Below are 57,671 nucleotides of genomic sequence, written 5' to 3'. Positions count from 1 at the left end.
CGTGGAAGATTTTCAGCGTGATGGTTCGGTAGCCTATGACGCGATTTTTATACAACGCATCACCGATAATCTGGCCCAGTTACAATCCTCAAACAGCGCAGATAACGAAGCCTTAATTGCCCGCACCATACGCCTGTTAGACCCGGCGGTAGCAGAAATCAGTCACAGCGATACGCTGGATAGTTATCAAGAGGATTTTTTGCAGCTCTATGCCTTTAGCCAGCAGGAGGAATTGAGTTTTTATAAGGGGTTAATGTGTTCGGTAGAGGCGCGTTCAAAGTTTTGGTCCGGGCGCAGCGATAGAATTTTAAAAATGGCGTTGAGTTTAAACCAGCTAGCCGGCCAACCGGTGGATGAAATGAGTTTGGCGGTGGCGGTTTACGCCCATGATTTTGGCATGGCCTGTGTGCCTATAGAACTGTGGCATAAAGAAAATCGTTTAGAAGATGACGAGATCGCCTTGATGCGCTCCCACGTGCAAAGCAGTATGCAGTTATTAACCCACATACCGCGTTGGCAGGCGGCCAAAGAGATAGTGGCCCAGCATCACGAAGCGGTAGATGGCACCGGCTACCCTAATGGTTTACGTGAGGATAAAATTTGCGATGGTGCAAAAATCATTGCTATCGCCGACACCTTTGACGCGCTTACCCATCAACGCGCCTATAGCCATCAACAAAAGCGGCCAATTATCCGTGCCGTTAAAACCATTAATGAGTGTGCCGGTAAACAGTTAAGCGGCTATTGGGTAGGTATTTTTAATCAGGCGGTAGCGGCTATTTTGTCGGCTCATCGCCAGCAGTTGGGTGGTTCAGCAAAGTAGCAATATAGTTAGGTAGTAACTGGCTGGCGGGGCCGTACTGTTGTTCGTCAAAATAACTGCCCGCCTGCGAAGGCTCTAAGTTTAACTCTACGGTGTGGGCGCCGTGTTGCTTGGCCACTTGAAAAAAACCGGCGGCTGGATAGACATTCCCCGAAGTACCTATAGAAATAAAACAATCGCAGCGGCTAAGCGCCTGCTCTATCTCATCCATATATAAAGGCATTTCCCCAAACCACACCACATGTGGCCTAAGATTTCCCGCCACTTGGCAGCAGGGGCAGGGCAGTTGCGGGTGGCTGGATTCTAGCCAATCAAACACTTGTTGGCTGTGTTGGCAGCGCAGCTTAAGCAACTCGCCGTGCATGTGGCGCAGCTGTTTGCTGCCTGCCTGCTCGTGTAGGTTGTCTATATTTTGGGTGATTAATAAAAATTCACCTCCCTGCTGTTGCAAGGCCTGCTCTAATTCGACCAAAGCCAAGTGCCCGGCATTGGGCTGTATATTGTTGAGTAAGTGCTGGCGACGTTCATTGTAAAAACGGTGTACTAACTCGGGGTTGCGTTCAAAGGCTTCGGGGGTGGCGACATCTTCTACGCGGTGATCTTCCCACAGGCCATCGGCGGCCCTAAAGGTGCGTATGCCCGACTCCGCAGAGATACCGGCACCGGTTAGCACCACAATATTGTGATAACGCAGCATGGGCTTAACCGGGCGGCCAGGTCATTTGTCGTCCGGCCAACATATGCAGATGTATGTGGTATACAGTTTGGCCGCCCTGTTCATTGCAGTTCATCACCAAACGGTAACCGTCTTGCTCATAGCCTTGTTGCGCGGCCACCGTTTTGGCGGTGTAAATCATATGGCCCAGCAAGTCTTTATCGTCCTCGCCCATATCATTAATGGTGCTGATATGTTTTTTTGGTATGGTGAGCATATGCAGTGGCGCTTGAGCCTGTATGTCTTTAAAAACGGTAACGCGCTCATCTTCATAGATGATGTCAGCGGGTATCTCTTTATTGTTAATGGCGCAAAATAAACAGTCCATCTTAACCTCTTGTGTGTATGACTAGCGCAAGCTTATAACATTGCTGCAGGATTTTCCTCTCTAGCAATTGCTGGCTATAGTAAAACGATGAATGATGCATTGTATTTATGTTTAGACCAAGGCGGCAGCTCCAGCCGGGCTATGGTGTTTGATCGTCAGGGCCAGTGTGTGGCGCAAAGTCAGTTAGCGGTTACTGAGCAGCGGCAGGGCAGCCGTGTAGAGCAAGATGCGGCGCAGCTAGTGGCTAGCCTGCGTAGCTGTGCCCATGCGGTGGTGGCGCAATTAAGCGCGTCGCAACGCGCGGCATTAACCGCCTGTGGTTTAGTCACCCAGCGTTCCAGTTTAATAGCTTTTAATCCCGTTAACGGTGAGCTGCTTAGCCCGGTATTGAGTTGGCAGGATACCCGTGCCGCCGAGCATGTGCCCAGCAGTGCGGATGATGTACAGCACATTTATGAGCGCACCGGCTTAATGGCCAATGGCCATTTCTCTGCCAGCAAAATGTGCTGGCTGTTGCAACATAATGCCGCGGTAAAAACCGCCGCCCAACAAAAGCAGTTGCTGTTGGCACCGCTGGCCTGTTATTTAGCTTATGGCTTATTGGCGAATAAACCGCTAGTGGTGGACAGAGGCAATGCCAGCCGTACCTTATTATTGGATGTGGCGACGGGGCAGTGGTGCCCACAGATGTTGGCGTTATGGGGGTTAAGTCTTGATTATTTACCTAGCCTAGTAGTCAGTGATGCAACTATAGGCCAGTTAGAATTGGGTGATCTTAGCCTGCCGATGAAATTACTCACCGGCGATCAATGCGCGGCGGCTTTTGCCCAGGGCGAGTTACAGCCGCAGCAACTGAGTATCAATATGGGCACGGGTGCGTTTTTATTAAACCCAGTTGCTAACACCGCTTGTCGCAATGGTCTGCTTAATAGCATCGTGCATTGGTCTAGTCAGGCATATTATTGTTTGGAAGGTACCGTTAACGGTGCTGGGGTGGCACTGCAGTCGGTGGCCCAGCAAACCGATGTGAAAGATGTTGCCCTGCCCCTGGATGCCTGTTTGCACTTAGCCGATAACCAGCCTGAAAATATGTCGCTGTTTATTAATACGATTAGTGGGCTGGGTTCCCCTGATTGGCGCAGTGATATAGCCGCAGAGTTTATCCATGATGAGCTGGCCAATAAGACTCTGTGTTTGGCCGCGGTTGCCGAAAGCATCGTGTTTTTATTGCAGCGCAATATAGAATGCATCAGCAGTGAAAATAAGCACTTATCGTTTATTACGGTTAGTGGTGGCCTATCCCGCAGTGATGCCCTGTGCCAGCGACTTAGTGATGTCAGCGGCCTTAGGGTTGAACGCAGTACTATGGTGGAGGCCAGTGCCAGAGGCGCGGCTTTTTTGTTGGCGGGCAAGCCTGCCCAGTGGCCGCATACGATAGAACGGGTATTTACGCCGCAGGATAATCGCGTGTTATTGCAGCGCTATCAGCAATGGCGCACGGCTTTGCTGCAGCGTTTACAGCATTAAGTACTGGCGACATGTGCTGCATGGGCAGCGATTAATTCACCACAGCAAAAACTTTCTATGCGTAGCGCCCCTCGTGCCAGTAGTGCCATGGCTTTTTCGTAATCGGCTATCTCATACACCACTGCGGGATAGGGTATGGCGTGCAGGTTTTGCGCAGGGTCTAAATCATCATCGTCACAAAACACGTAGGGTGGTTGCAGTTGTTTAATATCCTTGTCATACCACTGCTGGGTATTGAGTAGCACCGGTATTAAGGGATAGCCTAATTGCTGGCGCTGGGCGAGTTGCAAAACGGCTATATCAAAACTGATTAACGCGCTTTGCTGCTGTATGGGTTTTAAGGCTAGGTCTATCGCCTGTAATACCGTGCTGCGGCCAAAGTGGTAAAGGCTTTTACGTTTTATTTCTACATACAAGGTTGCGCTGGGGTATTGGGCTATTAAGGTTGCGCAATCGGCCAAGGTCATTAGCTTGGTAGGGTAATGCTGCGGGCCAAGGCGCCCAGGTTCGTGAAAGCTAAAGGCTTGTAGTTGTTCTAGGGTGGTTAAGCGCACATCGTTGTCTTGCCCGCACAACCGTATTAAATGGTGGTCGTGGCATACCACGGGCACCAGATCGGCGCTGAGATGGACATCGATTTCTATATGTTGCAGGCCTAGCTCTAAGGCCGCTTTAATACCGGCATAGCTATTCTCAGGGTAGCGCTGGGGCCAGCCGCGATGGGCCACTAAACGGTGACTAAATTCTGTGCTGGAAAGAGCTGTTATCATAAGCGTTTTATTAATCTGCAATTGCTACACTAGCTAATGGTTAAATCAGTAAACGTTAAACTTATAAGGTGGTCAAGGGTGAAAAAAGCTAGCCCCAATTTTGCGTGTTATTTACCTCGCTGGCTATGCTTGTGGCTAGGGGTAAATCTGTTACTGGCTTGTACACCGATACAGCAACCACCGCAGCAACAATTGACGGATAATAGTGAGCAAAATACCACTGTGGCTGAAGCTGCGCCACAGTCATCGGTACCCGCTCAGCACACTGTGGCGATGTTAAACAGTTGGCAAGCGGGCGCGATTAAACAAGCGATAGAGCATTTTGTGCAGCAATCGATACAGCTAGGCGGCAAACATTATTTACCCGTAGCTGAGAGGGTGGCGGTGTTTGATTTGGATGGCAGCTTATGGGTTGAGCGGCCGCAAAAAGCGATGATGGCTTTTATCCATAAAGAATTGATCAAACAGTTACAGCGCCAGCCCTCGTTAAAGTCTAAACAGCCTTGGAAGTCGGTAGCCAGAGGGGATGAAGGCTATTTGCAAAGACTTAATTATTCCACTTTATATCTAATGTTATTAAAGGCTCATGAAGGTCAAGCACAAACCGCCTATGATTATTATGTGCAGCATTTTTTTAAGCAGGCCAAGCATCCCGAGTATAAAAAAAATTATTTAGCCTTGGCGTATCAGCCTATGCAGGCGTTAATACGCTACTTGCAAGCGCATCAGTACCAAGTGTATTTGGTGGATAGTAGTGATACCCAGTTTATGCGCGCTTTATCGCAGACCTTGTTTAATATACCGGTAGAAAACGTTATAGGCTCCAGCGCTATGTTAATGTGGCGAGCTAGCAGCAGTGAGTTGATACGTGGTAATGAATTTGTTGCGCCTATTAATAATGATGAGGGCAAGCCGGTCAACATAGAACGCCATATAGGGCGGCGGCCGGTAATAGCCGTAGGCAACGATGATAATGATATTGCCATGCTTAACTACGTAGCTAGTGGCAAAAGCAAGTCTTTGCTAATGCTAGTTAAGCATGATGATGCCGTTCGGGAATACCGTTATAACAAAGGTGCCGAACAGATACAGGCCTTGGCGTTAGAAAAAAAGTGGTTAGTTATTAGTATCAAAAATGACTTTAAGCAGGTTTTTTAGCGGCTGCAGCCGTTTATGATGACGAGCTTATAGCTCGTCATCATCACCCACAACGATGTTTCTACCAGCCTCTTTAGCATGTGATAGTAATTCACTGGCGTAATTAATTTGTTGCTCTAGGCTGTCGTGCACATAGTTAGTCACACCTACACTAATGGTGATGTCTATGTCTTGGTCCTCGTGTTCTATGGGGATGCTGGTGTCGCTAACTATACTTCTTAGCCTATCCATTAAGGTCATGGCTTGTTCATTCTTTAGGTTGGGGAAGATAGCGCAGAACTGCTCGCCACCCATACGTGCTACTAGGAAGTGCAACAGGTTATGGCGTATTTCATCGGCTAAAAACCGTAGTACTTGATCGCCAATTTTATGACCATAGTTATCATTTATTTTTTTAAACTTATCGATATCGAAAATAGCAACGGCTATGGGGGATCCATTTTTAACCGCTAGTTGGTATTGCGCTTCTCCTTTGCTGTAAAAATAACGACGATTGTGCAGATTAGTTAAATAGTCACGATTGGCTGCGTCTTGTATGCTTTCTAGTAATTCTAGGTTTTCAATATTGTGCATGATGCGGCAATGAAACTCTTCGTGAAAAAAGGGTTTTTGCAAAAAGTCATTGGCACCATTTTTAATGAATTTGGCGGATAGCGAACTCTCACCTTCACCGGACAGCCCAATAATAATTAGATCGGATTTATCAACGTTTTGACGCAGGGCCTTAACTAGGGCGAAGCCGTCCATCTCTGGCATATGATAATCGGTGATCAGCATCTTAATGTCGGTGTTGTCTTTGAGTACATCCAGTGCTTCTAGGCCGTTAGTGGCTTCTAATACTTGGTATAAATGCCTTTGCAATAATAGCCGTATAAAGGCGCGGGTAGGCCTAGAATCCTCAACGACTAACACTTTAATATGTTGGTTTTTATCTAGCCTGCGCACCAGTTTAAATACATAGTTGTAAGAGTAGCGGCTCTCTTTAATGACGTAGTCAACGATGCCTTTGTCTAGTAGGGCGCTACGGGTTTCTTCTTTGTAGTTGGCGCTTAATACTATAACGGGGATTTTTTTGGCAAGAAAGTGATCGACGCTTTCGCCATCGGGAGCATCAGGCAAATTGAGGTCGACGACGGCGGCAAAAATTTCGTCTTTATGGGCTTGGTATACTTCTTCACTCTCCGCGAGGCTGCCGGCAAAAAATGCTTCGATATCGGGCTGTTGATTGACCAGATGGCGTAATATTTTGGTGACCGTGGTGCTGTCTTCAACAATTAAAATCTTTTTCATTTTTTTTTATAATACCTAGGTAAACAATAGCTATATGCGTTTTGTGGGAGCTGCTTTATTCATACAGTCAAGCATATGCTGAGGGTTTTTACTAATGCCGCTAATGTGAGTTTATGTGTTTTATAGTATGAGCGGTAAAGAGAATTGAACCATTATAAATGGATATATGCACGCACAAAAAACCGCAAGGGCAGTAAAAATAGTATGGTCAGTGAAATATGCTCAAGCTAGATTCAAGATGTAGGTTGAGCCTGTTAGTGGGGTTAATGGCTAGATTTAGGCTATAGCCTGTGCCGGCCCTGAGGCTGCTATGCATATCCCTAAGTCTTAGTCGTTGTAAGCGTATGGGTTATTTATCACCAAATACACGATCGTATTGCAAAAAATTTGGGTATATTTTGTGCAATCAGTAATATATTAACCATACTAATAGGTGAGCCCTTGAGTTAGGCGGGTGCAGAGCAATAATACGCGGGGGGCGTATGCTTACACAGTTAGATGAAAATGGTTGCATCAGTGAGATGGCCATAGTCGATATGTTTACACGGTTAATTTTTGACGCCGATACCGAATTGGATGAGTCCGGCCAGTTATTGCTGGATATTGTGCAGCATAGGGAACCTTCATTGGAGCACGCTAGCCGCAGGGATATTAGCGAATATCTACGTGCGATGGACGTACATGAGATGATAGTTGTGGTTGCCCAAGTGAAGGAGACATTCGAGCAGCAGCGCTTGATACTGCTAGCACAACATTATCTTCATTCCCCGCTACTACGGCACTAACTATTCAGCTCGCCAACCACCTCCAAGACTATTATCTACAAGCATCGCTAACGTGGTGCTTGCGAATTTTTTCATGGTCGGTATTATTTCGTGATCATAATTTTTACCATCGCTATAAAAACGTATAATAACGAGGTGGCGCGAGAGTTTTCTAAGCCTAACTTGATGATTTATAAGGCTTAAATATTTCACTTAGCACCTGCCGATACTAAGATAGGGTTACCAATGTCAGAAACATACAGTGTTGTTCTTACCGGGAAATTGCTGAACAGCGAGTCTTTGGACGACGTTAAGTCTAAGGTTGGGGCGGCTTTTAAATTGAGTGCAGCGCAGCTGGATAAATTATTTGGCGGTAAGCCGGTGGCCTTAAAGCGTGGCCTGGATAAAAAACAGGCGGTGCGTCTAAGTACCCGCCTACAGCAGCTGGGCGCCCATGCGGTCATTAAAGCCAACGCTGCCAAGGCTGAACCCGTCGCAGAGCCTGTCACAGAGTCTGCCCCGGCTAAGCCGGTATTTACCGACATCGTAGCCACTATGGATGAGCCTGCGTCAGCAGCGCCTGTAGCCGTGGCCGAGCCTGTTGCAGAACCCGAGCCGGAGTTAGCACCGGCGCCTGAGGTTACGGAAGAGTCTCAACCAGCGCCTGTCGCAAAGGTCGCCGCCGCCAAGCCTGACGGTGACAGCATTAGTTGCCCGCGCTGTGGCCATGAGCAAGCCTTCACCACCACCTGCGGCCATTGCAAAATGGATTTGAATTTACACATCAAGCGCTTAGAGCGCCGCGCCAAGATAGTAGCCAATCGTGGCTAAGTCTTGATTGTATAGTGCATAAAAAAACGGCCGTGTAATAACGGCCGTTTTTTTATGGGAGCAGCATGGGTTTTAGCTGGCGCTAGGCTCAGCGTCGGCCTTGTTGACTAAGGCAAACTGTATGCTGCGCTGCTTCACGTCTAGCTGGGCGATGGTTATGGTCACCGCTTGGTCCAACTCTATCACCACATCTTTACTGCTTAAGCGTAGGCGCAGAGGGTCAAAGCTGTATTTCTCTTTCAGCTTGCGGGTATCGACTACACCTTCTACGCCATTGTTTTGCAAGCGCACGGTAAAGCCATTGCTGTTAATTTGGCAGACGGTGCCGGCCAATTCTTGGCCTTTAAAGGCTTGCAAGTATTGGCACTTAAGCCACTGCTCCATTTGCCAGCGCGCCTGCCTGGCTCTATCTAAGCTATCTTGCAGAGCGACTAAGTCCTGCTCTTTTACCGTGTGGGTTTTACCCGCTAGTTTGGCTTTGATAATTCTGTGCACCAGCAGATCGCTGTATTTGCGTATCGGTGAGGTGAACGTGGTGTAGCGCTCCATGCCCATGCCAAAGTGCGGGGTGGGCGCGGTGTAAAGGCGGCCGCGCTCTAGCATGCGGCTTAAGACACTGCGCACGGGGAAGTCTAGCTTGTCGTCTTCTATGCTGTGGCTGAGCTGGCGATAACCGGCGACGCTTTCTAGGTCTATATCGCTAAGGCCCAGTTGCTCGTCTATTAATTTTCTCACGCCTTCTAAGCGCTCGGGCCTAAAGCCTACGTGGCCGTGAAACAGGCCTTGTTGATCCATAAAGTTAGCGGCGCAGCTGTTGGCGGCCACCATGCACTCTTCGACTAATAAGTGGGCGCTAGTTTTTACCCCGGGCTCTATGCTGTCTATTTTGCCCTGCTCGTTAAGGCGTATGCGAAACTCGGGTCTGCCGCTGCCGACTATGTTGGCTAGTTGGCGTTGGGCCAACAGGGCACTACTGGCTTGCTGTAGCAAGGTGAGTAGCTCGGCTTGGGGGTGTTCGCTGCTTTGGCCATCGAGATGATTAGCGACTTCGTAATAGCTGAGCTTGGCCTTGGAGCAGATGGTCGCTTCAAGTAGCTGGTAATCGCTGATGATACCTTCGCTGCTTATATCCATACGGCAAATTAAGGCGGCGCGGTTTTGTTCGGGGTGTAGTGAGCAATGCTCTACTGACAGTTGTTCGGGCAGCATGGTAATCGTGTGGCCGGGCATATAGATCGAGCTGGCGCGGCGCTGGGCTTCTTTGTCTACCGCTGAGTTTTCGCTAATAAAGGCGTCGGGATCGGCGATGGCGACGCTAAGCTGCCAGCCTTGCTCGGTGGCTTCTATAAAGAGCGCGTCATCCATATCCTGGGTACTGGGTGCGTCTATGGTGACAAAATTAAGCGCGCTGAAATCTTGGCGCTGGCTTAGGTCTACCGCTTTGATGTCATCCTGCCAGTTGTCGGGCAGTACTTGCTCTAACTGAAACTTGTAGCGGCTGTATTCCGCTTCTATGCCGGGGCTGGCATCGTTGCCTATCACTGTGAGTACTTTGGCCTGTGGCTTAGCATCGGGATAGGCGTGGCGGCTGATGTTGCAGTGTATATAGTCGCCGTTTTGAGCTTTGTTGCGAGCCGCAGGGGGGATAAATATCCAGCGTTTAAAGCGCGGTAAGTCGGGCTCGACAAAATGGCCTTTGCCTTTAACCACATAGCGGCCAGTAAATGTTTTGAGCGGGGTGCTAATCACCTTCATTAGCTCACCGCTAACCTTGCCCTCAGTATTGCTATGTATTTGAATTTTGACCTTGTCGCCGGGGAATACTTTATCCATTTCATCGGGGGCAAGAAAAATTTCGCGCTCATCCTCCAGCACCACAAAGCCAAATCGACGTTCGGTCCCTTTGACTATACCGGTGCCGTATTCTTTGGAATCTTCAATTTGTTTTTTGAGATCTTTGAGCTGCGAAAGTGAGTTTACATCAAACATAAGGTAGCCGGGCGCACAAAGGGTGCTAATCAGGGTGGAATAAGGCGTAGAGCGGTATTGATCAGGCCTTATATAACCGCCAAATTAAAACCGCATAGCCTAGCGGAAAGCGCGGGCTTTGTAACCCAAACCCTGCAATTAAATCGCCTACTCGTCGCTAGCCGTGTCGTTGTTTGCAGTGGCCTGTTTGTCTTTTTGTATAAAGCGGCCAAAAAACAAACCCAGCTCAAATAATAGCCACATAGGTACGGCGAGTAGCGCCTGTGAAATTACGTCGGGAGGAGTTAAAAACATGCCGGCGATAAAGCAGCCGACGACGACGTAAGGACGTTTTTCAGCCAGCGAATCGGGCTCGGCTATGCCAGCCCAAATCAACATCATAGTGGCTACGGGGATCTCAAAGGCAATGCCAAAGGCAAAAAATAGTTTTAGGGCGATATCTAAAAAGCGGGCGATGTCGGGGGTGTAGGCTACGCCCTCTGGCCCTACGGCGCTGAAAAAGCCAAACACCAGTGGAAACACCACATAGTAAGCAAAGGCTAGGCCGGCATAGAACAAGACTACGCTGGAGATAAATAGGGGGATGGCTATACGCTTTTCATGTTTATACATACCCGGTGCAATAAAGCCCCAAGCCTGAAATAGTACAAAGGGCATAGCGATGACCAATGAGGCGACTAAGGTCAGTTTAAACGGCGTTAAAAACGGCGAGGCGACATCGGTGGCTATCATGGTAGTGCCTGCGGGTAATAGCGAGCGCAGGGGTTCAGACACAAAGGCGTAGATGTCATTGGCAAAGGCAAACAGGCAGATAAACACCAACAGTATGGCCAGTACGCTGCGCAATAGGCGATCTCGTAATTCGGTGAGGTGGTCTATCAGCGATTGGCTGGCATCTTTAAGATCGCTCATGGCGTTTCTGGCTTGTTGTCGGCGGGGCTGGGTTGGCTTGCCTTATGAGTACCTGCGTCATCTTCATCTTGGTCGGGGGCGCGAGTCGGATTGGCGGGCTCAGGAGGGTTGTCGACGGCGGCTTGCAGTGCCTCTTTAGCAGCTTTGGCTTGTTGCGCGGCGCGGCTAAATTCGGGCGGGGTGGCATCTGAGGCCGGGTCTATGGCTTTGGCCAGCTCTTGTAAGTCGCCTTTGATGTTGAGCGCATCGACCCCGTCTTTTAGCTGCTGCTTACTTTTCTCTATGCTTTTGAGCACGCCCTCATTGTGTAGCTGCATGCGTATATCATCGGCATTGATACCCACTTCGTTTTCTATTTCAGCCTTCATTTCCGAAAAACTACGGCGCAGCTTGGCCAGCCATAGGCTACCGGTGCGTATCGCTCCCGGCAGCCGTTCTGGCCCCATAATAAGCAGGGCCAAAACCGAAACCATGAGTATCTCTTGAAAACCAATGTCAAACATAGGGTATCTACAGGCTGGGAAAGCTGACGCTAAGCCGCTAGGGGCTTAGCTTTTGTTGGTGTCGGGCTTATCGCTGTCGGCTTTTTCGTCGGCTAAGGTTTTATCCTCGGCCTCTTCCGGTTCTTCAGACTGCATGGACTTTTTAAAGCCCTTGATAGCGCCGCCTAAGTCGCCGCCTAGGTTTTTAAGTCGCTTGGTGCCAAATAACATGATTACGATGACCAAGATAATTAGTAATTGCCAAATTCCTATTCCGCCTAAACCCATAACTTACTCCACTACATTGCGATTATTCATTATTGTTGTCGGTTGGCTTTCTCTTCTAAGCCCGATAGGTCGAAGCGCTTGGCCAATTCATCTAGTACGGCCTGAGGGCTTTCACCTAGGTGCGAAAGCATAACCAAGCTATGAAACCACAAATCGGCAGTTTCATAAATCAGATTCTGGTTATCACCACTGTTTTTTGCATCTTTAGCGGCGATAACGACTTCTATAGCCTCTTCACCGACCTTTTCTAAGATTTTATTCAGCCCTTTGTGGTGCAGGCTAGCTACATAAGAGTCCTCTGGCGAGGCATTTCTGCGTTGTTCTAATACGGTGCCCAGGGCTTTAAGGGTGTCACTCATAACATGCTCGGTTCAATTATTGGTAGATATCACTGGGGTCTTTGATCACAGCGTCGACAGTTTGCCACTCGCCGTCTACTAACTTGCGGTAAAAACAGCTGCGCCTACCGGTATGACAGGCTATGCCTCCCACTTGTTCAATCTGTAGTATCAGCACGTCTTCGTCACAATCTAAGCGTATTTCGTGTATATGTTGCACATGGCCGGACTCTTCGCCTTTGCGCCACAGCTTTTGCCGTGAGCGCGACCAGTATACGGCGCGGTTTTCAGCCACGCTTAGGGCCAGCGCCTCGCGGTTCATCCAGGCCACCATCAGCACATCTTTGCTTTGGTGGTCTTGGGCGATGACGGGGATAAGGCCGTCGCTATTCCAGCGTAGCTCATCGAGGAAGTCGTTGTTTAGGCTCATGGTGCTTCTATTGCTGTGTATAAGGTCGCCATTATGGCATAGATGTTTTAGTGCCGCAGCCAAAGTAGGGCGCCGACAAATAATAGTAGCCAGCTGCTGGGCGGCATGGTTTGCATAGCCTGGCTTAAACTTGGGCTGGCGATGACGGCCGCAGCCGCCAGCAGGATTAAGGCGGCATTGCCCAAACGTTTATTGCGGCGTTGTTGCTTGAGTTGCTGCTGCAGGGCGTTGAGTTGTTGGCCTTGCTGCTGGCATAGCTGAGTGAGTTGTTGGCTTTGCTCTAAACCGCTGAGCAGCGCTTGCGGTACCTTGGGTAGCTGCTCGATTAAGTCGGGCCAGTCTTGGCGCAGGCGCTTAAACAATCCGGTAGGTGAGTAGCGATCTTTTAGCCACTGCTCTAAAAAGGGTTTGGCGGTGGCCCATAAATCCAGCTCTGGATATAACTCACGGCCTAGGCCTTCGATGTTGAGCATGGTTTTTTGCAGCAGGACTAACGAGGGCTGCACCTCCATATCAAAGCGGCGTGCGGTGCGAAATAAATTGAGCAGCACTTGGCCGAAAGAGATTTCGCCCAGAGGCTTTTCAAATATAGGTTCGCAGACGCTGCGTATGGCGGCTTCAAAATCATTGACCCGCGTCTCCGGAGGCACCCAGCCACACTCTACGTGCAGCTTGGCAACAGCGCGATAATCACGCTGAAAAATTGCCAGTAAGTTACGCGCTAAATAATACTGATCAAAATCATTAAGGCTGCCGATTATGGCGCAGTCTATGCCTATGTATTCAGGCTGGTCGGGGTGATTGCGGGAGACAAAAACATTGCCGGGGTGCATGTCGGCGTGAAAAAAACTGTCGCGAAACACCTGGGTAAAAAATATTTCTACACCGCGTTCGGCCAATAATTTAAAGTTAGTATTTTGTGCTTTTAACGCGGCGACATCGGTAACCGGTATGCCGTCTATGCGCTCCATGGTTAAAATATTATTGCGGGTGTAATCCCAATACACTTCCGGTACATAGAGCTTGCCGCTGTTTAAAAAATTGCGCCGCAGCTGTGAAGTGTTGGCCGCTTCCCTTTGTAAATCCAGTTCATCAAAAATGGTGTGTTGATAATCTTCTACCACTTCTATGGGGCGCAGGCGTCGACCGTCGGCCGAGTATTTGTGTATGAGTTTAGCTAGGCCGTGCATGAGCCTAGTGTCTTGTTGTATGACTTTGTCTATGCCGGGGCGCACGACTTTGACCACCACTTGCTCGCCGCTGTGTAGGACGGCGCTGTGTACTTGCGCAATAGAGGCCGAAGCCAAAGGGGAATCGTCAAACTGGGCAAACAGTTCGCTTACGGTTTGGCCTAAGCCCTGCTCTATAATAGTTTTGGCTTGCTGCTCGGAAAAAGGAGGTACTTGATCCTGTAGTTTGGCTAGCTCGTCTATTAAATCATCAGCCAATAAGTCGCGGCGAGTAGATAGCATTTGGCCAAACTTAATAAATATGGGGCCCAGCTCTATTAAGGCTAAGCGCAGGCGTTCGCCACGGCTTTGCGTAGGGGCAGGTAACAAACGCAGGGGCAGCAAGGGTATGCGTATGGCTGCAGGTATGGCGTCGTGCTTAAAGAAAGTATCTAGGCGATAGCGTAAGGCGATGCTAGCGATTTTACCTATGCGTTGTATGCGTGACACGGCTAGCCCTGTGTTTTTTGTTGGATGAGTTTGTTGATGCGTGCGGCCAGTCTTTCGGTGCGCAATTGTAGGTTTTCTACTTCACTATAAAATTGTTCTACCTGCCAACGCGGCGGCAATAAATCACTTTCTTCTTTGATATATTCTTCGCTTTGTCGTTTAAAACTTTTCAAGGCTTGGCTGGCAAAGCTAAAGCCTTTGCGCAAGTTATTGGCGAGCATATGGCCGGCCACATCACCAAATACATTGACGATAGGGGCTTCCCAATCCAGCTCTAACTGCTGGCCAATTTTTTGTAGGGTGATTAAGGCGTTGCTGTCGCCGTGTAGTTCTAGCTTGCCATTAATAAGTGCGTTGGCGGGATCACTGGCGGTGGCTAGTTGAAAAAAATCGCTGGCACTGCCGCTTAGCTTGGTGTCGGCCTCGCCTTCGTAAATGCCACATAGGCGCAGCTCTTTATCACCGGGTATGCAATAAAAACTTAGCTCAGGAGAGGTAAGTTGTAATTGAAAAACGTGGCCGTGCAACTGGCTGAGTTTTGCCTGGGTGGCGGGGTCTAGGGTTAAGGCTTGATTGATGGCTGCCTCTAAACCGGCCAGCCCTGCGGTGTGCAAGGTGGGGCTAATCATTAGGGCTTAATGCCTTTGTGTAGGGCGACGACACCACCGGTCATGTTGTGAAACTCGCAGCGGGCAAAGCCAGCGTGTTCCATCATGTTTTTTAAGGTTTCTTGGTCGGGATGCATACGTATGCTTTCGGCTAGGTAGCGATAGCTTTCGGCATCGTTGGTAATCAGCTTGCCCATGACCGGCAATAAATTAAACGAGTAGGCATCGTAGGCTTTGCTGAGTAATTCGTTTTGCGGTTTAGAAAATTCTAATACTAACAAGCGGCCGCCGGGTTTTAGCACTCGTAACATAGAGCGCAGGGCTTTGTCTTTGTCGGTGACATTACGCAGGCCAAAGGCGATGGTAATGCAGTCAAAAGTGTTGTCTGGGAAGGGCAGTGCTTCGGCGTTGGCCTGGGCGTATTCTATGTTGCCCACTATGCCTCGGTCGGTTAATTTGTCGCGGCCTACTCGCAGCATGGATTCGTTAATATCGGCTAATACCACACGGCCTTCGGGGCCGACTAGTTTACTGAACTTTGCCGCTAGGTCACCGGTGCCACCCGCTATATCCAAAACCTGATGGCCGGCGCGTACGCCCGATAGCTCTATGGTGAAGCGCTTCCAGATACGGTGTACGCCGGCTGACATGAGGTCATTCATAAGGTCGTATTTGGCGGCCACAGAATGAAATACGCCGGCGACTAAGCCTTGTTTTTCATCGCTGTTAACGGTTTTGTAGCCAAAGTGGGTGGTGTTTTGATCCGACATGGTTAGCCCTATAATTTTGATGCGGGCTATTGTAGCGGTTCTTTACTAAAAAAACAGAGTAAAAACGCTGGCGTTGTTGCGGGCTTAGCCGTTGATTCTAAGCAGGTGGGTGTCAATTTTGGTGACGATGGTGCGGGCTATATCGTCAATTTGAAAGCCGGAGAGATGGGCTAACAACGTGGTATCGACTCTATGCAGGTGTAATAACGGTGCGCGGTTGGGGAGTTGGCGCAAATCCTGATTCATAATCACCGGTAGAAAAGGAGATTTTCCTGCGGTGGCTTTGCGGGCCAGTGCTATGCCTTTGTCTAGCTCCATGGTGTTGTACTTACCGGTTTTGCGGCTGCGCTGTAATAGGTATAACTCCTCGCTGCCACCTATGGCTTTGCCGGGCACGATAAACAAACCGGTGCCTTTGATGCAGCTGGCGGGTACGGACTGAAAGGTGTCATGCCAGGCATAGGGGTCGGGCAATATAATGAGGTTTTCGGCGTTGTTAATAGCTTGAATCTTGTAGTTAGCGTATAGCTGAGAGACGGCGCTGGAGAATACACAGAGTGAACTTTCAAAACGGTTGAGAAAGTTTATGGCTTGGTTTTTATGGGTGATGCGGTTGAGATCCCAGACTAAATCAGGGTTGTCGGGAGTGGATGCGTCCATAGGCTGTCAATAAATCCTGTTGTTTAGGCCGATTCGTTATTATTAGGTTTTAGTATAGTGCCGGGTTGCTGGATAGTCAGCTGTAATTTTTTATAGCTTTATCTCTTTGCGTAGCTGCGCTAAACGTTCGCGTTTTTGCTCGCTGCTTAGCGGTTTGGCCTTGTCATTGGGTAGGGCCAAATATTCGGGGGGGGCGAGAGTTTCGCCCTTTTTAATGCGTTCGCACAGGGCTTCGTAGTGGCGCTTAAAGACCGGCAGTGTTTTTGCTTCTATGTTGGAGCTAAGAAAAAACCAGTCTGAGGCTTTGCCCGCCCAATACACCGCTGGGTGTGACCAGGAATATTCGGTTTTGGGTGACGGTGCCTGGCAAGCTTCTATATAGGCTTGATACGTATCGGGTAGGCCTAGTTCACCAGTGCTCACCTCACAGTATTTGATGAGGGTATGTATGGTAGGCAGGTATTCCGACTCGCGGGTGGCCTTGCGGCAGGCCAGCAGTATGCGGTCAGGGGCAAAACCTTTTAAATAATCAAACCATAACTTTTTGGCGTAGCCTAGTTTGTCAGCTGAGGAGAAGGCCTTGAGGTATTGGTTGTGATAGGTGAGCTCAAGCTCGGCAAATAATTGATTGATGGCATTGGTTAAGGCCTGCTTTTGCTCGGCATTTAACGGGGCTTGTTGCTGCGCCTTGTTATAGGCGGAGGGCTTACCTTGGCTAATGTTTGCGCCTACTTGTTCGATTAGCTTGTTATTATGCATAGCGTTGCCTTGATGATTTACAGCCCATCACTCCAGCTGGTGTCGGTGTGCTGCTTAACAAAATCTTTATTGCTGGCGTCTTTAAAGCTGTTTTTGTTTTGATAGACATTCCAGCCTTGGTTAATCCACTTTTTAAATTGTTGATCCCAATTGGGGTGGCTTTTGCCGTGGTAGTGGCTGGTGAAGCTAATAAGCTGGGCGTTGATGTAGTCTAAGTTGGGGCAGACCATGGCGGTGATGTATTCCAGCATATTGGCACTGGGCTGCCAGTCATCGCTCATGATATTGCTGCTCTCGACCACGGCATTTGGGGTATAGGGCTGTAAGGCTTGTTTGGCTGGCGCAGCTGTTGTGGCCTTGGCTGCGGGAACCTGCAAGCGTTGTTTGGCATAGTCCAGAAACAGTTGATCCCAGTCGCCGTGCTGATTGCGCAACTCTTGTTGTTGGCAATAGAGAATAAATTCGCGCCTAAAGTCCGTTTTGACCGTGTATTCCTGCATGCCCATAGCGCTGATAGCCGACACAACTCTGGCGCTGGGCTGCCAGTTATAGTTGATCATAAGATTGCCCGAGGACAAAAAGTCATCAAAGTTGGTGTGGTATCTAGGCCTTTTATTGCTCATAACTGGCTGGGGTAACTATGGGTTGCTTAACGGGTTGTTATTGTACGGTGACTCTTGCATTGTCACCAGTCCTTTTACGCTGATAGCATAGCCGCTATTCGCTGCCGCCTTGTTTTGTAAGGCGAATGTTTTTAAAACTATTTTTTAGACCATCGTTTTTAAGAGATTAGCTCATGGCAAAAAGAAAAACCGCCTATGTCTGCAATGATTGCGGTTCCGACTACGGCAAGTGGCAGGGCCAGTGTAACGACTGCGGTGCTTGGAATACGCTCAGTGAGATTACTCTGGCGGCGGCTGGGCCCTCCAATGATACGCGCTTACAGGGCTACGCTGGATCTGCCGGTGGCAAGGTGCAAACCCTCAGTGAGATAGACCTGCAGAGCATGCCTAGAGTGAGTAGTGGCATGGAAGAATTCGACCGCGTGCTGGGCGGCGGCCTAGTGCATGGCTCGGCAGTGCTATTGGGAGGGCATCCCGGCGCCGGTAAAAGTACTTTATTGCTACAAGTCCTCTGCCATTTGGCGAAGACGCAGGAGGTTTTGTATGTGACCGGCGAGGAGTCCTTGCAACAGGTGGCCATGCGGGCCGCCCGGCTGGGCCTGCCCACCGATAAGCTCAAGCTGCTGACAGAAACGAATATCGATCAAATTTGCGCTCAAGCTCAACAGCACAAACCTAAGGTGCTGGTGATTGATTCCATACAGGTTGTGCATATGGAAGGTGTTAGCTCGGCGCCGGGCAGTGTCTCGCAGGTGCGTGAATGTGCCGCCTTGCTGACGCGATTTGCCAAAGCGACCGGTACTATTTTGTTATTGGTAGGCCATGTCACCAAAGATGGCAGCTTGGCGGGGCCCAAAGTGTTAGAGCATATGATCGACTGTTCGATTTTATTGGAGGGCTCGGAGGATAGCCGCTTTAGAACCCTGCGCGGGCAAAAAAATCGCTTTGGCGCGGTTAACGAGTTGGGTGTGTTTGCTATGACGGAGCAAGGCTTGAAAGAGGTGAAAAACCCTTCGGCCATCTTTTTATCGCGTGGTGATGAGGTGTCATCTGGCAGCTTGGTGATGGTGGTGTGGGAAGGTACCCGGCCACTGTTAGTAGAGATTCAGGCGTTGGTGGACGACTCTTCGCTGGGTAACCCTCGCCGAGTAGCGGTGGGGCTGGAGCAAAATCGCTTAGCCATGCTGTTGGCGGTATTGCATAGGCACGGCGGTCTGCATGTGGGCGATCAGGACGTATTTGTTAACGTGGTGGGCGGGGTTAAGGTGCTGGAGACCAGCGCCGACTTGGCTTTGTTGCTGGCCATCGTGTCCAGTTTTAGAGATCAGCCGCTGCCCGAGGATTTAGTGGTATTTGGTGAGGTGGGTTTATCCGGTGAAATCCGCCCAGTACCCAGCGGCCAAGAGCGTATTATAGAGGCGGCCAAACACGGTTTTCGTCGCGCCATTGTGCCCAAGGCCAATATGCCCCGCCAGCCCATAGCGGGCATGACGGTGGTAGGGGTGAGTAAGTTGGCCGAGGCTTTGGAGGCTATTTAAGGCTGGCAGCACGGTGTTAAAAAATATCTTCGCGTTGCTCTTCATTTAACAGGTTACTGGGGCTAGGGCTGGCTTGATTACTTCGTTTGGGGGCGTTCTCTGCCCGAAAGTATTCGAAAATCGCATTGCTCTGGCCGGGCTGCGCCAGTAGGCCAGTGTCGGGGTCTATCTTCACGGTGATAATGCCTTCCGGCTGCACGGGATTGACCTCTGGTCGGCCCTGCAAGGCCAGCGACATAAAGTCTAGCCATATAGGTAACGCGGCCGAGCCGCCATATTCGCGTCTACCCAGCAGCGCATTGTTATCAAAGCCTACCCAAGCGGTGGTTGCTACGCCGCCGCCATAACCAGAAAACCAAGCGTCGGTTGGGCCGTTGGTGGTGCCGGTTTTACCTGCCAAGTCACTGCGACGTAGGACCTGGGCCTTTCTACCCGTACCTTTTTTAACTACATCACGCATCATGCTGTCGATTAAATAAGCTACCCGCGGTTCTATAATTCGTTCGGCTGCTGGGGGTGGTGCGTCCTGCTGCAGAATGTCTTCTAGGGTGGCCATTTCTTCTGTGGTTGGCGCAGTTTTGTTGTTTTCACATTGTGGGCACACGGTGGGAGGATTGGCTTTATAGAGTATGCTGCCGTCCAGTGCTTCTATGCGGTCTACCAAATAAGGGATGACTTTATAGCCGCCATTGGCAATAACGGAGTAGGCGCTCACTATGGACAAGGGCGTTACCGAATGGCTGCCTAGCGCTAAAGAAAGGTCTTTAGGCAGCTGTTCAGTATCGAAGCCAAAGCGGCTGATATAGTCTATGGTGTGGTTGATGCCCAAGCTGCGCAGCAGTCTAATAGACACCAGATTACGAGATTGGTATAGCGCTTTACGCAAGCGAGTGGGGCCTAAAAATTTACCGCTGGAGTTGGTTGGGCGCCAAGTGTTTTCTTGGCCGGCATCCTCAAACACGATAGGGGCGTCGTTGATCAGGCTGGCGGGGCTATAGCCTTTATCTAAAGCCGCAGTATAAATAAAAGGTTTGAAATTAGAGCCAGGTTGGCGCGCCGCTTGGGTAACGCGGTTGAATTTGCTTTGCTGAAAGTCAAAACCGCCCACTAAGCTGAGTATGGCGCCGTTGCTGCTATCTAAGGAAATTAGCGCGGCCTGCGCTGCGGGTAACTGGCTGAGCTGCCATAGGCTGTGGCTGTCTTTCTTGAGGCGTATAAGGTCACCAATGCTAATGAAGTCCTGTGGCGACTGATAGGGCGCGCTGCGGCTGTTAATGGTGATAAAGCTGCGGGTTTGCGCCAACTCAGGTTGCCATTCTACAGTGACGGTTTCGCCGTTATTGAGCAGTGCATCAAAGGTGCTGTCGGTGACATTGATTACCACTGCCGGAATTAGGCCGCCCAGGGTGGCGGTGTTACTCAGTACTTTTTGCCACAGGCTGAGGCTGTCTTCACCGTCTTTGGGGCTTAGTTGTTGTTCGGGGCCGCGATAGCCGTGGCGTTGATCGTAGGCTAGCAAGCCGTCAACGACAGCATGTTGGGCCTTATTTTGTAGCGGTGCTTTTATCGTGGTGTAAACGGTATAGCCATCGGTATAGGCGTTTCGGCCATAGCGTTTTAACATTTCTTGGTGGGCTAGTTCGGCGGCGTAGGCGGCACTGACATCGACTTGAGTGCCGTGAGTGGTGGCGCTAACGGGTTTGGCTACAGCTATTTGGTAATCCTGATTATTGATATAACCCAGCTCTAGCATGCGTCCTAATATCCAGTTGCGGCGTATGATGGCTCTGCTAGGGTTGGCGATGGGGTTTAGTGTGGAGGGGCCTTTGGGCAGTCCGGCCAGCATGGCGAATTGATCTAGCGCCAAGTCTTTGATGGTTTTGCCATAATAGACTTGGGCGGCGGCCTCTATGCCGTAGGCTCTTTTGCCTAGAAATATTTTATTGAGGTAGAGTTCTAGGATTTCCTCTTTACTTAACTCCTGCTCTATTTGTAAGGCGAGGAATATTTCATTAAATTTGCGAGAAAAGGTGCGCTCGTGGCTTAGGAAATAGTTTTTTGCCACCTGCATGGTAATGGTGCTGCCGCCGGTTTGTATGGAGCCAGTCATCAATAATTGTGAAGCAGCTCTGAGTAAACCTTTGATATCTACGCCATGATGGTCGTAGAATCGGTCGTCTTCCGCCGCCAGAACAGCGCTAATAAGTAGCGGCGGGACATCTTCAAAATCAACCGGCGTACGGCGTTTTTCACCAAATTCGGCAATTAGCGACTTATCTTGGGTGTATATACGCAAGGGAGTTTGCAGCTGCATGTCGCGCAAAGCCTCTACCGGTGGCAGGTTTGGGCTGAGATAGAGAAAGGCGCTGGCGATGACTAGGGTGGCGCCAGCAAAGCCGGCGAGGCCCAGCCACAGGGTGATTCTGGCAAATTTGGTGATTTGAGACATACTTTTCCAGTTGGTTTTGAAGCAAAAGAGACACTTTACATGAAAGATATTATCTAAAGTGTGAAATTATAAGCGTTTTTTTTATAGATATATATTTGCGTAATTGTTAATCGTGATATTTAATGTAATCTATAAAAGTTCGCTGGTAAGTTACGGATGCAAATAGGAAAAATGCTGTGCTAAGCGGTTTATTCGGAAATAAAAAGAAAACTCCGGTACTGGGAATGGACATTAGCTCCAGTTCTGTGAAGCTATTGGAACTCAGTAAAAGTGGCAATAGCTACAAGGTTGAGAGCTATGCGGTGTCTTCGCTGCCTCCAAACTCGGTGGTGGAAAAGAACATTGTTGAGCTGGAGTCGGTAGCTGAGGCGGTGGCCAAGGTGCATAAGTCCAGCCAAACCAAGCTCAAAACGGTGGCTGTAGCTGTGGCCGGCTCGGCGGTAATCACCAAGCATATCGATATGCCTGCTGATCTCAACGACGATGCCATGGAGTCGCAAATTACATTAGAGGCCGATCAATATATCCCCTACCCCCTTGATGAGGTAGCGATAGATTTTGAGGTGCAAGGCCCTTCGGAGCGTAATCCTGAGCAGGTTGAAGTGTTATTGGCTGCCTGCAGGCGTGAGAACGTGGATTTAAGAGCTGATGCGTTGGAGATGGCCGAGCTAACGGCCAAGGTGGTTGATGTAGAAGCCTACGCCATAGAGCGTGCTTACGTACTGATCGCGCCGCAAATCGATATAGAAGAAGATGGCGCTGTCGCCATCGTCGATATAGGGTCTACCATGACTACCCTTAGTGTGTTGGTAGGGGGCGAGACGGTGTATACCCGGGAACAATTATTTGGCGGTAGGCAGTTAACCGAAGAAATACAGCGTCGCTATGGCCTGTCGGTAGAAGAAGCAGGTTTGGCCAAGAAGCAGGGCGGTTTACCCGATGATTACGAGCCTGAAGTATTGGATCCGTTTAGGGAGGCTGTGGTGCAGCAGGTAACGCGTTCTTTACAGTTTTTCTTTTCCTCCAGCCAATACAACGATGTCGACCATATCGTGCTGGCGGGTGGTGTTGCTTCTATGAGTGGCCTTGCTGAATTAGTGCAAAATAAATTAGGCACTACTACTAGCGTGGCTAACCCCTTTGCCAATATGGCTTTAACTCCCTCGGTAGACGCAATGGCTTTAAGTAATGATGCCCCCTCATTGATGATTGCCTGCGGCTTGGCGATGAGGAGTTTTGACTAATGGCTAATATCAACTTACTACCTTGGCGCGACGAGCGTCGCCAAGAATTACAAAAAGAGTTTATCGCGGTGCTGATCGTGGTCGCAGTTTTTGCGGGCCTATTAGTCTGGTTGGCTGATAGTCAGGTGCGTAGCGAAATTGAAAGCCAAACGGCGAGAAATGCGTACCTACAACAAAATATCAACGATTTGAATAATCAGGTTACAGAAATACGTGAGCTGGAAAAAAAGAAACAAGAGCTATTGGATAGAATGAAGGTTATTCAGGAGCTGCAAGGTAATAGGCCGATTATAGTGCGGCTTTTCGATGAGATGGTAAGAACCTTACCCGATGGCGTGTTCTTTAAAAGCCTGGCTAGAAAAGGCTCGGTGATTTCCCTAGAAGGAAATGCTGAATCTAATAACCGTATTTCCAGCTTGATGAGAAAACTGGAAGGATCTGATTGGTTTGCTGCTCCCAATCTATCGGCGGTAACCGCCAGTCCAGAGTTTGGCGAGCAAGCTAGCTCATTTAAATTATCATTTAATATCAGCATGCCTTCAGCTATAGAAGGGGGTGGTGGCAAATGATCTTACAGGATGCATTAAAAGAATTAGAAGGCTTTGATATCAATGATCTCGATTTCGAGAACATGGGATCTTGGCCCATTATTGTTAAAGTGGTGGTGTGGGTCGTTATTTTTTCTGCGGTGATTGCTCTGGGTTATACCCAAGACATCTCTGATCTGCAGGGTGAGCAGGTCAGGACAGCGCAAAAAGAAACCGAACTACGAGCCGAGTTTAGCCGCAAGGCTGGGCAGGCAACCAATCTAGATGCTTACCGCAGGCAAATGCTGGAGATGGAAGAGTCTTTTGGTGCATTGGTTAGTCAGCTGCCCAGTGACACCGAGGTGCCTGGCTTATTGGAAGATATTACCAATAAAGGCAGAGATAACGGCTTGGAAATAAAATCTATTAAATTAGAAACTGAGCGAGCGCTGGAGTTTTATGTTGAACTGCCTATTTCTATATCAGTGGAGGGTACTTACCACGATATAGGTTCCTTTGTCAGTGGCATTGCTGGTTTACCTCGTATAGTGACTTTGCATGACTTTGGATTAAAGGATCTGGGCTCTGGTCGCCTAGAGATGAATATCACTGCGAAAACTTATCGCTATAAAGAAATAGACGAGGGTTAGCAGCGATGATAAAACAAATAATGATGCCAGCAAAAAAAATAACACTTTGTGCTTGTGCCTTGGCCTTGGTGGCTTGCAGTAATTCAGATTTTAGCGATCTCGATGAGTTTATGGCGGCTGAAAAAGCCAAGCCACAAAGCCCGATAAAACCGATTCCGCCATTTAAAACGTATAAAGCTTTTACCTATAGTGCAACTGGCTTGCGCAGCCCTTTTGAAAAACCGGTAGAGGTGCGTGAGATTACTCGTTTGCAGGCCAGCAGCAATGTCAAGCCTGATGAAAACAGAACCAAAGAATACTTAGAGAAATTTGGAATCGATGCTTTGACGATGGTGGGTACCTTGGAACAGGCCGGTACCTTATGGGCGTTGATACAAGATAAAGACGGCGGTGTGAATCGCGTTAAGATAGGAAATTATATGGGGCGCAATCATGGTCGAGTTGTGGAAGCAGCTGAAAACTATGTTGCGGTTATTGAAATAGTGCCGAATGGCGTGGATGGTTGGATCGAACGTCCCAGAACCATTAAGCTACAAGTGAAAGAATAATGAGAGCGGAGAAGTCAATGGATATTGCAAATCGACCACAACAGCTGCAGCAGGGGCTAGGATACTGCAGAGCTAACTTGCAACGGCCGCTGAGAGTTATTCTAGCATTAAGCTGTTTATTAGTATCAGGCGTTTCACTGGCAGCAGTAAACTTAACGGATATAGATTTTAGCTCTAAACAGGGCGGTCGCTTCCAGGTTAAGCTGGATTTTGATGGTGTTCCTCCTGAACCCAAGGGCTATAACATAGAAAAACCCGCTCGTATCGCCTTAGATTTCCCCGGTGTTTCCAGTCAGCTTAAACAGAAAAAACATCCCTTATCATTTGGTAATGCCAGTAGTGCCGTGGTGATAGAATCTGCTGGCCGTACGCGCATGATTCTTAACTTGGTTGAGCTTGCTCCTTATACAACAAGGGTGCAGGGTAATACTTTATATGTGGAAGTGGGCGATGCCGGCGCTAGGGATTATTTAAAGCCTACACGTGAAGATAACTTGGTAGCGGCTACTCAAAAAACAATTAAAGCAAGAGCGAATAAAATTCGCAGTATAGACTTTAAACGTGGCGAGCTAGGTGAGGGTAAACTCCTGATTACTTTGGATAACCCAAAAGCTGATATCAATGTGTTTGTTGAAGGTGAAAAAATTAAAATAGATTTCAAGGGTACTGCCATTCCTGAGTCTTTACAGCGTCGATATGATGTTAGCGACTTTGCAACACCTGTACAGCAGGTAGAGGCAGCGGCTAATGAGGGCGGAGCAATTTTCGCATTACGTGCTATTGGTGAGTACGATTATCTGGCTTATCAAACAGATAATGATTACGTTATTAGCGTTAAGCCACTAACCAAAGAAGAAAGCGAAAAGCGTCAAAAAGAATTTGCCTATGTAGGTGAAAAGTTGTCGCTGAATTTCCAAGATATAGAAGTAAGAGCGGTGCTGCAGCTAATTGCTGATTTTACCGGCCTTAATTTAGTGGCTAGTGATACGGTTTCAGGAAAAATCACTCTACGGTTACAGAATGTCCCATGGGATCAAGCCTTAGAGCTGGTATTAAAAACCAAGGGCCTAGATAAGCGCCAAGTTGGCAATGTATTAATGGTGGCGCCGGCTGCAGAAATCGCCGAGCGTGAGCGCCAAGAAATTGCCAACAACAAACAAGTAGAAGAGTTAGCTCCTCTACAAACCGAGTACATACGCATACGTTACGCCGATGCCAAAGACTTGTTCGAGCTATTTAAAGATGGCGGTACTGAAGGCGAGAGTGGCGGGTCCGGCTCTATGTTGTCATTACGTGGCAGCATAATCGTGGATGAAAGAACCAATTCATTATTAGTAAAAGAAACCGCGCAAAAGTTAGAAGATTTTCGCCGAGTTATTAAGCTGTTAGATATACCGATTAGGCAGGTGTTGATTGAAGCTAGAATAGTGATTGCGAACTCGGATTTTGATGAGCAGTTAGGTATTGAATGGGGCGGTTCCTACGAGGCTGGGGTGAATGGGGTGAATAGCAGTACAGGATTACCCAATCGTTTAATAGGCGGCGGCAGTAATAATACCTTTGTTGAGCAGGCCAATCGAGAAACTATAGACTGGGGTGATGCTTTAGGTGTTGATTTGGGTGTAGCCAACCCAGCGGGCTCGTTTTCTTTAGGTTATATAGGTACTGATATTGCTTTATCTTTTGAACTGTCGGCTCTTGAGTCTCAGGGGCGCGGTGAGATCGTATCCCAGCCTAAAGTGATTACTGGCGATAAACAGAAGGCCGTGATTAAGTCAGGTACGGAAGTGCCTTATCAGCAATCATCGGGTAGTGGTGCTACTACTATAGCTTTTAAAGAGGCTGTGCTGAAATTGGAAGTGACGCCAAGTATCACGCCTGATGATAGAATTATCATGGACTTAAAGATTACCCAAGATTCTGTAGGCGACCTAGTTCCCTCGGGTACTGGTGGTTTCGTGCCTACGATAGACACTACTCAACTAGAAACACAGGTTCTGGTCGGTAATGGTGAAACAGTCGTATTAGGTGGTGTGTTCCGTACTGAGGATGTGCGCTCTGAAAGTAAGGTGCCAGTGCTGGGTGACATTCCCTATCTAGGTCGTTTATTCCGCCAAACATCGGTACGCCAAGTTAAAGCTGAAACGCTAATCTTCATTACCCCTCGTATCTTAGCCGACACACTTATCGACTAATCCATGAAAGCATTAGGTAATATCTTCTTAGTCGGCCCTATGGGGGCCGGCAAATCTACCATCGGCCGCTTATTAGCGGCTGAGCTTCGTCTTGAATTTAAAGATACGGATAAAGAAATCGAGGACCGCAGTGGTGTAGATATTCCATGGATTTTTGATATGGAGGGCGAAGACGGTTTTCGCCTACGTGAAGCGAGTATGCTGGATGAGCTCAGCCAGCAAGACAAGATTTTGCTGGCGACTGGCGGCGGCATAGTGATGCAGACAGAAAACCGTAAAGTGTTGGCGAGTCGGGGCCAGGTGGTTTATTTAAAAGCATCTATAGACGAACAGGTAAGGCGTACCAGCCGAGATACAAAGCGGCCTTTGTTACAAGGCGATAACCCCCGTGCGGTGTTAACGGCTTTAATGGAGCAACGCCACCCTCTATATGAAGAAATTGCTGATTATATCATCGACACCGATGGCCGCAGCCCTAAGTCGGTGGCCCTAGAAATTAGCCGTAGCATAGCTAGCTAATATTCTCTTATCCGGCCGCATAGTAAGTTCTGCTCATGGCCTTTATAATGCATTTCATACTCAAAACATCTATGAGATCTTGATAAATGCAAACCTTACACGTGGACTTGGGCGACAGAAGCTACCCTATCTATATAGGCCAAGGCCTAATTGGTCAGCCTGAACTATTGTTAAAACATATAACTGGCAAGCAGGTATTGGTCGTTACCAATGAAACGGTTGCGTCACTTTACTTAGCGCAAATTAGGCAAAGCTTGCAGGGCCTGCATTATTCAGAAGTGATATTACCCGACGGTGAGCAGCACAAAACGCTTAATGTGCTGGCGCGTATTTATGATCAGCTGCTTAAAGATAAACACAACCGAACCACAACACTGATAGCTCTGGGCGGCGGTGTGGTGGGCGATATGACTGGCTATGCCGCAGCCAGTTACCAGCGCGGTGTTAATTTTATTCAAGTCCCCACCACATTATTATCACAAGTGGATTCCTCGGTAGGGGGCAAAACCGGCGTTAATCATCCGCTGGGCAAAAACATGATAGGCGCTTTCCATCAACCTCAGTGCGTCATTGCCGACACCAGTACCTTGGCCAGCTTGCCGGATCGCGAATTATCAGCAGGCATAGCAGAGGTAATAAAATACGGCTTGATTTGCGATGCCGAGTTTTACGATTGGTTAGAGTGCAACGCCAGCTCCATGTTAGCCAGAGATCAGGCTGCTCTTTCCGAGGCCGTTTACCGCTCCTGTCAAAACAAAGCAGAGGTGGTCGCGCAAGATGAAAAAGAGTCTGGCATTAGAGCTATTTTAAATTTAGGTCATACCTTTGGTCATGCAATAGAAACCGCGCAAGGTTATGGTAATTGGTTACATGGCGAAGCCGTTGCTGCTGGCATGATGTTGGCGATAAAGCTTTCTGCGCAATTAGGTTGGATACCGCAGGCTGAAGTAGCAAGATTGGCGCAGTTGTTACAGGCGGTGAAGCTACCCATAGCGCCGCCAGCAATGACTCAACGGCAATTTTTAGAGCTAATGATGGTCGATAAAAAAGTCTTGGATGGGCAGCTGCGGCTGGTTTTGTTAGAGAGTGTCGGCAAGGCTATAATCACCGCTAATATCACTACCGAAGATGTCAAAAAAGTGTTGGCGGATGCGGGCGTGCAGGCTTAGCTAAGTAAAACAATAACAAGCAGGGGCGCTTATGTTGTCTCCAAAGAAAAGTGTTAATACCTTTACCGAACACTATGTCTATCGCTTGGACTTAGGTGTAGACCCTTTTGCCGAAAATTTTCGTCCCAGTTTTTTTTACCCAGGTGGTGAGCGCAGAAAAGTTTTAGAGCAGCTGGTGCATTACAGCCGCTTTAGCAAGCAGCCGGTACTACTCTGTGGCGACAGCGGTAGCGGCAAAAAAAGCTTGCTGCAAGAAGTGCTGGAACAACTACAGGCGGTAATGGACTGCTGCCGCATAGATGTTGCGGCACTGTTAGATCAAGAGGCAATACTGGCGGCGCTGGCGGATAGATTGGGGCTAAAGTTAGATGATAATTACAGCCTAGTCTCTTTTAACAATGCGCTAAAATTTACCGTCTTATCTGACGACGAACCTGAGCCAATTTTAATTATTGTTGAGAATATCCAATTATTGGAACAGGCGGAAATAAGTCTGTTACAGGAGATACATCAAGCGGCGCAGGGTGGCATACATTTATTGTTGGTGAGCAGCGAGACTGAAAATGCCAGCAAGCACCAATATATGCAACAGCAACAAGCCATAAAAATCGTTGCGCTCAGGCCCTTAAGTCAACAAGAGAGTGTCGAATATCTACAGCTATTACTGCAATCGGTAGGTTATGCTGGAGAGTTTCCTCTTAGCGATAAGCTAATAAACAAGCTACATGAAAGTGCCCAAGGTAACTTTGCCGCCATGGGTCAGCTGATGCCTACGTTGTTAATGCACAATGATGCGCTAAGTGTTAACAATACAGGTTTGGGTGTGCCCATAACTCATGTAGGCGCTATTACCATACTGGCTGTAGCCATTGCCATTGCTTACTTCTATCGAGGTGAGGAGTTTGTGCCCGGCAAGCCAAATACACAAGTGACAGCACCACAGGCTGTGACTGAAACTCAGCCTAAGCCTGAGGCGACATCCCCACCACAGCAGTCCGTAAGCGTTAGTAGGGACGAGGCAAAGGCGGCTGTAGTTGCGGGAAAAACGCCCGCTCATGATGGCGCGCGCGACCTTAACGCAGAGCCTGCAGTACCGCGTGCCAGTAAAGCGCTTGAGACGCCGGTAGTTGTGCAACCGAGCAAGGAGCTGCCACTGACGACTAGTGCCCCAGTGGTTAAAGCTAAGGCTAAGACCGTTACGCAATCCACCGCCAGTAATACACTGGGCGCTAGGGAACAGCGCTTACTGGATATGCCCGCTAACGCGTACATGTTGCAGCTGTTGGGTAGCCGTAAAGAGCAAAGCGCCAAAGACTTTATCGCGCCTTACCAGCGTCAGCTTGCCATCACCTATATAGCAACCTCCTTAAAAGGTCAGCCTTGGTATGTGGTGTTAGCAGGGCCCTACGATGACCGCGCACAGGCCCTAGCGGCAATGGCTCAGCTACCGCAGGCCTTGCAGCGCCAAAAACCCTGGGCCAGAAGCTTGTCGGGCATACAAGCAGATTTACGCAACAAAACAGACGAATAAGCTTTTTAGGTAAAAAAAACAGCGTTTTCGTCTGCTCTTCATTTGTTAGTCGCAAATTTAATGTGTAGTATGGCTGGCCCCGCGACAACAAGCCTGAGCGCAAAAGCGTAGGCTCCACCGCATAAATATCGAATATCGAATAAAGATAAACTAATAGAGAGTGTGATGTATGACTGCAGGCCTATATAGACCGGATGACTTCCGCGACAATTGTGGATTTGGTCTTATTGCTCATATGCAAGGTGAGCCTAGCCACGAACTATTAACAACCGCCATAACATCGCTAACCTGCATGACCCACAGAGGCGGCATCGCTGCTGATGGCAAAACCGGTGATGGCTGTGGCTTACTGATGAAAAAGCCCGATAGTTTCCTGCGCACTGCTGTGCAAACAGAGCAAGCCGTGACCTTACCTGAAGACTATGCGGTAGCGCAGATCTTTCTAAGTGCCGATCCTATGCTGGCCTCCGCCAGCAAAAACACCATTGCCGAGTTAGTGGCGCAGCAGCAATTAAGCTTAGTGGCTTGGCGTGATGTACCGGTAGATAAAAGTGTCTGTGGCGAGATAGCGCTCTCCTCCATGCCCACCATCATGCAGTGTTTTATCGATGTAACGACGCTGAGCAAAGAGCAGGTGGCTGTCACATTATTTTTATTGCGTCGCAAAATTGAAAAAGCCTTAGTGCACGATGAGGCCTTTTATATCTGTAGCCTTTCCAGTGCAGTGATTTCATATAAAGGCTTGGTGATGCCGGTGGATTTGGCCAAGTTTTATCTAGATTTGGCTAATCCTGCTTTAGAAACGGCCATTTGCGTTTTTCACCAGCGTTTCTCTACCAACACTCTGCCACGCTGGCCTTTGGCGCAGCCCTTTCGCTTGCTCGCCCATAATGGCGAAATTAATACCATAGAGGGCAATAGAAACTGGACAGAAGCGCGCCGTAATAAATTTGTTAGTGATAGGCTGCCAGATCTAGAGAGCATTATGCCTCTGGTGAATAAAAGTGGCTCCGACTCTTCAAGTTTAGATAATATGTTAGAGCTGTTAGTGGCCGGCGGCATGAGCTTATTTAGGGCGGCGCGTTTATTAGTGCCGCCAGCCTGGCAAAACATGGACAGAATGGACCCGGATGTTAAAGCCTTCTATGAATACAACTCCATGCATATGGAATCCTGGGATGGCCCTGCCGGTATCGTGCTTACCGATGGTCGCTATGCGGTGTGTATGTTGGATAGAAACGGTTTGCGCCCCGCGCGCTATATCATTACTAAAAATGGTTTTATAACCCTAGCCTCTGAAGTGGGTACTTATCCATACCAACCCGAAGATATCGTAGAAAAAGGTCGTGTAGGGCCGGGCCAGATTATTGCAGTCGATACGGAAACAGGGCAGTTATTAAATAATGAAGCGATAGAAAATGAATTAAAATCAGCTCACCCCTATAAACAATGGTTACGCGATGGCGCGGCAAGAATTGAATCCACGTTGGGAGGGGCTGAAAACGATCTGCTGTTAAGTAAAGTGCAGCTGCCTATCTATCAAAAAATGTTTCAGGTCAGCTTTGAAGAGCGTGAGCAAGTGCTGCGCCCTTTGGCCGATAGCGGCAACGAAGCGACAGGCTCTATGGGCGATGACACGCCTATGGCGGTATTGTCACAAAAACAGCGTGGCCTCTACGATTATTTTCGGCAAAAATTTGCCCAGGTAACCAACCCCCCTATAGATCCTTTACGGGAAGCTATAGTGATGAGTTTGGAAAGCTGCCTAGGTGCCGAAAAAAATGTTTTCGAGCAGTCCCCTGCGCATGCCGAACGCATAGTGCTGAATTCACCGATATTATCAGCCTATAAATTCAATGCCCTACTACAGGTGGAGCGTGTCGGTTACAGCTCTATTAGCTTGGATCTATGCTATGACCCCGAGCAAAAAAATCTACAGCAAGCTGTGCAAAACTTATGTCAGCAAGCGGTAGCTGCGGCGAAGCAAGGTCATACGCTTATCGTGCTCAGCGACAGACAGTTAACACCGCAGCGCCTGCCTATACACAGCTTAATGGCGACGGGCGCGGTACATCATTGCTTAATCAAAGCGGGCCTGCGTTGCGACAGCAATATTATTGTTGAAACGGGGTCGGCTAGGGACTCCCATCAAATCGCTTGTTTAATAGGTTTTGGTGCTACCTTGGTCTACCCCTATATGGCTTACAGTGTGCTGGACGATTTATTAGCCAGTGGCGAAATATTGGGTGACCCTATACAAATACATCGCAATTACCGCAAAGGTGTCAACAAAGGCCTGCTCAAAATTTTATCGAAGATGGGTATAGCAACTATTGCTTCTTATCGCGGTGCACAATTATTTGAAGCGGTAGGTTTGGCCGAAGATGTCGTAGACTTATGTTTTTGTGGTGTGGCCAGCCGTATCAAGGGCGCAGGCTTTAGCGATTTAGAGCGCGACCAATTAGCCTTGGCAAAAAATGCATGGCTAAGCCGCAAGCCTATGGAACAAGGCGGCTTATTAAAGTATGTGCACGGCCAAGAATACCATGCCTTTAACCCCGATGTGGTCTGTCAACTGCAGGCCGCGGTGCAGGCAGGGGATTATAAATTATGGAAAATATATGCGGATAGTGTGAACACTAGGCCAGTGGCTACGTTGCGAGATTTATTGGGCTTTTCCAAAAACATTAACCCCATTGATATAGCTGACGTAGAACCCATAGAAAATATATTGCCTCGTTTTGATTCTGCCGGTATGTCTTTGGGGGCATTAAGCCCTGAGGCGCATGAAGCGTTAGCCATGGCTATGAATCGCTTAGGCGGGCGTTCAAACTCTGGCGAGGGTGGTGAAGATCCCGCTCGCTATGGCACTGAGCGTAACTCAAAAATAAAACAAATTGCCTCAGGGCGTTTTGGAGTAACGCCGCATTACTTGGTTAATGCGGAAGTGCTGCAAATAAAAATCGCGCAAGGTGCCAAACCCGGTGAAGGTGGGCAATTACCTGGCGGCAAAGTAAATACCTTAATTGCGCGGCTGCGTTATGCGGTGCCGGGGGTGACGTTAATTTCACCGCCGCCCCATCACGATATTTATTCTATAGAAGATTTGGCGCAGCTCATTTTTGATTTAAAGCAGGTTAACCCCACTGCATTGGTGTCGGTAAAGCTAGTGTCAGAGCCCGGCGTAGGCACTATCGCTGCAGGCGTGGCTAAAGCCTATGCCGATTTAATTACTATCTCCGGTTACGATGGCGGTACCGCAGCCAGCCCCTTAGCGTCTATACGCTACGCGGGCTCTCCTTGGGAATTGGGTTTGGCCGAAACGCAGCAGACCCTGCGGGCTAATGGTTTGCGCGGTTTGGTACGGGTGCAAACCGATGGTGGCTTAAAAACCGGCTTAGATGTGGTGAAAGCCGCAATTTTAGGTGCAGAAAGCTTTGGTTTTGGCACTACACCTATGGTCGCCTTGGGTTGTAAGTTCTTACGCATATGCCATCTCAATAATTGTGCAACCGGTGTCGCTACTCAAAATGATTATCTGCGGGATAAACATTTTATAGGCACCGTAGAAATGGTGATGCATTTCTTCAAGTTTATTGCCGAAGAAACACGCGAGTGGCTAGCAGTATTGGGTGTGCGTTCGCTGGAAGACTTAATCGGTCGTACTGATTTATTAGTGCAGCTGGAAGGGCAAACGGATAAACATAAAAACCTAGATTACTCAGCCATACTCTACAAAGATGCCGAGTTTGCTGAGCAGGCTGAGTTTTGCCAGGTCAGTAATAACCAACCTTTTGATAAAGGTCTAACCGCCGAAGCAATATTGGCGGCAACCCAGCAAGCTATAGTTAATAAAACCGGTGGCGAATTTACATTTACTATCAATAATTGTGATCGCTCTATAGGCGCGCGTTTATCCGGCGAAATTGCTCGGCATCATGGCAATAGCGGTATGAGCGATAATCCCATAACGCTTAAGCTTAGCGGTACTGGCGGGCAAAGTTTTGGAGTCTGGAATGCAGGTGGCCTACACCTTTATTTAACCGGTGATGCTAACGACTATGTTGGCAAAGGCATGGCTGGCGGAAAAATAGTCTTGCGTCCACCTGAAGGCGTACAGTTTAGTTCGCAAGATACCCCGATTATGGGTAACACCTGCCTCTATGGTGCCACCGGCGGCAAGTTGTTTGCGTCAGGGCGCGCTGGTGAGCGTTTTGCGGTGCGCAACTCTGGTTGTCATGCGGTGATAGAAGGGGCTGGCGATCACTGCTGCGAGTATATGACCGGCGGCAACGTCACCGTTATAGGCTCTACCGGGGTGAATTTTGGCGCCGGTATGACCGGTGGTTTTGCCTATGTGTTAGATGAAGATCGCAGCTTTGTGGATAAATACAATAGCGAACTGGTGCAAATTCAGCGTTTGAATGTCGAATCCATGGAAGCCTATAGGCATCATCTGCGTAGCAATATCAGAGAGTTTGTCGACGAAACAGGTTCTGAATGGGGGCAGTACATACTTGATAACTTTGTGGATTACATCGGTAAGTTTTGGATGGTGAGCCCCAAGGCCGCCAGCTTAGATGCCTTACTGGCCAGCACCAAACAGCGGCCAGAATAAAGATAAGAGTAAAGCCGCTTACGTTAATACCGATTTATAGAGTGATTAAAACCATGACAGAGCGTTTAAACAATGTCTTTCAGTTTGTCGATGTAGGCAGACAAGATCCGACTAAAAAAAATATGTCGGCGCGTACTGAAGAGTTCGTCGAAATTTATCAGCCTTATCAAGAGCCGGAAGCGCAGCAACAAGCGCATAGGTGCTTGTCCTGTGGTAATCCCTACTGTGAGTGGAAATGCCCGGTGCACAACTTTATTCCCAACTGGCTAAAGCTGGTTGCCGATGGCAATTTATTCGAAGCCGCTGAATTATCCCACCAAACCAATACCTTGCCGGAAGTCTGTGGCCGGGTGTGCCCGCAAGATAGGCTGTGCGAAGGCGCCTGTACCTTAAACGATGGTTTTGGTGCGGTGACTATAGGTTCCACCGAAAAGTATATTACCGATACTGCGCTGGCCATGGGCTGGCGGCCAGACCTTAGCCAGCGGGTGTGGACCGATAAAAAAGTCGCCATTATTGGCGCCGGGCCCGCAGGTTTGGGCTGCGCTGATGTGTTGGTGCGTGCGGGGGTTAAGCCAGTAGTGTTTGATAAATATCCGGAAATTGGTGGTTTATTAACCTTTGGTATCCCAGAGTTTAAGTTGGAGAAATCGGTAATGACGCGCCGCCGTGAGGTGTTTGAAGGTATGGGGATTAGCTTTCAACTCAACACCGAAGTGGGATCTGATGTTACAATGGCGCAATTAATGGCGGAGTATGACGCCGTTTTTATGGGCATGGGTACCTACCGTTATATGAAGGGTGGTTTTCCCGGTGAAGATAAGCCCGGTGTTTTCGATGCGCTGCCCTTTTTAGTGGCCAATGTAAATCGTAACCTAGGTTTTGAAAAAAGCCCCAGTGACTATATTAGTGTGCGTGGGCAAAAAGTGGTTGTGTTAGGCGGTGGTGACACCGCTATGGACTGTAATCGCACCGCCATACGCCAGTGCGCCAGCCAAGTGAGTTGCGTTTATCGTCGGGATGAGGACAATATGCCCGGTTCGCGCAGGGAAGTGGCCAACGCTAAAGAAGAAGGGGTGGCATTTTTATTTAATCGCCAGCCTTTAGAGATAGTCGGCAACGGCAAAGTGGAAGGCGTTAAAGTCATACGTACGCAGTTGGGTGAGCCCGACGAAAAAGGTCGGCGCAGGCCAGAGCCTGTGCCCGGCAGTGAAGAGATTATCCCGGCCGATGTGGTGTTAGTAGCTTTTGGTTTTCAGCCCAGCCCACCGGATTGGTTAGCAGATTACAATATCGCCCTCAACGATTGGCAGGGCGTGGTTGCCGCAGAGCAACAGCAATATAAGTTTCAAACCAGTAACCCCAAAGTTTTTGCTGGCGGTGATATGGTGCGCGGCTCCGATTTAGTGGTTACAGCTATATGGGAGGGGCGACAGGCCGCCGAAGGAATTTTAGATTATTTAGAAGTGTAAAAAACTATGTCTGAATTAAAAAATGATCGTTTCCTACGTGCCCTAAATCACGAGCCCGTTGATGTCACTCCTGTGTGGATGATGCGCCAAGCCGGTCGCTATTTACCTGAATACCGCGCTGCGCGTGCGCGTGCGGGGGACTTTATGTCGCTGTGCATGGATCCTCAGTTAGCCTGTGAAGTGACCATGCAACCACTAGAGCGTTATCCTTTGGATGCGGCCATTTTATTTTCAGACATATTAACTATCCCCGATGCGATGGGCTTAGGCTTGTATTTTGAAACTGGCGAAGGCCCACGTTTTAAAAAGCCAACGCAAGATGAAAAAGCTATTGAAGCTTTAGAAGTGATAGATCCCCATAAAGACCTAGGCTATGTAATAGATGCGGTTAGCACCATACGCAAAGAGCTGAACGGCAGCGTACCGTTAATTGGTTTTTCTGGCAGCCCCTGGACCTTAGCCACTTATATGGTGGAAGGCGGTTCCAGCAAAGATTATCGTCGTACCAAACAAATGATGTACAACCAGCCAGAAGTCTTTCATCAGTTACTGACTAAATTGGCTGACTCGGTCATCGTGTATTTAAATGCGCAGATAGAAGCGGGCGCGCAAGCGGTACAAATTTTTGATAGCTGGGGTGGTGCCTTATCCCATGCTGCCTACAAAGAATTTTCGCTCAATTATATGCAGCGCATAGTGGATGGTTTAATACGCGAGCGTGAAGGCCGCAAAGTGCCGGTGATTTTATTTACTAAAGGTGGCGGCCAATGGTTAGAGCCCATGGCAGCTACCGGTGCCGATGCGCTGGGTTTGGACTGGACTACTGATATTGCTCAAGCCCGTGCGCGGGTAGGTGATAAAGTGGCGCTGCAAGGTAATATGGACCCCAGCATGTTATACGCCTCACCGGCGCGGATACGCGAAGAAGTGGCAGCAATATTGGCAAGTTTTGGTAAGGGTAATGGCCATGTGTTTAATTTGGGCCACGGCATTACTCCTGAGGTGAACCCTGAACATGCCGGTGTTTTTATTAATGCAGTGCATGAGTTGTCGGCACAATATCACCAGTAGCAAGGCTATTTTCTGCAATCATTTTGTCGTAAGGCTGTTTTGGTTGCAGTGATTGTATGCTTGTACGCAATTTCTGCCCTTGTGCTTGGCTTGGTATAGCGCTTGGTCAGCTCGTTCCATGGTGTCGGTCACCTCGTCTGGCAGGCGCCATTCAGTTACACCAAAAGAAACGGTTAAGGGTATATAAATTTCCCCTTTGATAAAGGGGGATTTTTCTATGGTTAATCTTGTGCGTTCGGCTAACTCCAATGCCTGGTGTTCGTGGGTCTCTGGCAAAATAATAATAAATTCTTCACCACCTACCCTGGTGCACATATCTGATGCGCGTAAGTCTGTGCATAGCACTTTGGCTAAATGTTGTAATACTTCATCGCCTATATGATGGCCGTACTGATCATTAACAGCCTTAAAGAAATCTATATCTATAGCTATCAGCGAAAAGGCACGTTTACTGCGCCTAGCGCGTTTTATTTCAGCGGTGATCAGTTGGTGAAAACTTCTGGGGTTGTGTAGTTTGGTTAGGTGGTCGGTGAGGGCTAGTTTTTTTAATTCGTGCTCTGCGCGCTTGCGTCTGTCGATTTCTTTTTCTAAACGTTTATTGGTATAGGCCTGTATTAGAATGGCAGCAATCATAATGATAATGATACCGGCTAAATAAGGCCACCAGCTGCTAAAACGTTCTTGCCATGTAATGGGCTTATAGATAAATCCTGATAGCTGCTCGGTGTTTTCCACCATACCCAGTTCCTGAAATATGTTAGCCATGTGCTGAAAGCGTCTAGGGTGCATATGGCCTATGCTAATAAGCTCGGGAATTATGAGTTCGCGTACGGCGTTGGCCTCGTAGCGTAAATGATTGAGCGACTTAGCGCTTTGGTATTGTTGTTTTAATAGCTGGATAATTTCTTCGGGGTGGTCTAGTGCGTATTGCCAGCCCTGTAGGGTGGCATCAACAAAACGGCTAACTTTATAAGGGTGTTGCGCAACCATCTTTTTGGAGGTAAATAAAATATCACTATAAAAGTCTATTCCATAATCTGACGGCCGCAACATATGATAGGCAATGCCACGCTCTTCTAAATAAAAAGGCTCATTAGAAATGTAGCCATTAAATGCGTCGACTTTTTTTTGGTATAGATCACTAATATCGTAGGAGCTGGGGATAATGTTAATGTCGTCTAGTGAGCCTTTCGCCGCATAAAGCATGGCCAGCAAATCAGCATCTTGAGAGTTCACCCCGTCTACCAACATCACGGTTTTATGATTTAAGTCATTAACAGTACTTATGCCGCTGTCTTGGCGGCTGAGCAAAATGGAAGGGGAGCGTTGAAAAATTGCCGCCAGCGCAATCAGCGGTTTTCCCTGTAGCCTTGCCAGTAATACTTCGCTATTACCTTCAGCAAAATCTACCTGCCCTTTTAATAACTCGGTGATTGGTTGGTGGTTTTTATCGCCGGCAATAATCTCTACATCAAAACCCGCTTGTTGATAATAGCCCTGTTGTTTAGCGGCATAGTAACCGGCAAATTGAAATTGGTGATGCCAGCGCAATTGCATGCGTATTTTTTCTAGTGGCAAGTTGGCCAAGCTATGGCTGCAGAGTAGTAAAAAGCTAGCGATATAAGCGCAGTAAAGCGTAGCTTTTTTCATAGAGTTACACTCAGTCGCTAGGCTTGGGAGGGTATGAGCTCAGTATCTCGGCTACCGCCTTATCAACTTGCTCATCGGCCGCCGCAGGATCGTCAGCTGAGACGGTAAACGCATAGCTGCCTTGCCAAACCACTTTATTACTTTCGGTGTCGGTAAGGGTAATAACAATATTGACATCGTTGACCAAGGTTTCACTGCTTAGTGGCACGCTAAGTGAGATGCCAAAAAAGCTGCCACCGCCGCCGCTACCCAGACCTATGCCGCCTCTGGAATTGGGCTCTTGAGTGCGCTGTTGTGAGCGTAACAAGGGCGTCAACAAAAGGCTGTGAGCTTGTGCCTGTTCAGTTTTTTGCAAGCCGCTAAGGCTGGTATGTTTATCAATGGCAGCCATCAGGCGCTTTTGCATTAAGGCATTGTCGTCTGGGGCGGTGGGGGCCAACTGGTAATAGCGATACTGTTTAAATTGGGTGCCGGTGTCATAGTCGGTGGCGACTGGGCTGCTTTGACAGGCGGCGAGTAGGCCTAGCAGCAGGCTGGCGCAGAAAAGTTTAATCATAATGGTATCCAGCGGTTAGGGTCTGTGTAGAGGCTAGTTTTGCTTATTGTTGAGGTATGTTACCTCCACTTAACTATAGAGGAGTAACGATTATGCGCAACAGTAAACACAGTGCTTTATGGGAGATAGTTTATGGCTTAAGTCTATGGCTAGGCAGCATAGACTGGGGGCAGAGCTTGTGAGAGGTAGAGCTGCTTAACGGCTAAATTGAGCGCTCTAACTACGGTTAGTGAGAAGCTGCGACCCAGCTCTCGGTTGCAGGTGATAAGGGCATTGAGGCTGGCTCGGCAGGGGGGATAATGGCTGTGCAGCGTTAGTTGCTCGCAAAATAAATCCAGTGCCGCAATGAACTGGGCTGCGCAATGAATTTGCTCGCCTTTTAATTGCTTGGGATATCCGCTGCCATCCCAATTTTCATGGTGCTGCAGGCAGATCTCGGCAGCAGTTTGCCAGCCGGGATGCTTGAGCAAATATTGATAGGCTGCCAGCGGGTGCTTAGTCAGTATTTGTGTATTATCGGTGGGTACGGGTTGAGTGGAGCCATCGAGCACCGCCATGCCTATATCATGTAGATAAATAGCGGCTACTAACTGCGGGCTGTCGATATCGCTGGGTAAATGCGGCAGAGCGGCCTCGGCTATCTGCACCATCTGTTGGTATAGTTGGCTGTTACCGCTAAGCTTTAAGGCCAGTTTCTCTTAGGTGGCTTTAAAAAACTGCAGTTGTTGTTGGCGTATGTCTTGCTCACTTTCCGGGGCGAGTACTACCGTTATCGTGTTCGCGGAGGTATCTATCGCGCCGCTGCGTAAATCCAGTAGTAATTGCGCGATCAGCTGTTCCGCAGCATAGCTGTTATCGGCCAAGGCGATGGCCAAAAAACGACTGCCTATAGCGGCCATTTCATCGGTTTCACAGGCGGCTTGCTGCTGCAAAATATCCAGATGGTAGCGCAGCTTGTCTAAGGCCAGTAGGCAGGTTTCTGTTAACAGGCTGTTAAAGCTCAGCCTGCCTTTGCGCACCTCAGAGATGCTTTCTTCTATGCCGTGTACATAGTCGGTAAAGGGGGTGAGCAAGCACATACGAAAATTGCCTTTAATCGTATGCAGGTTTCTAAATAAATCGTTGAGTAAGTTTTTGTCGTCGGGGTAGGCAGCTAAATGCTCTAGCGCAGGCTCCAGCTCATCCAAGGCATCTTGGATGGAAACGATAAGCTCCTCTAGGGTTTCGGCGTCTAAATCTTTGGGTAAGGTAAATATCATTATTATTGCTATGTGGTACGCACGGCTTTTTATACTAGGCGCTATTGGCGTCTAGTGAAGTAAGTATTTGTACCTAAGTGTAGCTAATTTATAAGTTATAGCTTATAAATGCAGCGATAAAGGGTCTGTTGGGCGGCTAGATACTTGCGCTCAAAGGGGGTCATCACCGGCTCGGGATTAAAGGCCTGCGCCTGTGCTGGGTGGCCAGCTAAGCTTAGGGCCTGGGCAAACTCCTCTACATAGATAGGCCAGTTGCTTCGCAGCTCTATGCGGCCGCCCAGTGCCAGCAGGCTGCGAAACAGCGGCGAGCCGTGGCAGCGGCGCTTAATATGGGCCGACTTAGGCCAGGGGTTGGGGTATAGCAAATAGTGGTGGCTGAGCTGCCACTGGGCATCTACTGCCAAGCGCCAAAAATCATCGATATCGGCGCGCAGTAAATAGTAATTATCGACGCCGCTGGCACGGTAGTGCTCGTCGTGTTTATTGAGCCGGTGCAGGGATTTATCTAAACCTATAACGCTGGCTTCGGGGTGTAGCTTGGCCAAGGCCACGGTGCTTTCACCCACGCCGCAGTAAGAATCAAAAATAATCGGCCGCTTGAATTGTTGTTGCCAGTTGTTGGCTTCCTCAAAAGCCTGCACGCTAAAGGCGGGGTAAGGCTTGCGAAAGGGCGAGGCTAAATGTCGGGCTACCAGCTGGGCTAATTGCAGGTGGGGGCCGGTTTGGTTGCTGATAACGGCCTTGGCGTTACTGGTCAAATCTGAGCTCACAAGTCATTCGCTTAGGGTTGTTGGGCGGTTTGATAAACAGCAACGGCACGGGCGCGCTGGTCAATTTGCTGCTCTATCTGTTCTAGCATGGCCTGTTGGTTGCCTGCGCTGTTATGCAGTTGCTGCTCCAGTTGCGAGGCTAGCGGGTAGGTGATGGGGAAGAAGTCATGCTCTTGTTGGCTGAGGGCAATATTTTTTTGTAGCTGTGGCGCTAGGTCGGGGTTGATTAGCTGGCTGGCAAATAAACTGCCGGCGCGGTCGGCAATTAAATCCGACACTGAAAAGCCGCTATAGCCGTCTTGATCTTGCAGTTCTTTATACAAGCCTATGGCATCGGCGATAGAACTGTTGGCAAACAAGGTGATTACCGCGGTGCTTAAAAAGTGGGTGGCTAAATCTTTACGCCGCTCTATGGTCAGCTCTATGGGTTGCTGGGGTAGCTGTACATGTTGTTGCAGGTTTAGCATCTCAAAGTCTTCGCGGTCGGCGGTGTGTAAAAACAGTGCCAGTAAAATAGCCTTGTTGTCTGCCACAATATCGGCCTGAGGTTGGCTAAGCGCTAAGTTAAACAGCGCGTGCATCACTTCATAGAGTTTAATGCGTTGCCCCAAGCGATTGGCAAATTGCTGCTCTATAGCTTGCTGATAAAAGGGCAGTCGCTCTAAGGCAGTTTTGCCTATAAATAGTTCTAGTTGTTGGTGTTGCAGCTGCGCCTGCATGCGCTCATCAATATTAAAATCTATAGCAATATGATTTTCGCTAAGGGTAATGGCTTCTATGGTTTGCCACAGCTGGGTGCCGCTGTTGTATTGCGGGTGCTGTTGGGCGTAGGGCATAGTCATGTTGACGAGCAGCTCTACGCTTTGTTGAGGCAAGTTTATGCTGCCGATTTGGCCGCCCAATAGCACCAGATTTTTACCGTAAGTGGTGAAGTCTATACGCAGGTTTAGATAAGGGCGCAGAGGCAGGTGAGTGTTAATACTGAGTAATAATTCGCTGCGCTCGGGCTGCAGGTTAACATGTCCGGCAAAGTCCAAGTGCTTTTTAAATTGCTGACTGCTGTGCCGTATCAGTTGATTTAAATCCTGGCCGCTAAATTCCACCCGCTTGTGGGTGGGCGTGGTTTCACTTTGCTGAATAAACTGATGTATACGCCCTAGCTCTTGTGCGGCGCCATCGTCGGCGGCAAAGCTAACGCTGGGTTGGGCTTGTAGGCTCATCCACCAGCCGACTATGGGCAGTGACAATAACAGTAAAAAGATAAACAGTAATACCAGTAAAAATTTCTTCACATTCGCAACCTGTTAAGCCGTGGGCCTAGTTAAAAGACTTGTAGTGGTGGTTCATTGAGCAGGGCCCATTGTTCGCGTAATTCTAATACATGTTCGGACCAATAGCGCACCGTATTAAACCACGGGAAGTTGTGGGGGAAGGCAGGGTCCTGCCAGCGCCTTGCCAGCCAGGCGCTGTAATGCATAATGCGCAAACTGCGCAGCGCTTCCGCAAGGGGTAATTGGCGCGGATCAAAATCGTAAAACTGATTATAGCCATCGGCCAGTTCAGAGAGCTGCGCAGTTTGCTGCTGCCTATCGCCCGATAAAAACATCCAGATATCCTGTATGGCCGGAGCCATGCGGGCATCGTCTAAGTCGACAAAATGGGGGCTGTCGTCGCGCCATAAAATATTACCGGCATGGCAGTCACCGTGGGTACGTATAGCGGTGTAGGGGACTTGCGCAAATAATTCTTTAATGGCGCCTAATAAATCTTCGCACAGGCTGTTGTAAGCGGTGGCCAATTCCATAGGGATAAAGTTTTCACTAATAAACTGATGGCTGTTACTGCCGAAGCTCTCTATGTCCAAGTGTGGTCGGTGCTTAAAATCTTGGGTAGCACCCACGGCGTGTATGCGTGCCACTAAACGACCCAGTATGTGCAGGCTGTCTAAGTCGCCTAGGTCGGGGGCGCGGCCGCCGCGGCGTTCATACAGTGAGAATTTAAAGCCCTGAAAATCTAACAGAGTTTCACCGGCGCTGTTTTGTTGCGGCGCAACCACCGGCACGTCGGCTTCGACTAATTGCTGGCAAAATTCATGTTCTTCTAATATCTGTTCATCGCTCCAGCGCTGGGGGCGGTAAAATTTGGCGATGATGGGTTCGCTACCTTCTATACCAATTTGGTATACGCGGTTTTCATAGCTGTTCAGCGGGTAGATGCGCAGGTCGGTGATTAGCCCTGTGCTTTCTATGGCGTCTAGCACTAACTCGGGGGTGAGTTTTTGATAGGGGTGTAAGCTGTTGTCGCCATCGGGGGTTTCAACGTCGGGCGCATCAGTATCGGATGCTATATTGCCGGACACTTTATTACCGGATATTTCATTATCGACTATTTCGTTATCGGGCACTTCATCATCGGGTATGGCACGATTGGACATTTACGCTTCCAGGGATTGATTGAGTAGGGCCACGCTTTTAATTTGTGCGTATACGTTTAGGCCGGGTGCTAGCTGTAGTTGTTCTAGGGATTTATAGGTGATTCTGGCCAGCAGGTATTGCTCGGCCACTTGCAGTTTTACCATAGCGTGGGCGGCGTTATCCTGATGCAGTATGCTGACTATGCAGCCTGGTAAAATATTGAGTATGCTGCTGTCGCGTTGTGGGCTGAGGCTGATACTGACGTCCCGCGCCGGTATACGCAAGCGCAGTTGCTCGCCTATAGGACGCTGGCAGTGCAGCCATAGTGATTGCTGTGCGCCTATAGACAGTTCTGCCAGTTGATACTGTGAGTCGCTGCCTATGATTTTACCCTGCAATAAACTGGCGGCTTGCTCTTGCTGGTTGAGGCGTAAATCCAAGCGGTGGCATAGCTCTAGCAACGGCCCTTGCGCGCAAATTTCACCCTGCTCTAGTATCACTAAGTGATCGGCCAAGCGGCTGACCTCATCCATATTGTGGCTGACGTAAATCACCGGTACGTTTACCTGCTGTGGCAGCTGCTCTAGCAAGTCTAAAATCTCATCGCGGCTAGCTTGATCCAATGCCGACAGCGGCTCGTCCATTAATAGCAATTGCGGTTGGCTGAGTAGGGCGCGGCCTATGGCGACGCGCTGCTGTTCACCGCCGGAAAGTGTGGCGGGGTATTGGCTTAATAAGTGGTCCAGTTTTAAAAATGCACATATCTGCTCTAGGCTATAACTCGAGCCCTTGTTGTGGCAGCGTTGATAGGCGTAGTGCAAATTTTGCAGCACATTTAAATGCGGAAATAAGCGCGCATCTTGAAATACGTAACCTATATGGCGCTGGTGGCTGGGGATAAAAGCACTGTCGTCTTGCCAAATCGTATTATTAAAACGAATGCTACCTTGGGCGCCTTGCTCCAGCCCCGCTATGCAGCGCAGCAGTGAAGTTTTGCCTGCGCCGCTGTCGCCATACAATGCGGTAATACCGCTATTGGCTAGCTCGCCTTTGATGTTTAGTGATAGGCGATCACGTTGTAAATTAAAGGCTAGTGATAAGCTCATTGTGGGCCTACCACGCTAAGCGAGCTGGGTTTATTCATGCGATAAACCAGGCTTAATAGCAGCAGTGAAAACACCACCAGCCCCGCGGCTAAAATGTGGGCCTGTTGAAATTGCAGGCTCTCTACCCGGTCGAATAAGGCGATAGAAAGTACCTGGGTTTTTCCGGGTATATTGCCGCCTATCATCAGCACTATGCCAAATTCCCCCACGGTATGAGCAAAGCCTAAACTGGCGGCAGTAATAAAACTGCGCCGCGATAGCGGCAGCACAATACTGAAAAATCTATCTCTAAAGTCAGCCCCTAAAGTGCTGGCGGCTTCTAATAAGTTTTTCGGTAGTTGCTCAAAGCTGGCTTGCAGCGGTTGCACCACAAAGGGCAGCGAGTATAGCACCGAGCCCATGACTAGGGCGCTAAAACTAAAGGCTAAAGACTGCCCCGTAGCGGATAACCACAACTGGCCAAAGGGGCTGTTGGGGGCAAAGGCCAGCAGTAAATAAAAACCCAATACGGTGGGTGGTAATACCAAGGGCAGTGCTACTAAGGCTTCAAAAATGGGTTTGCAGCGGCTGCGGCTATGGGCCAGCCACCAAGCCATGGGGGTGCCTATGATTAATAAAATCACCGTGCTTATAGCAGCTAACTGCAAGCTTAAAACGATGGCGGCGATGTCATTAGCGTGCAGCATGGCTTAGTTCCGCGAGGGCAGTAGATAGCCCTGTTGAGCAATAAGGTGTCGGGCAACGTCGGATTGTAAAAACGTCATAAAGGCTAATGCAGCCTCATTATGCCGCCCGGATTGTAACAGTATTGCCTGCTGCCGTATGGGCTGATACCAATCCCTAGGTATGCGCCAGTAGTGCACGCCCTGTTCTACTAATAGCGGCGAGAGGGGAATAAAGGCCCACTGCACATTGCCGGTCATTAAAAATTGCTGGGCCTGGCTAATATTATTGCCCCGTATTAATTGTGCTGGCAGCGGCGGCCATAGCTGTAAATGGCTGAGGCTTTGCTGCGCGGCCAGCCCGTAGGGCGCGAGGGCTGGGTTGGCGATGGCGATGGTCTTAGCCTGGCTGAGCTGTTGCCTAATGCTGCTTTCGTCAGCCTGATCCAGCGTGTGGTTTAGGCTGGCTAATACCAGCTGCCCCTGAGCATAAGTGAAACGGCTATGGGCAAGGGCTAAGCCTGCGCGCTCCAGCTTTTGTGGGTGTTCTACATCGGCGGCTAATAAAATATCGAAGGGCGCACCGTGGCTAATTTGGTTAAACAATACGCCGGTGGACGCACTGCTAATAATCAGCCGATGGCCGCTTTGCGCTTGAAAGTGGTTTTGTAGCAGTAACAAAGTGGGCTTAAAGTTAGCGGCCACGGCTACATTCGTGCTACCCGCCATGGTGAGGCTGGATAATAAGCTGCTAAAAATTAAGGTGGTCAGTAAGCGCATACGGGCTAGGGCGTCTTCGGTGGATATATAGAGCAGGGGATGATACTAAAGATGCCCAGCCCACACATCGCTTATTACAGGTTTATCGGGGTGCGGGCCAAGCACCACACATGCACCTCTGCTGCACCTGCGGCTAACAGGCATTGGCTCATGGCCTCGGCGGTTGCTGTGGTAGTGACCACATCATCAATAATAGCGACACACTGGCCCGCGATAGCACTGTTTGCTTTGATCTTAAAGGCCTTCTGCAAATTGCGCCGCCGCTGGCGGGCGTTGAGCCCTTGCTGCTTGGGGGTGTGCAGCTGCCGTATCAGGCTGCGGTTAATGGCTATACCCAAATGCTTGCTTAATTGCTGGGCCAACAACTCGCTTTGGTTGTAACCCCGCTGCCACCAGCGTCGCCAATGCAGTGGGGTGGGGATTAGCAGGCTGGGCAGTTGCGAGTTTGCGTAATGCTGGCTGATACGTTCACTTAATAGCTGCGCCAACGCCTTGCCGTGGCTGAGTTTGGCTTGGTATTTAAAACCGTTAATCAGCTCATCTATGGGCGCCTGATAACGCCAGCCCGCGACTAAGGTATTGAAACTAGGTGGTTTTTTCAAGCACTTGGCGCAGCTGTCGCTATGCTCGCTGGCCAGCGGCAGGGCGCAAATTTGGCATTGTGGTGGCTTTAGGATCGGTAGCTCCGCTAGGCAGGCTGGGCATAGGTCTAATTGGTTGGGGCTGGCTTGATCGCAGAGTATGCAGCGATAGGGGGCTATATAGGCCATTAATTTGTTAACCATGAGAGTCCTTTCAGGTTGACAGCTTTGGGTGAATCCTTATCATAGGAGGCTCTGCATCCTTGATGAACACGCCCTGAGCGCTATAAACCAACATTCTACCCATAGCGCTTACGCGTTGGAATAACATACGAGTATAAACATGACTGCATTACGCCATGACTGGACCCTAGCCGAAGTACAGGCGCTATTTGAATTACCCTTTAACGACTTGCTGTTTCAAGCGCAAACCGTACACCGTGAGAATTTTGATCCCAATCAAGTGCAAGTCAGTACTCTGTTATCCATAAAAACCGGTGCTTGCCCGGAAGATTGCAAATACTGCCCGCAGAGCAACCGCTACGATACCGGCCTAGAGAAAGAAACCTTGATGGCAATAGAAAAAGTCATAGACGAAGCCCGCGCTGCCAAAGCCACCGGCGCGACTCGTTTTTGCATGGGTGCCGCTTGGCGTTCACCCAAGAAAAAAGACATGCCCTATGTCACCGCCATGGTCAAAGAAGTGAAGGCAATGGGCCTAGAAACCTGTATGACTTTGGGCATGTTAAGCGGCGATCAAGCGCAAGAGTTATCAGAAGCGGGCTTGGATTATTACAACCACAACCTCGATACTTCACCAGAATACTACGGCGATGTGATTACCACCCGTACCTATGCCGATAGACTCAACACCTTGGCGAATGTACGGGAAGCGGGCATGAAAGTATGCAGCGGCGGCATAGTCGGCATGGGCGAGTCTGCCAAAGACCGCGCCAATTTATTAATACAATTAGCCAACCTACCTATGCACCCCGAATCAGTGCCGGTAAATATGTTGGTAAAAGTTGAAGGCACGCCCTTTGCCGATTTAGAAGACTTAGATAATTTTGATTTTATCCGCACCATCGCGGTAGCGCGTATCTTAATGCCCGAATCCCATGTGCGTTTGTCGGCGGGCCGTGAATCTATGAATCAAGAGATGCATGCTCTGGCATATTTTGCCGGTGCTAATTCTATTTTCTACGGTGAAAAATTATTAACCACACCTAATCCCAAAGCTAACAAAGATATGCAGCTGTTTGATCGCTTAGGTATTAAGCCTGAAGATAGAGACGGTCAGCACTGTGATGATGAGCTAGAGGGCCGTTTATTAAACGATGTCACCAGTGCGCGCAACGATAAGTTTTTTTACGACGCCAGCGCCTAAGCTATTGCCGCCCTATGGCCAACTTAGACTCACTCTCTGCGGCGCTGGCTCAGCGCAAGCAGCAACGCCTCTATAGAACACGGCCCCTGCTGGAAAGCGCTCAAGGGGCGCGTGTTGTTGTTAGTGGTAAATCCTATCGCAATTTCTGCAGCAATGATTATTTAGCCTTAGCGAACCACCCTAAAGTTGTCGCTGCCTTTCAACAGGCGGCCAATGATTTTGGCGTGGGCAGCGGCGGCTCGCATTTAGTCTGTGGCCACAGCTCATTGCACCATCAATTAGAAGAAGAACTGGCGGCGTTTACCGGTCGCGATAGAGTACTGCTTTTTTCTACTGGCTATATGGCTAACGTCGGCATCATTAATGCCTTGCTGGGCAAGCACGATGCGGTGTTTGAAGATAAGTTAAATCACGCCTCGCTATTAGATGGCGGCTTATTATCGGGGGCAAAATTTCAGCGCTTTTTGCACAATGATATTGCCAGTCTGACCAAAAAACTGGCAGCCAGCACCGCCGAAAGAAAATTGATAGTGGTAGATGGTGTGTTCAGTATGGATGGCGATTGTGCGCCCTTAGCAGAATTAGCGGCCTTGGCCGAACAGCAAGATGCTTGGCTAATGGTGGACGATGCTCACGGCTTTGGCGTATTGGGTGAGCAGGGCGCAGGTTGTGCTGAACACTTTCAATTAGATCAAAACCAATTACCGATATTAATGGCAACACTGGGTAAAGCCGCGGGTAGCTTTGGCGCTTTTGTGGCGGGCAGTGAAGTATTAATTGAAACCCTTATTCAATTTGCCCGGCCCTATATTTACACTACCGCCTTGCCACCGGCCATTGCAGCCGCCTCGCTAGCGAGCTTGGCGATTATTCGTGACGACCGCGAGCGCAGGCAAGAATTGCAACATTTAATTAGCCATTTTAAACAGCAGGCGCAGGCCCTAGGCTTGACGTTAATGCCTTCTAATACGGCGATACAGCCTTTGTTAATAGGCGATAGTGCGAAAGCCTTGGTGGTTAGCCGCGCTTTAGCCGAACAAGGTTTTTTAGTGGGCGCGATACGGCCACCGACTGTCGCTAATGGCACTGCGCGTTTACGTATGACCCTAACAGCGGATCACAGCGAACAGGATGTCAGCGATTTATTAGCGGCTTTAGCCAGCGTGTTGGACCCGTTGTAATGCATTATCAAACACTGCCCGCTAAAAATGGCTTAGCAAACGCTGAGTATTTATTGCTAATCCATGGCTGGGGTATAGCCAGTGCTGTGTGGCAGCCCTGTGTGGCCACGCTTAACGAACATTATCATCTTACGCTGGTGGATTTACCTGGCTTTGGCCGTAGCGTGGATGTTGCCAGTATGCCCTTGCCAGCGTTGCTGGATGAATTAAATTGCATCATGCCCGAATCTTACTCGGTGTTAGGTTTCTCCTTGGGTGGCATGCTGGCGCTGCAGTTGGCGCAGCAGTTCCCCCAGCGCGTACAGCGTGTTAGCACTATTGCCAGCAATGCGGTTTTTGTGCAAAAAACCGATTGGCCGCAAGCGATGGCGGCAGACGTTTTTCAACAGTTTTATCAATTGGCTGAGCGGTCACCAGCAGCTTGCTTGAAGCGCTTTTTATTATTGCAAGCCAAGGGCAGTGATAATGAAAAGGCGGTGGTTAAAACATTGCGCGAACTCAGCGATAAGCAAACCCCTAATGCCGAGAGTTTAACCGACGCATTGAACTTGTTAGTTGACATTGATAACCGTAAAAAAAACAGCCAGCCTGTGCTTTGCCTGTTAGGTGAGCACGACCAATTAGTGCCGGTACAGGCTGCCAATGATTTAAAAGAATTGAATGCAGAGGTTAAGGTGATAGCTGGTGCGGCTCATGTGCCCTTAGTCAGCCATGCGGAGGAGTGCTGTGCCGCCATTATTAACTTTATGCCGTCGTCAGTAGCAAAGCCACTGTGTGAAAAAAAACGCAATAAGTTATTGGTGGCTAAATCTTTTGCCAAGGCGGCTGCTACTTATGATTCCGTAGCGGGTTTGCAAAGAGATATCGGTAACCAGCTATTAGAGTGTTTGCCCAGCAATAATGCCGGGCTAGAGCGTGTTGTAGACTTAGGTTGTGGCACCGGTTTTTTTCTACCTAAGCTACAGCAGCAATTGTTACCTGCACAATTGGTCGCCTTTGATTTGGCTGAAGGTATGCTGCGTTATGCCCGCGACCACAGAGAGCTACAAGATGCGTTATATCTTTGCGGTGATGCCGAAGCCATACCCTTGGCGGATAATAGTGTTGATATTATTTTTTCTAGCTTAGCAATACAGTGGTGTGAAACCCCCGAGCAATTATTTGCCGAGGTTTTTCGAGTATTAAAACCCGGAGGGCGTTTTGTGTTTGCTACGCTGGGGCCGGATACCCTCAATGAATTACGCAGTGCCTGGCAGCAGGTTGATAGCTATGTGCATGTGAATCAGTTTTTAGATGAGGTCATAGTTAATCACGCAATTGCACAGGCTGGCTTTGTCGTGCAGCAGTGGCAAGAGCAAACCGTGGTGTTGCAATACTCTACGCTCAAGCTGCTTACCCGTGAGTTAAAAGCCTTGGGCGCGCACAATGTTAATGCCGGTAGGCCTAGCGGTTTAATGGGCAAGCAGCGGGTAAAGGCGCTATTAGCCGCCTATGAAAATCACCGCAACGAACAGGGCATGCTGCCAGCCACTTATCAAGTTTGGTATGGCGTGATAACCAAGCCAGAGGAGCAGAGTTAAACCATGGGTAAAAAGTATTTTATTGCCGGCACCGATACCGACGCGGGTAAAACCTTAGTCGCCACCGGCCTGTTAGAGGCGGCCAATCAGCAGGGTTTAACCACCTTGGCGATAAAGCCGGTAGCAGCGGGTTGCGAGCAAACCGCAGAAGGTTTGCGTAATAGTGACGCGCTATTGTTACAGCAAGCTATGTCGCAGAAGCTACCCTATGAGCAGGTTAACCCCGTTGCACTGGAGCCTGCCATCGCCCCTCATATCGCCGCCGCGCAGTTGGGCAAGTCGTTGCGCGTGACCCAGCTAGCGGGTTATTGCCGCGGGGTGATGATGCAGCCTAGTGATTTTTTATTGATAGAAGGCGCTGGTGGCTGGCGCGTGCCCCTCAACCGCACAGAAACGCTGGCGGGGCTGGCCAAGGAACTCAACACAGCAGTGATTTTGGTAGTGGGTATGAAACTGGGTTGTATCAATCACGCTCTGTTAACTATAGAGGCGATACAGCGCGACGGCCTGCCGCTAGCGGGCTGGGTGGCCAATAGGATAGATCCTAATATGAGCTGTTATGCCGAAAATTTTGCGACCTTGGTGGATTTAATCCCCGCGCCCTGCTTGGGTGAAGTGCCACATTTGGCGGAAGCTAATGGCAAAGAGGCTTCGCGGTATATGGATATTGCCTCGCTGCTATAGTCTTTCTGCTACTGTCTAAGAACTGCATACGGCTAATTACTTGTTTTATATAGCTATAATGTCTTGCCCTAAAGCGGCTGTGGGTAGATAGCGGTGGCGTTTTTAGCGATAGTTTGCTTAAATTGTGTACGCGTTGGCTGGTGCAGTTGTTGTCCAGGCTTATAGTTCCTGAGCAGTTATTGAAACGCCTTAGGGGCTAAACGCTATAGGTTCTATTAGGCTATAGTCCTATTAGATAGATTCTAGGTGGAGTGGTTATGAATTCCGTATTATCAACAGGTTTATCCGGTATACAAGCCGGTCAAAACAGCGCCCAGAGCGCAGCCCAAAAAATTGCCAGTGCCACGGTGACGACTCCTACTGATAGTGAAGCGGTAGATGCGGTTAATGAGGCGCCTCAGTTCTCTACCCGGCCTGCTAATAGCGGCTTGGATGCGCTAACCGAAGGCGTTGTGCAGTTAGTGCGAAGCGAGCAGCAGGTGCAGGCCTCAGCGGCGGTAGTGCGTACTGCAGACGAAACCTTAGGTACGTTAATTGATACCCTAGCTTAGTTTTGCAGGTATCCTAATGGCGACATTACATCACCATGATTACCAGCATAGGTGCTAACAATTTTTCCTTACACGCCAGCACGGTGTCAGCATTTACCAGTACTGGGCGTGAAGCCGTAGGTTTAGAAAACCTAGAGGCCAAAGACGATCTACTGGCCCCCATAGAAGAATCCCCCAAAAACCAACAAGCCTTAAACGACGAGCAAGAAGATGGTATCGATAGTGATGGCCGCAACCAAGAGCGGCAATCTGATGCTGAGCCTGGCTCAGATCAAGACAGCTCAGATCAAAGCGGCTTAGACGATAGCGAGCTGGCGCAATTGCGTGAGCTTAGATCCAGAGATGCCGAAGTCAGAGCCCATGAAGCCGCCCATGCTGGCGTGGGTGGGCAATATGCCGGCGCGCCCTCATATAGTTATGAAACAGGCCCCAATGGCGTGAAGTATGCGGTGGGGGGGGAAGTTTCTATTTCTTTACCTGCCAATTCCGATAACCCACAGCAAACCTTGCAAGCCGCCGATCAGGTACAGCGGGCAGCGCTGGCCCCCGCAGACCCTTCTGGGCAGGATAGGCAGGTAGCGGCTAGCGCGGCTAGGCTGGCAATATCGGCTAGGGCCGAGCTTAGGGCGCAGCAAACGGAAGAAAGACGTTTAACGGCCGCCGAAAGAGCTGAGACTAAAAGTGAGAGTGAATTAAAAGAAGCGCAGCGTAAAAACCGTATAGAGTCGGTGCGTAGCAGTAACTTTTTGAGTAGCAATTTATCCACCCCAGAGAATGTGTCTGGGGTTAACAGCCCTGGCCAGTTACTAGACCAAACGGCCTAGCGGTTTTAACATCTGAGCAGCCCCGCCTAAGCGGGGTTTTTTTATTGCTGTGATTAAGCCGTGTGCTTAGTGGGTGAATTTGCGATAATGGATTCCTCACAGCCGCTTTAGCAAGAGACAGCGATGACTAATAAACGTGAATTATCCCCCGAAGATCAACAGAAGGTTGATCAGTTTCTCCAGCGTGGTGTCAACTCGGTAACGCGCAAACCTTTTAAGCCTTTGAAGTTATTGGCCATTTTATTGCTGATGGTGACTGGCCTGAGTGTGTTCAGTTTGCTACTGGCAAAAGCGGCAGGTCTATAGGGATTTATACCGCCGCTGTTCAAAATATCGACTCAATCACGTTAAGCGCTAGCCACTAGGCACGGTGTCACATTTGCTACTAACACAAGTTGTTAGGGTCGCTGATCTCTATAAACTTTAGCCCAGTAGTCACAGTGGTTGGAGTTTGTTATGCGTATTGTCTGTTTATTAGTCATGTTAATGTTGTCGTCTCATCAGGCTATGGCAGCCAAAGGGGGTAAAAGCGGTGAAAAAGGGGGTAAGGACAGAGCCGCGCCTTCTATAGAGGTTCCTGCGGGTCTGACGGTTGAGGCCGAATCGGCCGCTGGTGCGGTAGTTACTTATACGGTGACCGTTAGCGATAATAAGGACGACCAGCCCAGTTATTCATGCAGTCCTGCATCAGGGGCATTATTTCCATTGGCCACGACTATAGTCACTTGCACGGCCGCAGATAGCAGGGGTAACCAAAGCCAGGCTAGCTTTGCGGTGAATGTGCTGGATAGCCAACCGCCACTATTAAACTTACCGGACACTATACAGCTGGAAACAGAAGCAGCGACGTCTGTGGCCGTGGATTTTCAGGTGTCTGCCAGTGACTTGGTGGATGGCAATACAGCCGTGGCCTGTATGCCATTATCGGGCAGTTTGTTTAGTGTAGGTGAGAGCACGGTGCAGTGTAATAGCGTGGACCAAGCCGGCAATACGGTTACGGCCAGTTTTTTAGTGCTAGTTAATAGCGTAGAGTTAGAGCCAGACAATCCTAGCTGGCAGCCTAGTACCATTACCGTAAACTGGCAGCCCCCGGCTACTCGAGCTGATGGTTCGCCACTGCCGATTACCGAGCTGGGTGGTTATGATCTTTATATCGTGGCTGAAACAAGTGGCAGCGATCGTGTGGTCAATATTGCCAATCCGACAGAAAATAGCTATGTCTACAACCCAGAAGTTGCCGATACCTATCACTTCTCTATAGCCTCTTACGATAGCAATGGGATAAGCAGCGTATTGTCTAATACGGTGTCAGTAGTTATAGAATAAGCTTTGGTTTAATCCTGTCAGCAAGCCTATTAATTATCACTAATTGATAGGCTTGGTGATGTATAATCGCCCCCATTATTGAGAGACTATTGGGTGAATTATATGAGGGCTATATGGGCATAGACGCTATACGTCGCGATTACTTGCAAGGGGGCTTGCTCCGCAAAGACCTCAGCGACAATCCTTTTGATCAGTTTTCCCTGTGGTTGCAGCAGGCGGTTGACGCTGAGCTGCAGGACCCTACCGCTATGACGGTGGCAACCGTGAATAGCGAGGGCCAGCCGTCCCAGCGTATCGTGTTGCTAAAAGATGTGTCTGACGCAGGCTTTGTGTTTTATACCAATTTTGGCAGCCGTAAAGCGCAGGATTTGGCGCAGAACAATCGTATTAGCCTACATTTTCCTTGGCATACCTTGGAGCGACAGGTAAAAATCTGCGGTGTGGCCCATAAAGTGTCGGCGGCGCAAGCGGCCAAATATTTTTTATCCCGCCCCGCTGAAAGCCAGTTGGCCGCCTGGGCTTCCCATCAAAGCCGGCCAGTATCCACCCGCAATTTATTAATGCAGCAATTTGCCGCTATGAAAGCCAAATTTGCTGACGGCCATATTCCATTGCCCGACTTTTGGGGAGGCTATTGCGTAGTGCCCCAGCAAATAGAGTTTTGGCAGGGAGGTGCCAGTCGCTTGCACGACCGCTTTCAGTACACCCGGCAGGCTGATGGCCCTTGGTCTATAGAGCGCCTAGCACCTTAACCTAGCGCCCTAAGTGCCGTGCTACTCATGCATTTAGCTCAAGCCCGCTCAAATGCGCTGGTAGCTGTGTTAAAATTGCCCCCATTCATTTCTGTTGATTAGTAGAGTTTTCTTTGTATGCCGATTTATAAGTACGATTTGTTAGTGATAGGCTCGGGTCCTGCGGGCGAAGGGGCTGCGATTACTGCGGCCAAGGCCGGTATGAAGGTAGGCGTGGTGGAAAGCTATAGCATGGTGGGGGGCAACTGCACCCACAAAGGGACTATTCCTTCCAAATCCCTGCGTCATGTGGTCAAGCAAATCATACGTTTTAACAGTAACCCCTTGTTTCACCGTGCAGGCAAAGCCTTATGGCCTAGCTATCCCGAGGTGCTAAAGCAGGCCGAGCAAGTGATACCGCGGCAAGTCGATATGCGCTCAGAGTTTTATGTGCATAACCGCATACACCTGCACATAGGCCTGGCGAGTTTTGAAGATGCTAACACCGTCAATGTTAAAACCGGTGAAGGCGCGGTAGAAAAAATCACCGCCGATAAAATAGTTATTGCCACCGGCTCACGACCCTACAATCCGCAAAATGTAGACTTTAGTCATGATCGGGTTTACGACAGTGATAGTATTTTAACCATGCGGCACACACCACAAACGCTGATTATTTACGGTGCAGGTGTCATTGGTTGTGAGTATGCCTCTATATTTTCTGGTTTGGGGGTGAAGGTAGATTTGATCAACAGTCGCGATCGCCTGCTGTCGTTTTTGGATGATGAAATATCGGACGCGCTCAGCTATCACTTGCGCGTGGGTGGCGTTACTGTGCGTCACGGTGAAGAGTATAAAGCCGTAGAGGCCACCGACGATGGCGTGACTATGGTGATGGAGTCGGGCAAGCGCATACACGCCGATGCTTTGCTGTGGTGTAATGGCCGCACCGGTAATACCGATACCTTGGCTCTAGAAGCCATAGGTGTAGAGGCGGATCACCGTGGCCAGCTAGCAGTTAATGAGCGTTATGAAACTGCGTTAGATAATATTTTTGCTATAGGTGATGTGGTGGGGTGGCCTAGTTTGGCTAGTGCCTCTTATGATCAAGGACGCTCAGTGGCTAGGTATATCTGTGGTGAGAATAGCCGCTTTATTACCGAGGCTCCTACCGGTATTTATACGCTGCCTGAAATTAGCTCCATAGGTAAAACTGAAAGCGAACTCACCGCCGCGAAAGTACCTTATGAAGTGGGTAGAGCCTTCTTCAAAGATACCGCCAGAGCACAAATTTCGGGTGAAAGCGTGGGTATGTTGAAAATACTCTTCCACGCCGATAGCCTGCAAATATTAGGCATACATTGTTTTGGTGCTGAAGCCTCAGAGATTATTCATATAGGCCAGGCCGTGATGAGCCAAGAAGGTGAGGCTAATAGTTTAAAATATTTTGTGAGAACCACATTCAATTACCCCACTATGGCCGAAGCCTATAGGGTGGCGGCTCTAGATGGTTTGCATAGAGTGAATCGTTTTTAAAAGAATACGGCGGCATTAGTAGCATAGGTTAACCGCGTACTAATGCCCGCTTTACCCCTTATCTATCATTCTTTATTACTATGGTGCTGTTTCTCGGCGCCATAAACATCTAAGTACTACGCGTAAAACCTCTATGAAAAATACCGCTATGCAATCCCCTACTTCATGGGCGTTTTTAAGGCGCTTACAATTTTTAGAATCCAGCCAGTGGTTTCAGGGCTTGGTGATATTTATTATTGTGCTGTCGGCGTTAATGATAGGGGCTAAAACCTATGATATTCCACCTATGGCCGAGCAAGCGCTGTGGGTGCTGGATTGGGCAGTGACAGTATTTTTTTTGATAGAGCTTTGCTTGCGTTTTGCGGTGTGTGAAAACAAAAAGCGTTTTTTCTTTGATGGTTGGAATGTGTTTGACACCTTGGTGGTGATGGGGAGTCTAGTGCCGCTGGAAAATGCCGATGCGGTGTTAGTGGGCAGATTACTGCGAGTGTTTAGGGTGTTGCGCTTGGTGTCGGTGGTGCCAGAGCTGCGGTTTTTAATTAACTCCTTATTAAAAGCTATTCCACGCATGGGCTATATAGCCTTGTTAATGTTTATTATTTTTTATATTTACGCGGCGATAGGCTCGTTGATGTTTCAAAATATCAATCCCGTGTTATGGGATGATGTTAGCATTTCTATGCTTACGCTATTTAGGATAGCGACTTTTGAAGACTGGACCGACGTGATGTATGAAACCATGGCGGTTTATCCCATTAGTTGGCTGTATTATTTAACCTTTATATTTTTAACCGCATTTGTGTTTTTAAATATGATGG

Annotated in this window: 56 protein-coding genes (2 of these 56 cut by a window edge); 28 read left to right on the top strand and 28 right to left on the bottom strand. The window is 49.0% G+C overall.

The window, feature by feature from the left end; translation table 11 throughout:
• On the top strand, nt 1–823 hold the 3' portion of the coding sequence (locus tag B067_RS19435; RefSeq protein ID WP_019528389.1) for an HD-GYP domain-containing protein. Its footprint begins 317 nt before the window's first position; only the last 823 of its 1,140 coding nucleotides appear in the window; its start codon lies beyond the left edge, outside the window; it ends in the stop codon at nt 821–823.
• Here the strand turns inward: B067_RS19435 and cobB are convergent.
• Together cobB and B067_RS0102055 are read right to left on the bottom strand one after the other, a co-directional pair.
• Nucleotides 777–1,520, bottom strand: a complete 744-nt coding sequence (gene cobB, locus B067_RS0102060) for a Sir2 family NAD+-dependent deacetylase (RefSeq protein WP_019528388.1) — start codon at nt 1,518–1,520, stop codon at nt 777–779. The genes B067_RS19435 and cobB overlap by 47 nt on opposite strands.
• A gap of 4 nt (nt 1,521–1,524) precedes the next feature.
• Nucleotides 1,525–1,866, bottom strand: coding sequence for a histidine triad nucleotide-binding protein (locus B067_RS0102055; protein ID WP_019528387.1), 342 nt, complete (start codon nt 1,864–1,866; stop codon nt 1,525–1,527).
• A gap of 87 nt (nt 1,867–1,953) precedes the next feature.
• On the opposite strand from B067_RS0102055, the gene B067_RS0102050 reads away from it, so the two are divergent.
• On the top strand, nt 1,954–3,393 hold the full coding sequence (locus B067_RS0102050; protein WP_019528386.1) for an FGGY family carbohydrate kinase: 1,440 nt from the start codon (nt 1,954–1,956) through the stop codon (nt 3,391–3,393).
• On the opposite strand, the gene B067_RS0102045 is transcribed toward B067_RS0102050, so the two are convergent.
• Nucleotides 3,390–4,163, bottom strand: a complete 774-nt coding sequence (locus B067_RS0102045; RefSeq protein ID WP_019528385.1) for a glycerophosphodiester phosphodiesterase family protein — start codon at nt 4,161–4,163, stop codon at nt 3,390–3,392. The two genes, B067_RS0102050 and B067_RS0102045, sit on opposite strands and share 4 nt — an antisense overlap.
• 78 nt (nt 4,164–4,241) lie before the next feature.
• Between B067_RS0102045 and B067_RS0102040 the strand changes: the two genes are divergently transcribed.
• The gene (locus B067_RS0102040; protein ID WP_019528384.1) at nt 4,242–5,321 is read left to right on the top strand and encodes an HAD family hydrolase; all 1,080 of its coding nucleotides are present in this window, start codon (nt 4,242–4,244) and stop codon (nt 5,319–5,321) included.
• 27 nt (nt 5,322–5,348) lie between these two features.
• Here B067_RS0102040 and B067_RS0102035 read toward each other — a convergent pair whose 3' ends face one another.
• The gene (locus tag B067_RS0102035; protein ID WP_019528383.1) at nt 5,349–6,611 is read right to left on the bottom strand and encodes a diguanylate cyclase domain-containing protein; all 1,263 of its coding nucleotides are present in this window, start codon (nt 6,609–6,611) and stop codon (nt 5,349–5,351) included.
• A 482-nt stretch (nt 6,612–7,093) separates the two neighbouring features.
• On the opposite strand from B067_RS0102035, the gene B067_RS0102030 reads away from it, so the two are divergent.
• Nucleotides 7,094–7,396: a hypothetical protein gene (locus B067_RS0102030; protein ID WP_019528382.1), complete on the top strand. Its 303-nt coding sequence runs from the start codon at nt 7,094–7,096 to the stop codon at nt 7,394–7,396.
• A 225-nt stretch (nt 7,397–7,621) separates the two neighbouring features.
• Complete coding sequence (locus B067_RS0102025; RefSeq protein WP_019528381.1) at nt 7,622–8,206, top strand: hypothetical protein; 585 nt, start codon at nt 7,622–7,624, stop codon at nt 8,204–8,206.
• Between the two features lie 72 nt (nt 8,207–8,278).
• Here B067_RS0102025 and B067_RS0102020 read toward each other — a convergent pair whose 3' ends face one another.
• From B067_RS0102020 to B067_RS0101965, 12 genes are all read right to left on the bottom strand, one after another.
• On the bottom strand, nt 8,279–10,195 hold the full coding sequence (locus B067_RS0102020; RefSeq protein WP_019528380.1) for a VacB/RNase II family 3'-5' exoribonuclease: 1,917 nt from the start codon (nt 10,193–10,195) through the stop codon (nt 8,279–8,281).
• A 147-nt stretch (nt 10,196–10,342) separates the two neighbouring features.
• Complete coding sequence (gene tatC / locus B067_RS0102015; RefSeq protein WP_019528379.1) at nt 10,343–11,107, bottom strand: twin-arginine translocase subunit TatC; 765 nt, start codon at nt 11,105–11,107, stop codon at nt 10,343–10,345.
• Nucleotides 11,104–11,610 carry a Sec-independent protein translocase protein TatB gene (gene tatB / locus B067_RS19430; RefSeq protein WP_019528378.1) on the bottom strand — a complete coding sequence of 169 codons (507 nt, stop codon included), beginning with the start codon at nt 11,608–11,610 and terminating at the stop codon, nt 11,104–11,106. The genes tatC and tatB overlap by 4 nt, the downstream gene beginning before the upstream one ends.
• A gap of 45 nt (nt 11,611–11,655) precedes the next feature.
• On the bottom strand, nt 11,656–11,877 hold the full coding sequence (gene tatA, locus B067_RS0102005; protein WP_019528377.1) for a twin-arginine translocase TatA/TatE family subunit: 222 nt from the start codon (nt 11,875–11,877) through the stop codon (nt 11,656–11,658).
• A 29-nt stretch (nt 11,878–11,906) separates the two neighbouring features.
• On the bottom strand, nt 11,907–12,236 hold the full coding sequence (locus B067_RS0102000) for a phosphoribosyl-ATP diphosphatase (RefSeq protein WP_019528376.1): 330 nt from the start codon (nt 12,234–12,236) through the stop codon (nt 11,907–11,909).
• Between the two features lie 16 nt (nt 12,237–12,252).
• The gene (gene hisI / locus B067_RS0101995) at nt 12,253–12,645 is read right to left on the bottom strand and encodes a phosphoribosyl-AMP cyclohydrolase (RefSeq protein ID WP_019528375.1); all 393 of its coding nucleotides are present in this window, start codon (nt 12,643–12,645) and stop codon (nt 12,253–12,255) included.
• 47 nt (nt 12,646–12,692) lie between these two features.
• The gene (gene ubiB, locus B067_RS0101990; protein ID WP_019528374.1) at nt 12,693–14,324 is read right to left on the bottom strand and encodes a ubiquinone biosynthesis regulatory protein kinase UbiB; all 1,632 of its coding nucleotides are present in this window, start codon (nt 14,322–14,324) and stop codon (nt 12,693–12,695) included.
• Between the two features lie 2 nt (nt 14,325–14,326).
• Nucleotides 14,327–14,953 (bottom strand): ubiquinone biosynthesis accessory factor UbiJ, encoded by a 627-nt coding sequence (locus B067_RS0101985; protein WP_019528373.1) that lies wholly within the window; start codon nt 14,951–14,953, stop codon nt 14,327–14,329.
• Nucleotides 14,953–15,702, bottom strand: a complete 750-nt coding sequence (gene ubiE / locus B067_RS0101980) for a bifunctional demethylmenaquinone methyltransferase/2-methoxy-6-polyprenyl-1,4-benzoquinol methylase UbiE (RefSeq protein WP_019528372.1) — start codon at nt 15,700–15,702, stop codon at nt 14,953–14,955. The genes B067_RS0101985 and ubiE overlap by 1 nt, the downstream gene beginning before the upstream one ends.
• A gap of 84 nt (nt 15,703–15,786) precedes the next feature.
• Entirely contained in the window at nt 15,787–16,362 is a 576-nt protein-coding gene (locus tag B067_RS19425; protein WP_019528371.1) for a hypothetical protein, read from the bottom strand.
• Between the two features lie 90 nt (nt 16,363–16,452).
• On the bottom strand, nt 16,453–17,121 hold the full coding sequence (locus B067_RS0101970) for a replication protein P (RefSeq protein ID WP_019528370.1): 669 nt from the start codon (nt 17,119–17,121) through the stop codon (nt 16,453–16,455).
• Nucleotides 17,122–17,138: 17 nt separating this feature from the next.
• Entirely contained in the window at nt 17,139–17,681 is a 543-nt protein-coding gene (locus B067_RS0101965) for a DnaT-like ssDNA-binding domain-containing protein (protein WP_156820724.1), read from the bottom strand.
• Nucleotides 17,682–17,917: 236 nt separating this feature from the next.
• On the opposite strand from B067_RS0101965, the gene radA reads away from it, so the two are divergent.
• Nucleotides 17,918–19,282: a DNA repair protein RadA gene (gene radA / locus B067_RS0101960; RefSeq protein ID WP_019528368.1), complete on the top strand. Its 1,365-nt coding sequence runs from the start codon at nt 17,918–17,920 to the stop codon at nt 19,280–19,282.
• Nucleotides 19,283–19,298: 16 nt separating this feature from the next.
• On the opposite strand, the gene B067_RS0101955 is transcribed toward radA, so the two are convergent.
• A complete protein-coding gene (locus B067_RS0101955; RefSeq protein ID WP_019528367.1) occupies nt 19,299–21,731 on the bottom strand; it encodes a penicillin-binding protein 1A in 2,433 nt (810 codons plus the stop codon).
• Nucleotides 21,732–21,907: 176 nt separating this feature from the next.
• On the opposite strand from B067_RS0101955, the gene B067_RS0101950 reads away from it, so the two are divergent.
• The 11 genes from B067_RS0101950 to hemE all read left to right on the top strand — a co-directional run bounded on the left by B067_RS0101950 (nt 21,908) and on the right by hemE (nt 37,275).
• On the top strand, nt 21,908–22,975 hold the full coding sequence (locus tag B067_RS0101950) for a pilus assembly protein PilM (RefSeq protein ID WP_026244347.1): 1,068 nt from the start codon (nt 21,908–21,910) through the stop codon (nt 22,973–22,975).
• Complete coding sequence (locus tag B067_RS0101945; protein ID WP_019528365.1) at nt 22,975–23,544, top strand: PilN domain-containing protein; 570 nt, start codon at nt 22,975–22,977, stop codon at nt 23,542–23,544. Before B067_RS0101950 ends, B067_RS0101945 begins: the two co-directional genes overlap by 1 nt.
• Nucleotides 23,541–24,152: a type IV pilus inner membrane component PilO gene (locus tag B067_RS0101940; RefSeq protein WP_019528364.1), complete on the top strand. Its 612-nt coding sequence runs from the start codon at nt 23,541–23,543 to the stop codon at nt 24,150–24,152. Before B067_RS0101945 ends, B067_RS0101940 begins: the two co-directional genes overlap by 4 nt.
• Before the next feature lie 5 nt (nt 24,153–24,157).
• Nucleotides 24,158–24,700: a pilus assembly protein PilP gene (locus B067_RS0101935; protein ID WP_019528363.1), complete on the top strand. Its 543-nt coding sequence runs from the start codon at nt 24,158–24,160 to the stop codon at nt 24,698–24,700.
• A 17-nt stretch (nt 24,701–24,717) separates the two neighbouring features.
• Nucleotides 24,718–26,895, top strand: coding sequence for a type IV pilus secretin PilQ (locus B067_RS0101930; RefSeq protein ID WP_019528362.1), 2,178 nt, complete (start codon nt 24,718–24,720; stop codon nt 26,893–26,895).
• A gap of 3 nt (nt 26,896–26,898) precedes the next feature.
• On the top strand, nt 26,899–27,414 hold the full coding sequence (aroK, locus tag B067_RS0101925; RefSeq protein ID WP_019528361.1) for a shikimate kinase AroK: 516 nt from the start codon (nt 26,899–26,901) through the stop codon (nt 27,412–27,414).
• An 86-nt stretch (nt 27,415–27,500) separates the two neighbouring features.
• The gene (aroB, locus tag B067_RS0101920) at nt 27,501–28,583 is read left to right on the top strand and encodes a 3-dehydroquinate synthase (RefSeq protein WP_019528360.1); all 1,083 of its coding nucleotides are present in this window, start codon (nt 27,501–27,503) and stop codon (nt 28,581–28,583) included.
• A 31-nt stretch (nt 28,584–28,614) separates the two neighbouring features.
• On the top strand, nt 28,615–30,114 hold the full coding sequence (locus B067_RS0101915; RefSeq protein ID WP_019528359.1) for an SPOR domain-containing protein: 1,500 nt from the start codon (nt 28,615–28,617) through the stop codon (nt 30,112–30,114).
• Between the two features lie 169 nt (nt 30,115–30,283).
• On the top strand, nt 30,284–34,732 hold the full coding sequence (gltB, locus tag B067_RS0101910) for a glutamate synthase large subunit (RefSeq protein ID WP_026244346.1): 4,449 nt from the start codon (nt 30,284–30,286) through the stop codon (nt 34,730–34,732).
• A gap of 53 nt (nt 34,733–34,785) precedes the next feature.
• Nucleotides 34,786–36,204 (top strand): FAD-dependent oxidoreductase, encoded by a 1,419-nt coding sequence (locus B067_RS0101905; RefSeq protein WP_026244345.1) that lies wholly within the window; start codon nt 34,786–34,788, stop codon nt 36,202–36,204.
• A gap of 6 nt (nt 36,205–36,210) precedes the next feature.
• Nucleotides 36,211–37,275 carry a uroporphyrinogen decarboxylase gene (gene hemE / locus B067_RS0101900; protein ID WP_019528356.1) on the top strand — a complete coding sequence of 355 codons (1,065 nt, stop codon included), beginning with the start codon at nt 36,211–36,213 and terminating at the stop codon, nt 37,273–37,275.
• Nucleotides 37,276–37,293: 18 nt separating this feature from the next.
• Here the strand turns inward: hemE and B067_RS19420 are convergent, their stop codons facing one another.
• From B067_RS19420 to B067_RS0101845, 11 genes are all read right to left on the bottom strand, one after another.
• Nucleotides 37,294–38,925, bottom strand: coding sequence for a GGDEF domain-containing protein (locus tag B067_RS19420; protein ID WP_019528355.1), 1,632 nt, complete (start codon nt 38,923–38,925; stop codon nt 37,294–37,296).
• A 10-nt stretch (nt 38,926–38,935) separates the two neighbouring features.
• Nucleotides 38,936–39,481: a DUF4136 domain-containing protein gene (locus tag B067_RS0101890; RefSeq protein ID WP_019528354.1), complete on the bottom strand. Its 546-nt coding sequence runs from the start codon at nt 39,479–39,481 to the stop codon at nt 38,936–38,938.
• Between the two features lie 149 nt (nt 39,482–39,630).
• Nucleotides 39,631–40,131 carry an HD-GYP domain-containing protein gene (locus B067_RS0101885; RefSeq protein WP_019528353.1) on the bottom strand — a complete coding sequence of 167 codons (501 nt, stop codon included), beginning with the start codon at nt 40,129–40,131 and terminating at the stop codon, nt 39,631–39,633.
• A gap of 48 nt (nt 40,132–40,179) precedes the next feature.
• Entirely contained in the window at nt 40,180–40,740 is a 561-nt protein-coding gene (locus B067_RS0101880) for an Hpt domain-containing protein (RefSeq protein ID WP_019528352.1), read from the bottom strand.
• A gap of 95 nt (nt 40,741–40,835) precedes the next feature.
• Complete coding sequence (trmB, locus tag B067_RS0101875; protein ID WP_019528351.1) at nt 40,836–41,510, bottom strand: tRNA (guanine(46)-N(7))-methyltransferase TrmB; 675 nt, start codon at nt 41,508–41,510, stop codon at nt 40,836–40,838.
• An 11-nt stretch (nt 41,511–41,521) separates the two neighbouring features.
• Nucleotides 41,522–42,802, bottom strand: a complete 1,281-nt coding sequence (locus B067_RS0101870) for a hypothetical protein (protein WP_019528350.1) — start codon at nt 42,800–42,802, stop codon at nt 41,522–41,524.
• Between the two features lie 29 nt (nt 42,803–42,831).
• A complete protein-coding gene (locus B067_RS0101865) occupies nt 42,832–43,944 on the bottom strand; it encodes a serine/threonine protein kinase (RefSeq protein ID WP_019528349.1) in 1,113 nt (370 codons plus the stop codon).
• Nucleotides 43,945–45,030 carry a molybdenum ABC transporter ATP-binding protein gene (modC, locus tag B067_RS0101860; RefSeq protein WP_019528348.1) on the bottom strand — a complete coding sequence of 362 codons (1,086 nt, stop codon included), beginning with the start codon at nt 45,028–45,030 and terminating at the stop codon, nt 43,945–43,947. It abuts the gene before it with no gap.
• Entirely contained in the window at nt 45,027–45,716 is a 690-nt protein-coding gene (gene modB, locus B067_RS0101855; protein WP_019528347.1) for a molybdate ABC transporter permease subunit, read from the bottom strand. The genes modC and modB overlap by 4 nt, the downstream gene beginning before the upstream one ends.
• A 3-nt stretch (nt 45,717–45,719) precedes the next feature.
• The gene (modA, locus tag B067_RS0101850) at nt 45,720–46,472 is read right to left on the bottom strand and encodes a molybdate ABC transporter substrate-binding protein (protein WP_019528346.1); all 753 of its coding nucleotides are present in this window, start codon (nt 46,470–46,472) and stop codon (nt 45,720–45,722) included.
• Nucleotides 46,473–46,546: 74 nt separating this feature from the next.
• On the bottom strand, nt 46,547–47,257 hold the full coding sequence (locus B067_RS0101845) for a ComF family protein (RefSeq protein ID WP_019528345.1): 711 nt from the start codon (nt 47,255–47,257) through the stop codon (nt 46,547–46,549).
• Nucleotides 47,258–47,396: 139 nt separating this feature from the next.
• Here B067_RS0101845 and bioB point away from each other — a divergent pair, with 139 nt between their 5' ends.
• The 11 genes from bioB to B067_RS0101790 all read left to right on the top strand — a co-directional run.
• Nucleotides 47,397–48,440 (top strand): biotin synthase BioB, encoded by a 1,044-nt coding sequence (bioB, locus tag B067_RS0101840; protein ID WP_019528344.1) that lies wholly within the window; start codon nt 47,397–47,399, stop codon nt 48,438–48,440.
• 14 nt (nt 48,441–48,454) lie between these two features.
• Nucleotides 48,455–49,621 carry an 8-amino-7-oxononanoate synthase gene (gene bioF / locus B067_RS0101835; protein ID WP_019528343.1) on the top strand — a complete coding sequence of 389 codons (1,167 nt, stop codon included), beginning with the start codon at nt 48,455–48,457 and terminating at the stop codon, nt 49,619–49,621.
• Nucleotides 49,621–51,201 (top strand): malonyl-ACP O-methyltransferase BioC, encoded by a 1,581-nt coding sequence (gene bioC, locus B067_RS21560; protein WP_019528342.1) that lies wholly within the window; start codon nt 49,621–49,623, stop codon nt 51,199–51,201. Before bioF ends, bioC begins: the two co-directional genes overlap by 1 nt.
• A gap of 3 nt (nt 51,202–51,204) precedes the next feature.
• The gene (bioD, locus tag B067_RS0101825) at nt 51,205–51,885 is read left to right on the top strand and encodes a dethiobiotin synthase (RefSeq protein WP_019528341.1); all 681 of its coding nucleotides are present in this window, start codon (nt 51,205–51,207) and stop codon (nt 51,883–51,885) included.
• A 257-nt stretch (nt 51,886–52,142) separates the two neighbouring features.
• Nucleotides 52,143–52,436 (top strand): hypothetical protein, encoded by a 294-nt coding sequence (locus tag B067_RS0101820; RefSeq protein WP_035801324.1) that lies wholly within the window; start codon nt 52,143–52,145, stop codon nt 52,434–52,436.
• A 35-nt stretch (nt 52,437–52,471) separates the two neighbouring features.
• Entirely contained in the window at nt 52,472–53,260 is a 789-nt protein-coding gene (locus B067_RS19410) for a putative metalloprotease CJM1_0395 family protein (protein WP_019528339.1), read from the top strand.
• A 123-nt stretch (nt 53,261–53,383) separates the two neighbouring features.
• Nucleotides 53,384–53,566, top strand: a complete 183-nt coding sequence (locus B067_RS0101810; RefSeq protein WP_019528338.1) for a DUF3094 family protein — start codon at nt 53,384–53,386, stop codon at nt 53,564–53,566.
• 150 nt (nt 53,567–53,716) lie between these two features.
• A complete protein-coding gene (locus B067_RS0101805; RefSeq protein ID WP_019528337.1) occupies nt 53,717–54,586 on the top strand; it encodes an HYR domain-containing protein in 870 nt (289 codons plus the stop codon).
• Nucleotides 54,587–54,699: 113 nt separating this feature from the next.
• Entirely contained in the window at nt 54,700–55,338 is a 639-nt protein-coding gene (gene pdxH / locus B067_RS0101800; protein ID WP_020700264.1) for a pyridoxamine 5'-phosphate oxidase, read from the top strand.
• Between the two features lie 117 nt (nt 55,339–55,455).
• Nucleotides 55,456–56,853, top strand: coding sequence for a Si-specific NAD(P)(+) transhydrogenase (gene sthA / locus B067_RS0101795; protein ID WP_019528335.1), 1,398 nt, complete (start codon nt 55,456–55,458; stop codon nt 56,851–56,853).
• A gap of 133 nt (nt 56,854–56,986) precedes the next feature.
• On the top strand, nt 56,987–57,671 hold the 5' portion of the coding sequence (locus B067_RS0101790) for an ion transporter (protein WP_019528334.1). 149 nt of this gene lie beyond the right edge of the window; the window shows 685 of its 834 coding nt (coding positions 1–685); its start codon is at nt 56,987–56,989; its stop codon lies off the right edge, out of view.

It is taken from the genome of Dasania marina DSM 21967, assembly GCF_000373485.1.
GTDB classification, from domain to species: domain Bacteria; phylum Pseudomonadota; class Gammaproteobacteria; order Pseudomonadales; family Dasaniaceae; genus Dasania; species Dasania marina.
This window is presented reverse-complemented; position numbering and strand designations above follow the sequence as displayed.

Bases quoted from the DNA above. Each gene is read 5' to 3' on its own strand.
- cobB (WP_019528388.1), bottom strand. From the start codon at position 1,520: ATGCTGCGTTATCACAATATTGTGGTGCTAACCGGTGCCGGTATCTCT.
- B067_RS0102055 (WP_019528387.1), bottom strand. From the start codon at position 1,866: ATGGACTGTTTATTTTGCGCCATTAACAATAAAGAGATACCCGCTGAC.
- B067_RS0102050 (WP_019528386.1), top strand. From the start codon at position 1,954: ATGAATGATGCATTGTATTTATGTTTAGACCAAGGCGGCAGCTCCAGC.
- B067_RS0102045 (WP_019528385.1), bottom strand. From the start codon at position 4,163: ATGATAACAGCTCTTTCCAGCACAGAATTTAGTCACCGTTTAGTGGCC.
- B067_RS0102035 (WP_019528383.1), bottom strand. From the start codon at position 6,611: ATGAAAAAGATTTTAATTGTTGAAGACAGCACCACGGTCACCAAAATA.
- B067_RS0102030 (WP_019528382.1), top strand. From the start codon at position 7,094: ATGCTTACACAGTTAGATGAAAATGGTTGCATCAGTGAGATGGCCATA.
- B067_RS0102025 (WP_019528381.1), top strand. From the start codon at position 7,622: ATGTCAGAAACATACAGTGTTGTTCTTACCGGGAAATTGCTGAACAGC.
- B067_RS0102020 (WP_019528380.1), bottom strand. From the start codon at position 10,195: ATGTTTGATGTAAACTCACTTTCGCAGCTCAAAGATCTCAAAAAACAA.
- tatC (WP_019528379.1), bottom strand. From the start codon at position 11,107: ATGAGCGATCTTAAAGATGCCAGCCAATCGCTGATAGACCACCTCACC.
- tatB (WP_019528378.1), bottom strand. From the start codon at position 11,610: ATGTTTGACATTGGTTTTCAAGAGATACTCATGGTTTCGGTTTTGGCC.
- tatA (WP_019528377.1), bottom strand. From the start codon at position 11,877: ATGGGTTTAGGCGGAATAGGAATTTGGCAATTACTAATTATCTTGGTC.
- B067_RS0102000 (WP_019528376.1), bottom strand. From the start codon at position 12,236: ATGAGTGACACCCTTAAAGCCCTGGGCACCGTATTAGAACAACGCAGA.
- hisI (WP_019528375.1), bottom strand. From the start codon at position 12,645: ATGAGCCTAAACAACGACTTCCTCGATGAGCTACGCTGGAATAGCGAC.
- B067_RS0101985 (WP_019528373.1), bottom strand. From the start codon at position 14,953: ATGATTAGCCCCACCTTGCACACCGCAGGGCTGGCCGGTTTAGAGGCA.
- ubiE (WP_019528372.1), bottom strand. From the start codon at position 15,702: ATGTCGGATCAAAACACCACCCACTTTGGCTACAAAACCGTTAACAGC.
- B067_RS19425 (WP_019528371.1), bottom strand. From the start codon at position 16,362: ATGGACGCATCCACTCCCGACAACCCTGATTTAGTCTGGGATCTCAAC.
- B067_RS0101970 (WP_019528370.1), bottom strand. From the start codon at position 17,121: ATGCATAATAACAAGCTAATCGAACAAGTAGGCGCAAACATTAGCCAA.
- B067_RS0101965 (WP_156820724.1), bottom strand. From the start codon at position 17,681: ATGATCAACTATAACTGGCAGCCCAGCGCCAGAGTTGTGTCGGCTATC.
- radA (WP_019528368.1), top strand. From the start codon at position 17,918: ATGGCAAAAAGAAAAACCGCCTATGTCTGCAATGATTGCGGTTCCGAC.
- B067_RS0101955 (WP_019528367.1), bottom strand. From the start codon at position 21,731: ATGTCTCAAATCACCAAATTTGCCAGAATCACCCTGTGGCTGGGCCTC.
- B067_RS0101945 (WP_019528365.1), top strand. From the start codon at position 22,975: ATGGCTAATATCAACTTACTACCTTGGCGCGACGAGCGTCGCCAAGAA.
- B067_RS0101940 (WP_019528364.1), top strand. From the start codon at position 23,541: ATGATCTTACAGGATGCATTAAAAGAATTAGAAGGCTTTGATATCAAT.
- B067_RS0101935 (WP_019528363.1), top strand. From the start codon at position 24,158: ATGATAAAACAAATAATGATGCCAGCAAAAAAAATAACACTTTGTGCT.
- B067_RS0101930 (WP_019528362.1), top strand. From the start codon at position 24,718: ATGGATATTGCAAATCGACCACAACAGCTGCAGCAGGGGCTAGGATAC.
- aroK (WP_019528361.1), top strand. From the start codon at position 26,899: ATGAAAGCATTAGGTAATATCTTCTTAGTCGGCCCTATGGGGGCCGGC.
- aroB (WP_019528360.1), top strand. From the start codon at position 27,501: ATGCAAACCTTACACGTGGACTTGGGCGACAGAAGCTACCCTATCTAT.
- B067_RS0101915 (WP_019528359.1), top strand. From the start codon at position 28,615: ATGTTGTCTCCAAAGAAAAGTGTTAATACCTTTACCGAACACTATGTC.
- gltB (WP_026244346.1), top strand. From the start codon at position 30,284: ATGACTGCAGGCCTATATAGACCGGATGACTTCCGCGACAATTGTGGA.
- B067_RS0101905 (WP_026244345.1), top strand. From the start codon at position 34,786: ATGACAGAGCGTTTAAACAATGTCTTTCAGTTTGTCGATGTAGGCAGA.
- hemE (WP_019528356.1), top strand. From the start codon at position 36,211: ATGTCTGAATTAAAAAATGATCGTTTCCTACGTGCCCTAAATCACGAG.
- B067_RS19420 (WP_019528355.1), bottom strand. From the start codon at position 38,925: ATGAAAAAAGCTACGCTTTACTGCGCTTATATCGCTAGCTTTTTACTA.
- B067_RS0101890 (WP_019528354.1), bottom strand. From the start codon at position 39,481: ATGATTAAACTTTTCTGCGCCAGCCTGCTGCTAGGCCTACTCGCCGCC.
- B067_RS0101885 (WP_019528353.1), bottom strand. From the start codon at position 40,131: ATGGTGCAGATAGCCGAGGCCGCTCTGCCGCATTTACCCAGCGATATC.
- B067_RS0101880 (WP_019528352.1), bottom strand. From the start codon at position 40,740: ATGATATTTACCTTACCCAAAGATTTAGACGCCGAAACCCTAGAGGAG.
- B067_RS0101865 (WP_019528349.1), bottom strand. From the start codon at position 43,944: ATGTCCAATCGTGCCATACCCGATGATGAAGTGCCCGATAACGAAATA.
- modC (WP_019528348.1), bottom strand. From the start codon at position 45,030: ATGAGCTTATCACTAGCCTTTAATTTACAACGTGATCGCCTATCACTA.
- modB (WP_019528347.1), bottom strand. From the start codon at position 45,716: ATGCTGCACGCTAATGACATCGCCGCCATCGTTTTAAGCTTGCAGTTA.
- modA (WP_019528346.1), bottom strand. From the start codon at position 46,472: ATGCGCTTACTGACCACCTTAATTTTTAGCAGCTTATTATCCAGCCTC.
- B067_RS0101845 (WP_019528345.1), bottom strand. From the start codon at position 47,257: ATGGTTAACAAATTAATGGCCTATATAGCCCCCTATCGCTGCATACTC.
- bioB (WP_019528344.1), top strand. From the start codon at position 47,397: ATGACTGCATTACGCCATGACTGGACCCTAGCCGAAGTACAGGCGCTA.
- bioF (WP_019528343.1), top strand. From the start codon at position 48,455: ATGGCCAACTTAGACTCACTCTCTGCGGCGCTGGCTCAGCGCAAGCAG.
- bioC (WP_019528342.1), top strand. From the start codon at position 49,621: ATGCATTATCAAACACTGCCCGCTAAAAATGGCTTAGCAAACGCTGAG.
- bioD (WP_019528341.1), top strand. From the start codon at position 51,205: ATGGGTAAAAAGTATTTTATTGCCGGCACCGATACCGACGCGGGTAAA.
- B067_RS0101820 (WP_035801324.1), top strand. From the start codon at position 52,143: ATGAATTCCGTATTATCAACAGGTTTATCCGGTATACAAGCCGGTCAA.
- B067_RS19410 (WP_019528339.1), top strand. From the start codon at position 52,472: ATGATTACCAGCATAGGTGCTAACAATTTTTCCTTACACGCCAGCACG.
- B067_RS0101810 (WP_019528338.1), top strand. From the start codon at position 53,384: ATGACTAATAAACGTGAATTATCCCCCGAAGATCAACAGAAGGTTGAT.
- B067_RS0101805 (WP_019528337.1), top strand. From the start codon at position 53,717: ATGCGTATTGTCTGTTTATTAGTCATGTTAATGTTGTCGTCTCATCAG.
- pdxH (WP_020700264.1), top strand. From the start codon at position 54,700: ATGGGCATAGACGCTATACGTCGCGATTACTTGCAAGGGGGCTTGCTC.
- sthA (WP_019528335.1), top strand. From the start codon at position 55,456: ATGCCGATTTATAAGTACGATTTGTTAGTGATAGGCTCGGGTCCTGCG.